Origin of the sequence: Serinibacter arcticus (assembly GCF_004786095.1) — a bacterium.
Lineage (GTDB): Bacteria > Actinomycetota > Actinomycetes > Actinomycetales > Beutenbergiaceae > Litorihabitans > Litorihabitans arcticus.
In genome coordinates this window covers 114,400-169,592 of record NZ_RHPJ01000005.1, presented here as the reverse complement: position 1 = coordinate 169,592, position 55,193 = coordinate 114,400, and the positions used below count along the sequence as shown (strand labels likewise).

Annotated in this window: 58 protein-coding genes (2 of these 58 only partly in view); 25 read left to right on the top strand and 33 right to left on the bottom strand. The window is 72.5% G+C overall.

Annotated features, from left to right (window positions below):
* Window positions 1-377, top strand: partial view of a class I SAM-dependent methyltransferase gene (locus SERN_RS14995; RefSeq protein ID WP_135850963.1) — the 3' portion only. It extends 364 nt beyond the left edge of the window; the window shows 377 of its 741 coding nt (coding positions 365-741); its start codon lies beyond the left edge, outside the window; the stop codon is at window positions 375-377.
* Between the two features lie 40 nt (window positions 378-417).
* Here the strand turns inward: SERN_RS14995 and SERN_RS14990 are convergent, their stop codons facing one another.
* The 8 genes from SERN_RS14990 to SERN_RS15375 all read right to left on the bottom strand — a co-directional run bounded on the left by SERN_RS14990 (window position 418) and on the right by SERN_RS15375 (window position 7,506).
* On the bottom strand, window positions 418-912 hold the full coding sequence (locus tag SERN_RS14990) for a CinA family protein (RefSeq protein WP_135850962.1): 495 nt from the start codon (window positions 910-912) through the stop codon (window positions 418-420).
* 27 nt (window positions 913-939) lie between these two features.
* The gene (locus SERN_RS14985; protein ID WP_135850961.1) at window positions 940-2,304 is read right to left on the bottom strand and encodes an ABC transporter substrate-binding protein; all 1,365 of its coding nucleotides are present in this window, start codon (window positions 2,302-2,304) and stop codon (window positions 940-942) included.
* A gap of 55 nt (window positions 2,305-2,359) precedes the next feature.
* Entirely contained in the window at window positions 2,360-3,217 is an 858-nt protein-coding gene (locus tag SERN_RS14980; protein WP_135850960.1) for a carbohydrate ABC transporter permease, read from the bottom strand.
* Window positions 3,217-4,194: a carbohydrate ABC transporter permease gene (locus SERN_RS14975; RefSeq protein ID WP_408640881.1), complete on the bottom strand. Its 978-nt coding sequence runs from the start codon at window positions 4,192-4,194 to the stop codon at window positions 3,217-3,219. The genes SERN_RS14980 and SERN_RS14975 overlap by 1 nt, the downstream gene beginning before the upstream one ends.
* A 382-nt stretch (window positions 4,195-4,576) precedes the next feature.
* Entirely contained in the window at window positions 4,577-5,584 is a 1,008-nt protein-coding gene (locus SERN_RS14970) for an LLM class flavin-dependent oxidoreductase (protein WP_135850958.1), read from the bottom strand.
* Between the two features lie 114 nt (window positions 5,585-5,698).
* Window positions 5,699-6,133: an Lsr2 dimerization domain-containing protein gene (locus SERN_RS16065; protein WP_135850957.1), complete on the bottom strand. Its 435-nt coding sequence runs from the start codon at window positions 6,131-6,133 to the stop codon at window positions 5,699-5,701.
* Between the two features lie 81 nt (window positions 6,134-6,214).
* Entirely contained in the window at window positions 6,215-6,547 is a 333-nt protein-coding gene (locus SERN_RS14960) for a histone-like nucleoid-structuring protein Lsr2 (protein WP_199241636.1), read from the bottom strand.
* A 257-nt stretch (window positions 6,548-6,804) separates the two neighbouring features.
* Complete coding sequence (locus SERN_RS15375; RefSeq protein WP_158292686.1) at window positions 6,805-7,506, bottom strand: GAF and ANTAR domain-containing protein; 702 nt, start codon at window positions 7,504-7,506, stop codon at window positions 6,805-6,807.
* A 485-nt stretch (window positions 7,507-7,991) separates the two neighbouring features.
* On the opposite strand from SERN_RS15375, the gene SERN_RS14950 reads away from it, so the two are divergent.
* Together SERN_RS14950 and SERN_RS14945 are read left to right on the top strand one after the other, a co-directional pair.
* Window positions 7,992-8,675, top strand: coding sequence for a GAF and ANTAR domain-containing protein (locus SERN_RS14950; RefSeq protein ID WP_135850955.1), 684 nt, complete (start codon window positions 7,992-7,994; stop codon window positions 8,673-8,675).
* Window positions 8,676-8,759: 84 nt separating this feature from the next.
* Window positions 8,760-9,341 (top strand): TetR/AcrR family transcriptional regulator, encoded by a 582-nt coding sequence (locus tag SERN_RS14945; RefSeq protein WP_135850954.1) that lies wholly within the window; start codon window positions 8,760-8,762, stop codon window positions 9,339-9,341.
* 32 nt (window positions 9,342-9,373) lie between these two features.
* On the opposite strand, the gene SERN_RS14940 is transcribed toward SERN_RS14945, so the two are convergent.
* On the bottom strand, window positions 9,374-10,048 hold the full coding sequence (locus tag SERN_RS14940; protein ID WP_135850953.1) for a Pr6Pr family membrane protein: 675 nt from the start codon (window positions 10,046-10,048) through the stop codon (window positions 9,374-9,376).
* 117 nt (window positions 10,049-10,165) lie between these two features.
* The gene (locus SERN_RS14935) at window positions 10,166-10,825 is read right to left on the bottom strand and encodes a GAF and ANTAR domain-containing protein (protein WP_233251744.1); all 660 of its coding nucleotides are present in this window, start codon (window positions 10,823-10,825) and stop codon (window positions 10,166-10,168) included.
* Window positions 10,826-11,209: 384 nt separating this feature from the next.
* Here SERN_RS14935 and SERN_RS14930 point away from each other — a divergent pair, with 384 nt between their 5' ends.
* Together SERN_RS14930 and SERN_RS14925 are read left to right on the top strand one after the other, a co-directional pair.
* The gene (locus SERN_RS14930) at window positions 11,210-11,587 is read left to right on the top strand and encodes a transporter substrate-binding domain-containing protein (RefSeq protein WP_158292684.1); all 378 of its coding nucleotides are present in this window, start codon (window positions 11,210-11,212) and stop codon (window positions 11,585-11,587) included.
* Window positions 11,584-12,588: a cation transporter gene (locus tag SERN_RS14925; RefSeq protein ID WP_233251738.1), complete on the top strand. Its 1,005-nt coding sequence runs from the start codon at window positions 11,584-11,586 to the stop codon at window positions 12,586-12,588. Before SERN_RS14930 ends, SERN_RS14925 begins: the two co-directional genes overlap by 4 nt.
* Here SERN_RS14925 and SERN_RS14920 read toward each other — a convergent pair.
* A complete protein-coding gene (locus SERN_RS14920) occupies window positions 12,585-13,694 on the bottom strand; it encodes an aromatic acid exporter family protein (protein ID WP_135850950.1) in 1,110 nt (369 codons plus the stop codon). The two genes, SERN_RS14925 and SERN_RS14920, sit on opposite strands and share 4 nt — an antisense overlap.
* A gap of 319 nt (window positions 13,695-14,013) precedes the next feature.
* The gene (locus SERN_RS14915; protein ID WP_135850949.1) at window positions 14,014-14,418 is read right to left on the bottom strand and encodes a hypothetical protein; all 405 of its coding nucleotides are present in this window, start codon (window positions 14,416-14,418) and stop codon (window positions 14,014-14,016) included.
* A gap of 1,192 nt (window positions 14,419-15,610) precedes the next feature.
* On the opposite strand from SERN_RS14915, the gene SERN_RS14910 reads away from it, so the two are divergent.
* Both SERN_RS14910 and SERN_RS14905 read left to right on the top strand, forming a co-directional pair.
* Window positions 15,611-16,720: a YihY/virulence factor BrkB family protein gene (locus tag SERN_RS14910; RefSeq protein ID WP_135850948.1), complete on the top strand. Its 1,110-nt coding sequence runs from the start codon at window positions 15,611-15,613 to the stop codon at window positions 16,718-16,720.
* A gap of 157 nt (window positions 16,721-16,877) precedes the next feature.
* Complete coding sequence (locus tag SERN_RS14905; RefSeq protein WP_135850947.1) at window positions 16,878-17,414, top strand: hypothetical protein; 537 nt, start codon at window positions 16,878-16,880, stop codon at window positions 17,412-17,414.
* Window positions 17,415-17,546: 132 nt separating this feature from the next.
* Here SERN_RS14905 and SERN_RS14900 read toward each other — a convergent pair whose 3' ends face one another.
* From SERN_RS14900 to SERN_RS15925, 4 genes are all read right to left on the bottom strand, one after another.
* On the bottom strand, window positions 17,547-18,512 hold the full coding sequence (locus tag SERN_RS14900) for a manganese catalase family protein (protein WP_135850946.1): 966 nt from the start codon (window positions 18,510-18,512) through the stop codon (window positions 17,547-17,549).
* Between the two features lie 218 nt (window positions 18,513-18,730).
* A complete protein-coding gene (locus SERN_RS14895; RefSeq protein WP_135850945.1) occupies window positions 18,731-19,309 on the bottom strand; it encodes a DUF3618 domain-containing protein in 579 nt (192 codons plus the stop codon).
* Entirely contained in the window at window positions 19,306-19,728 is a 423-nt protein-coding gene (locus SERN_RS14890; RefSeq protein WP_135850944.1) for a phage holin family protein, read from the bottom strand. The genes SERN_RS14895 and SERN_RS14890 overlap by 4 nt, the downstream gene beginning before the upstream one ends.
* Window positions 19,728-20,606 (bottom strand): hypothetical protein, encoded by an 879-nt coding sequence (locus tag SERN_RS15925; protein WP_233251737.1) that lies wholly within the window; start codon window positions 20,604-20,606, stop codon window positions 19,728-19,730. Before SERN_RS15925 ends, SERN_RS14890 begins: the two co-directional genes overlap by 1 nt.
* Window positions 20,607-20,884: 278 nt before the next feature.
* On the opposite strand from SERN_RS15925, the gene SERN_RS15920 reads away from it, so the two are divergent.
* Window positions 20,885-21,787 carry an ATP-grasp fold amidoligase family protein gene (locus SERN_RS15920; RefSeq protein ID WP_233251736.1) on the top strand — a complete coding sequence of 301 codons (903 nt, stop codon included), beginning with the start codon at window positions 20,885-20,887 and terminating at the stop codon, window positions 21,785-21,787.
* Between the two features lie 342 nt (window positions 21,788-22,129).
* The gene (locus SERN_RS14880; RefSeq protein ID WP_233251735.1) at window positions 22,130-22,996 is read left to right on the top strand and encodes an alpha/beta hydrolase family protein; all 867 of its coding nucleotides are present in this window, start codon (window positions 22,130-22,132) and stop codon (window positions 22,994-22,996) included.
* Between the two features lie 27 nt (window positions 22,997-23,023).
* Here SERN_RS14880 and SERN_RS14875 read toward each other — a convergent pair whose 3' ends face one another.
* Window positions 23,024-23,287 (bottom strand): acylphosphatase, encoded by a 264-nt coding sequence (locus SERN_RS14875; protein ID WP_135850943.1) that lies wholly within the window; start codon window positions 23,285-23,287, stop codon window positions 23,024-23,026.
* Window positions 23,288-23,310: 23 nt separating this feature from the next.
* On the opposite strand from SERN_RS14875, the gene SERN_RS14870 reads away from it, so the two are divergent.
* Complete coding sequence (locus SERN_RS14870; protein WP_135850942.1) at window positions 23,311-23,676, top strand: hypothetical protein; 366 nt, start codon at window positions 23,311-23,313, stop codon at window positions 23,674-23,676.
* Here the strand turns inward: SERN_RS14870 and SERN_RS14865 are convergent.
* Complete coding sequence (locus SERN_RS14865; protein ID WP_135850941.1) at window positions 23,643-26,738, bottom strand: CocE/NonD family hydrolase; 3,096 nt, start codon at window positions 26,736-26,738, stop codon at window positions 23,643-23,645. The two genes, SERN_RS14870 and SERN_RS14865, sit on opposite strands and share 34 nt — an antisense overlap.
* 204 nt (window positions 26,739-26,942) lie before the next feature.
* On the opposite strand from SERN_RS14865, the gene SERN_RS14860 reads away from it, so the two are divergent.
* Window positions 26,943-27,845 carry a PhzF family phenazine biosynthesis protein gene (locus SERN_RS14860; RefSeq protein WP_135850940.1) on the top strand — a complete coding sequence of 301 codons (903 nt, stop codon included), beginning with the start codon at window positions 26,943-26,945 and terminating at the stop codon, window positions 27,843-27,845.
* A 15-nt stretch (window positions 27,846-27,860) separates the two neighbouring features.
* On the opposite strand, the gene SERN_RS14855 is transcribed toward SERN_RS14860, so the two are convergent.
* Both SERN_RS14855 and SERN_RS14850 read right to left on the bottom strand, forming a co-directional pair.
* Window positions 27,861-28,793: a hypothetical protein gene (locus SERN_RS14855; protein WP_135850939.1), complete on the bottom strand. Its 933-nt coding sequence runs from the start codon at window positions 28,791-28,793 to the stop codon at window positions 27,861-27,863.
* A 26-nt stretch (window positions 28,794-28,819) separates the two neighbouring features.
* Window positions 28,820-29,326 carry a mycothiol transferase gene (locus SERN_RS14850; protein ID WP_135850938.1) on the bottom strand — a complete coding sequence of 169 codons (507 nt, stop codon included), beginning with the start codon at window positions 29,324-29,326 and terminating at the stop codon, window positions 28,820-28,822.
* A gap of 161 nt (window positions 29,327-29,487) precedes the next feature.
* Here SERN_RS14850 and SERN_RS14845 point away from each other — a divergent pair, with 161 nt between their 5' ends.
* Complete coding sequence (locus SERN_RS14845; protein ID WP_135850937.1) at window positions 29,488-29,907, top strand: PIN domain-containing protein; 420 nt, start codon at window positions 29,488-29,490, stop codon at window positions 29,905-29,907.
* A 64-nt stretch (window positions 29,908-29,971) separates the two neighbouring features.
* On the opposite strand, the gene SERN_RS14840 is transcribed toward SERN_RS14845, so the two are convergent.
* Window positions 29,972-30,310 carry a YnfA family protein gene (locus SERN_RS14840; RefSeq protein WP_135850936.1) on the bottom strand — a complete coding sequence of 113 codons (339 nt, stop codon included), beginning with the start codon at window positions 30,308-30,310 and terminating at the stop codon, window positions 29,972-29,974.
* A 100-nt stretch (window positions 30,311-30,410) separates the two neighbouring features.
* Between SERN_RS14840 and SERN_RS14835 the strand changes: the two genes are divergently transcribed.
* Both SERN_RS14835 and SERN_RS14830 read left to right on the top strand, forming a co-directional pair.
* The gene (locus tag SERN_RS14835) at window positions 30,411-30,848 is read left to right on the top strand and encodes a pyridoxamine 5'-phosphate oxidase family protein (RefSeq protein WP_135850935.1); all 438 of its coding nucleotides are present in this window, start codon (window positions 30,411-30,413) and stop codon (window positions 30,846-30,848) included.
* Complete coding sequence (locus SERN_RS14830) at window positions 30,845-31,357, top strand: AAA family ATPase (RefSeq protein WP_233251734.1); 513 nt, start codon at window positions 30,845-30,847, stop codon at window positions 31,355-31,357. The genes SERN_RS14835 and SERN_RS14830 overlap by 4 nt, the downstream gene beginning before the upstream one ends.
* Here the strand turns inward: SERN_RS14830 and SERN_RS14825 are convergent.
* The 4 genes from SERN_RS14825 to SERN_RS14810 form a co-directional block, all read right to left on the bottom strand.
* Entirely contained in the window at window positions 31,354-31,965 is a 612-nt protein-coding gene (locus SERN_RS14825) for an MOSC domain-containing protein (RefSeq protein WP_135850934.1), read from the bottom strand. The genes SERN_RS14830 and SERN_RS14825 overlap by 4 nt on opposite strands.
* A 76-nt stretch (window positions 31,966-32,041) precedes the next feature.
* Window positions 32,042-32,461 carry a DoxX family protein gene (locus SERN_RS14820; RefSeq protein WP_233251733.1) on the bottom strand — a complete coding sequence of 140 codons (420 nt, stop codon included), beginning with the start codon at window positions 32,459-32,461 and terminating at the stop codon, window positions 32,042-32,044.
* Window positions 32,462-32,481: 20 nt separating this feature from the next.
* Entirely contained in the window at window positions 32,482-33,321 is an 840-nt protein-coding gene (locus SERN_RS14815; protein WP_135850933.1) for an aminoglycoside phosphotransferase, read from the bottom strand.
* Window positions 33,322-33,386: 65 nt separating this feature from the next.
* Complete coding sequence (locus SERN_RS14810; protein WP_135850932.1) at window positions 33,387-33,881, bottom strand: mycothiol transferase; 495 nt, start codon at window positions 33,879-33,881, stop codon at window positions 33,387-33,389.
* Window positions 33,882-33,970: 89 nt separating this feature from the next.
* Between SERN_RS14810 and SERN_RS14805 the strand changes: the two genes are divergently transcribed.
* On the top strand, window positions 33,971-34,531 hold the full coding sequence (locus tag SERN_RS14805; RefSeq protein WP_233251732.1) for a DUF3995 domain-containing protein: 561 nt from the start codon (window positions 33,971-33,973) through the stop codon (window positions 34,529-34,531).
* Here the strand turns inward: SERN_RS14805 and SERN_RS14800 are convergent.
* From SERN_RS14800 to SERN_RS14790, 3 genes are all read right to left on the bottom strand, one after another.
* The gene (locus SERN_RS14800; RefSeq protein ID WP_135850931.1) at window positions 34,467-36,059 is read right to left on the bottom strand and encodes a PH domain-containing protein; all 1,593 of its coding nucleotides are present in this window, start codon (window positions 36,057-36,059) and stop codon (window positions 34,467-34,469) included. The two genes, SERN_RS14805 and SERN_RS14800, sit on opposite strands and share 65 nt — an antisense overlap.
* Window positions 36,056-36,553: a PH domain-containing protein gene (locus SERN_RS14795; protein WP_158292683.1), complete on the bottom strand. Its 498-nt coding sequence runs from the start codon at window positions 36,551-36,553 to the stop codon at window positions 36,056-36,058. The genes SERN_RS14800 and SERN_RS14795 overlap by 4 nt, the downstream gene beginning before the upstream one ends.
* 80 nt (window positions 36,554-36,633) lie before the next feature.
* The gene (locus tag SERN_RS14790; protein ID WP_199241635.1) at window positions 36,634-37,863 is read right to left on the bottom strand and encodes an arginine deiminase; all 1,230 of its coding nucleotides are present in this window, start codon (window positions 37,861-37,863) and stop codon (window positions 36,634-36,636) included.
* A gap of 177 nt (window positions 37,864-38,040) precedes the next feature.
* Between SERN_RS14790 and SERN_RS14785 the strand changes: the two genes are divergently transcribed.
* The 4 genes from SERN_RS14785 to SERN_RS14770 all read left to right on the top strand — a co-directional run bounded on the left by SERN_RS14785 (window position 38,041) and on the right by SERN_RS14770 (window position 44,184).
* Complete coding sequence (locus tag SERN_RS14785; RefSeq protein WP_332888472.1) at window positions 38,041-39,078, top strand: AAA family ATPase; 1,038 nt, start codon at window positions 38,041-38,043, stop codon at window positions 39,076-39,078.
* Complete coding sequence (locus tag SERN_RS14780; RefSeq protein ID WP_135850928.1) at window positions 39,065-40,432, top strand: DUF58 domain-containing protein; 1,368 nt, start codon at window positions 39,065-39,067, stop codon at window positions 40,430-40,432. Before SERN_RS14785 ends, SERN_RS14780 begins: the two co-directional genes overlap by 14 nt.
* Before the next feature lie 155 nt (window positions 40,433-40,587).
* The gene (locus tag SERN_RS14775; protein ID WP_135850927.1) at window positions 40,588-42,900 is read left to right on the top strand and encodes a transglutaminase family protein; all 2,313 of its coding nucleotides are present in this window, start codon (window positions 40,588-40,590) and stop codon (window positions 42,898-42,900) included.
* Window positions 42,901-42,972: 72 nt separating this feature from the next.
* Complete coding sequence (locus tag SERN_RS14770; protein ID WP_135850926.1) at window positions 42,973-44,184, top strand: zinc-dependent alcohol dehydrogenase; 1,212 nt, start codon at window positions 42,973-42,975, stop codon at window positions 44,182-44,184.
* Here the strand turns inward: SERN_RS14770 and SERN_RS14765 are convergent.
* Window positions 44,181-44,567 carry a winged helix-turn-helix transcriptional regulator gene (locus tag SERN_RS14765; RefSeq protein WP_135850925.1) on the bottom strand — a complete coding sequence of 129 codons (387 nt, stop codon included), beginning with the start codon at window positions 44,565-44,567 and terminating at the stop codon, window positions 44,181-44,183. The genes SERN_RS14770 and SERN_RS14765 overlap by 4 nt on opposite strands.
* Window positions 44,568-44,680: 113 nt before the next feature.
* On the opposite strand from SERN_RS14765, the gene SERN_RS14760 reads away from it, so the two are divergent.
* On the top strand, window positions 44,681-45,325 hold the full coding sequence (locus SERN_RS14760; protein WP_135850924.1) for an NAD(P)-dependent oxidoreductase: 645 nt from the start codon (window positions 44,681-44,683) through the stop codon (window positions 45,323-45,325).
* Window positions 45,326-45,550: 225 nt separating this feature from the next.
* Here SERN_RS14760 and SERN_RS14755 read toward each other — a convergent pair whose 3' ends face one another.
* Window positions 45,551-46,465 carry an alpha/beta fold hydrolase gene (locus SERN_RS14755; protein WP_199241634.1) on the bottom strand — a complete coding sequence of 305 codons (915 nt, stop codon included), beginning with the start codon at window positions 46,463-46,465 and terminating at the stop codon, window positions 45,551-45,553.
* A 171-nt stretch (window positions 46,466-46,636) separates the two neighbouring features.
* Here SERN_RS14755 and SERN_RS14750 point away from each other — a divergent pair, with 171 nt between their 5' ends.
* Both SERN_RS14750 and SERN_RS14745 read left to right on the top strand, forming a co-directional pair.
* Window positions 46,637-47,098, top strand: coding sequence for a PPOX class F420-dependent oxidoreductase (locus tag SERN_RS14750; protein ID WP_135850923.1), 462 nt, complete (start codon window positions 46,637-46,639; stop codon window positions 47,096-47,098).
* Entirely contained in the window at window positions 47,098-47,898 is an 801-nt protein-coding gene (locus tag SERN_RS14745) for a transglutaminase-like domain-containing protein (RefSeq protein WP_135850922.1), read from the top strand. The genes SERN_RS14750 and SERN_RS14745 overlap by 1 nt, the downstream gene beginning before the upstream one ends.
* Before the next feature lie 78 nt (window positions 47,899-47,976).
* On the opposite strand, the gene SERN_RS14740 is transcribed toward SERN_RS14745, so the two are convergent.
* Entirely contained in the window at window positions 47,977-49,809 is a 1,833-nt protein-coding gene (locus SERN_RS14740; protein WP_135850921.1) for a hypothetical protein, read from the bottom strand.
* 137 nt (window positions 49,810-49,946) lie between these two features.
* Between SERN_RS14740 and SERN_RS14735 the strand changes: the two genes are divergently transcribed.
* Window positions 49,947-50,333 (top strand): VOC family protein, encoded by a 387-nt coding sequence (locus tag SERN_RS14735; protein ID WP_135850920.1) that lies wholly within the window; start codon window positions 49,947-49,949, stop codon window positions 50,331-50,333.
* A gap of 116 nt (window positions 50,334-50,449) precedes the next feature.
* Here SERN_RS14735 and SERN_RS14730 read toward each other — a convergent pair whose 3' ends face one another.
* Window positions 50,450-52,294, bottom strand: a complete 1,845-nt coding sequence (locus SERN_RS14730; protein WP_135850919.1) for an HNH endonuclease signature motif containing protein — start codon at window positions 52,292-52,294, stop codon at window positions 50,450-50,452.
* A 220-nt stretch (window positions 52,295-52,514) separates the two neighbouring features.
* On the opposite strand from SERN_RS14730, the gene SERN_RS14725 reads away from it, so the two are divergent.
* Complete coding sequence (locus tag SERN_RS14725; protein ID WP_135850918.1) at window positions 52,515-54,023, top strand: L-serine ammonia-lyase; 1,509 nt, start codon at window positions 52,515-52,517, stop codon at window positions 54,021-54,023.
* Here SERN_RS14725 and SERN_RS14720 read toward each other — a convergent pair.
* Window positions 53,997-54,410, bottom strand: coding sequence for a hypothetical protein (locus tag SERN_RS14720; protein ID WP_135850917.1), 414 nt, complete (start codon window positions 54,408-54,410; stop codon window positions 53,997-53,999). The genes SERN_RS14725 and SERN_RS14720 overlap by 27 nt on opposite strands.
* A gap of 54 nt (window positions 54,411-54,464) precedes the next feature.
* Between SERN_RS14720 and SERN_RS14715 the strand changes: the two genes are divergently transcribed.
* A protein-coding gene (locus SERN_RS14715) for a winged helix DNA-binding domain-containing protein (RefSeq protein WP_135850916.1) crosses the window boundary here: on the top strand, window positions 54,465-55,193 show its 5' portion. Its footprint extends 516 nt past the window's final position; only the first 729 of its 1,245 coding nucleotides appear in the window; the start codon lies at window positions 54,465-54,467; its stop codon lies off the right edge, out of view.

Genomic DNA, 55,193 nt, shown 5'->3' with positions numbered 1-55,193 from the left:
ACCTCCGGCGCGTGATGCGCGACGGCGGCGTCCTCGCGTTCGAGACCCGCAACCCCGCCGTGCGGGCGTGGGAGGACTGGGCGGCGGCACCGCCGTCGACCCGCGAGACGGCGCACGGCCCGCTGCGGGAGTGGTACGAGGTCACCGAGGTTGCGCCGGGGCGGATCCGCCTCGACTCCCGCACCGTGTTCGAGGAGACGGGTGAGCACGTCCTCGACTCCACCGAGCTCGCGTTCCGCGACCGCGCGACGGTCACGGCGCAGCTCGCGGCAGCCGGGTTCGCGCTCGAGGCGCTGGCCGGGGACTTCGTCGGGGGAGCGTACGAGGAGCGGTCCTCGCGGGTGCTGGTGGTCCGCGCCGTCGCGGTCCGAGGATGACGGGACCCCCGTCGTCACTGACGACGAGCTCCTCCTCTCGTCATGGCTCTCGTCGTGCGTCCACCAGGGCGCACAGTCGCTGCGCGCACAGGGCGACCGTCTCTCGTACGACATCGGCGGGTTCGCCGTCGAGGACGAGCAGCGTGTGCCCGCGCCTGTCACCGTCGTCCCAGCCGACGTAGACCGTTCCCGGCGCGTGCGGTCCCTGCGGCTCGGGGCCACCGACACCGGTTGTCGAGACCGCGACGTCGGAGGCGAGGAGCCTCCGAACGCCGCTGGCGAGATGCTCGGCGCACTCGCCCGAGTACGGATCGAGGTCGTCAGGCACCCCGAGAAGACGTGCCTTGACGTCGGTGTGGTAGGCGACGATGCCGCCGGCCAACCAGGTCGAGGCGTCGCTTCCCTCGCCGAGCGCACTCACCAGGGCTCCGCACGTCACCGACTCGGCCACGGCGACGGTGGTGCCCGTCGTCGTGGCCAGCCGGGCCAGACGTTCGACGAGCTTGGACGTCTGCGCGTCCTGGACCTCAGACATGCCATCTCCTTGTCATGCGTGTGAGCCTTACTCCTGCACCATCGACTCGTAGGCGCGCATCGCCGCTGCCTGGGCTTCTGCCAGCGCTTCCTCGGCGGTCTTGTCGCCCAGCAGCGTTGCCGTGATCGCGTTGTTGAGCTCGTTCTGGATCTCCTGGCCTGCAGGTGAGGCCCCGAGGGTGGCGCCGTAGTCGAGCGTCTCGTAGTAGGTGGCGATGACCTGGTCGAAGCCCTCGTCGCCGGAGGGCTCGACCCACGCGGCGCGGATCATCTCGTCGGCCTCGGGGGAGCCGGTGAAGAGGCCGGTGTTGATGCCACCGTCCGCCGCCCGGGTCGCGGCGCGTGCCTCGCCGGCCGCCATCCAGGCGTCCGTGCTGGTGAGGTTCAGCATCCACTCGCAGGCCGCCTGGGGGTTCTCGGCCCCGGCCGGAATGACGAAGGCCGTGCCCGAGGCCACCGAGAAGGGGTTCCCCTCGCTGTCCCGGAACGGCACAGCAGTGAGCTCCACCTGTCCGACGTAGGCGCTGAGGACGTTGGGGTACCACTGCGCATTCACCTGGGCACCGACCTGGTCGGTGACGAACTGGTTCCCGTCACCGAAGGTGTCGAAGGAGTCGGTGAAGCTCTTGACGCCGGCGAAACCGCCCTGGGCATCGCTGATCTCCTTCAGGAGCTCGAGCCCGGGGAGGTTGGAGGGATCGTCGAGCGTCGGGACGCCGTCGGCGTCGTTGAGCTGACCACCCATGCCCAGGATCCACAGACCGCCCTGACCTGTGGCGACGGGATCGAGACCCAGGACCGCCGGCGTGCCGCTGCCCGCCTGGTACATCTTCGCGATCGCCCCGAGCAGGACGTCGGGCTGGGAGGTGTCGATCTCCTCCGCGGTCACTCCTGCCGCGTCCAGCACGCGCTGGTTCAGCAGGATCGCGGGCGGCTGGTAGAACTGCGGCACCGCCCAGACCTGGTCGTCAAAGGTCACGTCGTCGATCACGAAGTCGTAGTACTGCTCGCGGGGGTCGACCTCCTGGGCTTCGTAGCAGGCCCCGAGAGGCAGGATCGTCCCTTGTGCCGCGTAGGTGAGCACGTAGCGGCGGTCCATCTGCACGACGTCGGGCACGTCACCGCTGGCGAGCCTGGTGGTGAACTTCTGCGCGTCGAATGCGGTCTGGTCGAGGGTGATGTCGACGTCGGTCAGCTCCCCCGCGGCGTGATCCAGACGGGACTGGCCCACGTCGTCGGCGTTCTCGAAACCCCAGGCGGTCATCTCACCCGCGGCGGCGCTGGAGAAGTCAGCCGTGCCGGCACCGCCTCCATCCCCGCCCCCGCCGCACCCCGCCAGTGCGACTGCAGCCGCGGCCGCCACCGCTACCCCGACACTGCTCGTCCTGCTCATGGAATCCTCCTCGTGTGCTCCTGCCGTGATGACATCTGTCTCGATCCCCCACCGATCACCCCTTCGTGCCGGTCGTGGCCACCCCCTCGATGAAGTAGCGCTGCCCGAACGCGAAGAGGGCGAGCATCGGCAGGGTGATCAGCAACGACGCGACCATGACGTACTGGTAGTCGCCCTGGCCGCCGGCCGTGGGGGAGTACTTCGTCATCGCGTACGCGATACCGAGCGGCGCGGTGAAGTCCTCGATCGACTCCGAGTTCAGGTAGATCAGCGCGGACTGGAAGTTGTTCCAGCTCGCCTGGAACTCGAACAGCAGCACGATCACGAAGGACGGGATCGCCAGCGGCATCGCGATGCGGGTGAAGAGCCGCCAGTACCCGGCCCCGTCGATCCGGGCGGCTTCGAAGAGCTCGCGCGGCAGGCCGAGGAAGAACTGTCGCTGCAGGAAGATGTAGAAGGCCGAGCCGAACAGGTTGGCCGCCCACAGGGGCGCCCACGTCCCGAGCAGCCCCAGCTCCCGCCAGATGAGGTAAACCGGCACCATCGTGACGGCACCCGGCAGCATCATCGTCGCCAGGACGAGTCCGAAGACGAGGCTGCGGCCGCGGAAGCGGAAGTAGGCAAAACCGAACGCGACCATCGAGCTCGAGACCGCGACCGTCACAGCCGCCAGGACGGCGATCGCCAGGCTGTTGAACAACCACGGCAGCAGGGGCAGCTCGTGGAAGACAGTGGCGAAGTTGCCCCAGTGGAAGGTTTCGGGGACGAGTGCGTTGTCGAAGACCTGGCCCCGACCCTTCAGGCTCGCGGAGACGAGCCAGACCAACGGGTAGAGGAACGCCAGCGAGCACAGGACCAGGAGGACCCACGTCGCCACGCGCCCGACGCGGCCGGTGGCGTACTTGGCGTCCATCAGTCCCTCCCGGAGTAGTGCACGAAACGGTTGCCGACGCGGACCTGGACGGCGGTGATGATCATGATGATGACGAACAGCACCCAGGCCATCGCGGCGGCGAAGCCGAGGTTGAACTGCCGGAACGCCTGCTGGAACAGGTAGACGGCGTAGAAGAGCGAGGCCTCCGGTGCCGCGTTGGACTGGTCGCGGTAGAAGAGCAGATAGGCCTGGTCGAACGTCTGGAACGCGGCGATCGTCAGGACGATCGTGTTGAAGAAGAGTGCCGGCGAGATCATCGGCATCGTGATGTTGTAGAACCGTCGCCATCCCCCCGCGCCGTCGATCGAGGCGACCTCGTACAGCTCTCGAGGCACGTTCTTCAGCGCCGCGAGGAAGATGACCATCGTGCCGCTCACCGCCCACAGCGACATGAGCACGATCGAGGGCTTGATCCAGTCCGGATCCACCAACCACTGCGGCCCCTGGACGCCGATCAGCCGCAGACCCTGGTTGATCGCTCCCTGGCTGCCGTTGAGCAGGAGGAAGAAGATCGCAGCAGTGGCCACCATGGGCGTCATCTTCGGCAGGAAGAACAGCGTGCGGAAGATCCCTGCGCCACGGCCGACCCTGGCCAGGAGCATCGCCAGCCCGAGCGCCACAGCGATCTCGAGCGGGACTGACAGCACCGCGAAGAACAGGGTGTTTCCGAGCGACGTCGCGACACGGGGGTCGTCGACGAGCTGCGCGAAGTTTCGAGCTCCCACCCACCGGGCCTCTCCGGTGGCCAGGTTGAAGTCGCTGAAGGCAAGACCCGCGGCCATCACCATCGCGCCGGCCGTGAAGATCAGGAAGCCGAGGATCCAGGGGGAGATGAAGAGCCAACCCGCGAGCGTCTCGCGGCGCCGGGCTGTCAGCCGCGGACCGTGTCCGGGTCGGGGTTTGCCTGCTTCTGCCGCGACAGCCTGGAAAGGCGCGGTCTCGACGTCACGAGACACGGCCCGTACCCGTTTCTGCCAGGTCGTCCTGCGTGCGGCGGCGATGCCGCGAGAACGGGCCGGAGGCGAGGGCGACATCCTCCGCCTGCGGCACGGACACGCCTCCGCGAGACACGGTCTGCCCTGCCCCGCCGGAGCGTGCGGCGACGATCGGTACGGCCATGTCGGAACTCCCTCCAGACCCCTACCTCCGACGCCACCCATCTCGAGCGTGGAAATACACATGAGTGTGCAACGACTCTGGGAAGAAGGCCATGGTGGTGTTTTGCTGGCACCCCGCCGGTGGAGGGGGTGGCCGATGTCGACGTGCCCGGTGCCGGTCGACTGCTCGACTCGACCTTCGCATTCCGCGGCGCGACTCCCTGCCGCCGGCCGGCTCCCTTCAGTCGGAGGTGAGCGGAACGTCCCTGCGAGAGGGGAGCGCGGCGCGCAGGCCAGCGAGCAGCTGTGGCGCGAGGCCGGCGAGGTAGCCGAGCTGATCCTGGCTGATGTCGTGCACGTAGAGGCGCTCGAAGCCCACGGCGGCGAGATCGGCCACGCGGCTCGTGAGCTCGTCGACGTCGCTGGAGGTCACGACGGCGGCGCGCAGGTCCGCATCGCTCGGATCACCGCCGTCGCGTGACAGCGCGACGAACTCCTGCGGTGTTGCGACGTCCCAGGTGGTCGGCGGTGTGACGACGCCGTGCAGCCACTGCTCGCGAACCAGCGCCGAGGCCTCGGCCTCGTTCTCGCCGTGGGCGAGGTGGACCTGCAGCGCTGCCGGGCCGCGGCCACCGGCAGAGCGGTAGGCGTCCAGGATCGGCGTGACCTCCTCCACCGTGGTGCCGACGGTCACCAGACCATCGGCCCAGCCCGCCGCCCAGGCGGCGGTCGCGGTGCTCGTGGCGGTGGCCATCAGGGCGGGTGGGGTCGTCGGCAGCGACCAGATTCTGGCTCGATCGACCTCGATGAGGCCGGAGTGGGTGACCTCCTCGCCGGCCAGCAGGCGCCTGATGACCTCGACGCACTCACCCAGCCGCGCCATGCGCTCGTCCTTGGAGGGCCACTCGCCGCCGACGACGTGCTCGTTCAGGAGCTCACCGCTGCCGAGCGCGGCGAAGTAGCGCCCCGGGAACATTTCGCCGTAGGTCGCGATCGCGTGCGCCATGACGACCGGGTGGTAGCGGTAGCCCGGCGTCGCGACGGCACCGATGGTGAATCGGGTGGACGTCAGCGCGGCCCCGAGCCACGCGAGCGTGTTCCCCGAGTGTCCCTGCGCCGGCGTCCAGGGAGCGAGGTGATCGGCGCTGAAGGCACCGTCGAACCCGATCCTCTCCGCCTCGATGACCGCCTCGAGCAGCCCGCTGGGCGGAACCTGCTCGTGCGAGGCGTGGTACCCGATGAATGTCATGCGTTCCACCGTAGGGAAGTGCGGCGAGATGATCGAGCTGGAATGACGGGGGGATGGCGACATGTGCGGACGACCGGGACCGGGTCAGCAGCGTCGACTCAGCGATGGGTGCGGTCAGCTCGAGGCGTCTTCTGCCAGGGGTCGGTTCGGCCGGTTTGCCGCGGGTGTCGGTTGGCCTCCGACCCAGCGTCCGATCGCGATGTAGGGGGCGAGCTGGGCATGGAGCTCGGCAGCGTCGGCAGGCTGAAGGTCGACGGTGTAGTCGACTCCCTGGTAGACGAGCTGGACGGTCTCGACGCCGTTGGAGGAGCAGTCGAAGGCATTGTGGGGAGAAGAAGTCACGTGGATCGGCCTGCCGTGCGGTGCGTCCTGCGACAGCCGTCGTCTGAGCTGTCGCGGTCGAGTCCCCACCGTAGCCCGAGGGGCCGCGCGAGGAAAGAGCGCGTGAGTACTTTGGTGGCGGCAGTGCGACTCGGGCCGCTTCTCCCGAGATGTGCGGACCTGCACAGCACCCACCCCCGTCAGAGGTGCGGCATCGCCGCCTCGCATGGGCGCGTTGCAGCTGACGGGGGTGGGTGTGTCGGCGAGCGGTGTGCGGGCGGTCGACCGGGTCGGTGGATCCGCCGGGGCCTACTTCTGGGCGGCCTCGAACTGCTCGCGAATGTCGGCGGGGATACGGCCGCGTGCGCTGACCTGGACGCCGTTGGCGGCCGCCCACGCGCGGATCGCTCCCGCGTCGGAGGTCGCGCGTGTGCGGGAGGGTGTGGACGCCGCCTTGGCGCGGCCGGCGCGGCGGCCGACCGCCTTGTAGGGCGCGAGCGCGTCGGACAGGGCTGCTCGGTTGTCAGCGCCGAGGTCGACCTCGTAGGTCTTGCCCTCGTGGTCGAACGTCACGGTCTGGACGTCGGTGGTGACGTTTTCATCCAGGTCGTCGATCAGGGTCACGGTTGTCTTCTGCGCCACGGTTTGCTCCAGGGCTCGGGGACGGTGTTCGGGCGCAACGTTACCGACTGTTCCTGCGAGAACACATCCCGAATTGGTGGAGGGGTGCGTTGCCGCTGTCGGGTTTGACAGGCGCGCGAATCTTCGTGACATCAAGCAGCGGGACGCGGTCAAGCCTCGTGACTGCGAGGTGGGGCGACGCCGTTCCACCTCGCCACGTCACGCGGCGTGGTTCATGACACTCGGACGACGTGCCGATCCGAGAATTTGTGCGGAGCTCAGGTGGGTCGCACGCCCATGTGGACGACGGCGTTGGCGACGTCGTGGATCTTGATGTTGCGATTGCGGGCGTATCGGCGAATCAGGCTGAAGGCCTCGGTGACGGTGATGGTGTTTGCCTCGGCGAGGATGCCCTTGGCCTGCTCGAGCAGGACGCGCGTCTCCAGGGCCTGTTGAAGCTGCTGGGTGAGCTGGGTCTGCTGGGCGAGCGCGGAGGCGTTCACGAGGAACGCGGTGGCCATGTTGGCCAGTGCCGTGACGGCGGCGAGGTCGCCCTGGCTCCAGGGTCCGGTGTGGTCGCGGTAGAGGTTGAAGGAGCCGATGGCCTTCTCGGTCAGGGTGAGGGGGACGGCAGCGACCGAGCGCACGTGGAGCTGGGCGGCGACCTGCCGGTAGGCGGGCCAGCGCTCCTCGGTCGCGAGGTCAGGCACGGTCACGATGGTGTTAGTGGTGAGGGCGAGCACGCAGGGGCCGTCCTGGTCGGCCTCCTGACGCTCCTCGAGGGGGCCGACCGACGGCGGGACTGCGGTGATGACCTCGAGCCTGCCCTCGCGTTCGAGACCGACGCCGCTGCCCATCAGCCCGAGCAGGGCTGTGGCACGTTCAGCGAGCTCCTCCATGACCTCGTCGATGTCGTAGTCCGTGAGCAATTTCTTGCTGAACTCCGACGTGGTGCGAACGAAGGGGTCGATCGCTTGCATGAGGGGTCCCGCTTCCTGGTTCGCGTCGCCGGAGTGGACGACTGACCATGAGCGCCGGTCAAGCTCAGGGGCGGTAGTCAGGGCCATTTCGGACGTTAGTGGACGACCCGGGTTCGGTCCAACCAGCGCTCTTTCGGGGGCAGGACGATCCGGTGAAGGCCTGGGGCGGCCGGATGGTCGTGCGGTATTGTCGAGTCCTTCTTTGCCCACTCCGGACCACTGGTGGGTTCTCTCCACCCCAGACCCCCGGTGGCAACTTTCGGACTCCGGATGGTGGGCTGTGGCTGCAGTGCTCGGCGACCTCGTTTGCTCCATACGTCTTCGGGCGGCGCAGGAGCGAATGCCCAGGCTCGTGATCAGCGGGGACGCGCGCCTTGTCACGTGTTGAGTCGAGCGAAGGCGCGATTGGTGGCGGACCCGGGGTCCGGCTGTTCGTGGGGCCGGACGGAGCGGTGACGGCTGCTCGCAGCGCGGTGGAGTCGCGGATGATGCAGCTTGCCCTGGAGCTGGACCAGGCGAGCGAGATCACGGCGATGTTTCGGGTGGTCACGGAGACGGCCATGACGCTGGTGAGTGGGGCGGAGATGGTCGGCGTCACGCTCCGCGGTCGGGGAAATGCGCTGGAGACGGTGTCGGCCACCTCGCCGGCCGTCCTGACCGCTGACGGCTTGCAGTACGACCTCCGGCAGGGGCCGTGCGTGGACGTGGTGGGCGGCGAGGCGGTGGTGGTCACCGGCGACGTCGCGACGGATCCGCGCTGGCCGAAGTGGGGGCCGGCCGCTTCAGCTGTCGTCCGCTCGGTGCTGTCGGTGCGACTGGCAAGCTCGCGTGGTGTCCACGGGGGGATCAACCTGTACTCCTCGCGCATCCACGCCTACGACGAGCGATCGCAGGTGGCGGCAGCCGCGCTGGCGGTCCACTCGAGCGTGGCGATTCGCGCCGCCCTGGTGGAGGAGAGCCTGAAGGACGGTATGGCCGGGCGGCTGGTGATCGGTCAGGCCGAGGGCATCCTGATGCATCGCTTCGGGCTCGACGAGGAGGCAGCCTTCGCTGTGCTGAAGCGGTTGTCCAGCACGCAGAACCGCAAGCTCGTGAAGGTGGCTGCGGGAGTGGTGGCCGACCCGACCGGGGACATCGAGCCGCCCCAGGCGGCGGACCCCCACGTCTGACGTCCCCGCAGGGTCGGTGCCGGGGTTGCCGAATTTCAGCCCCACGCCTTCCGGCGCATCCCGCAGAGGTGCGAAACTTCGCACATGCCGCGTCCTCCGAGCGATCGCCCTATTCGTATTGCCGATGCCGCGCTCCAGCTCATCGCCGCTTCCGGACTGCACGCCGTCACGCACCGCGCGATCGACGCGCGGTTGGACCTTCCTGCGGGAACCACGTCCTACTACGCGCGGACGCGGGCAGAGCTCATCACCCGGGCCGTGGAGCTTCTCGTCGAGCGCTACAACGAGACGATGGTCGACTTCCCCCTGACCCGCATCGACACGGATGAGGAGGCGATCCAGATCGTGGTGGCGACGACCACGGTGATGGAGTCGCGCGAAGCGGACCAGATCGCTCACTTCGTTCTTCTCATCGACCTGCGGCACGCTCCGGAACTGCACGCACTGATCAACGCTCACTCACCTGGTCAGGTCAGGATCGAGGCGATGGCGGCGCAGCTGATCCGACAGTGCGGGATCCCCGATGCTGAGGAGCACGCTCGAGGTCTGGTGGCAGTCCTGGTAGGACTGACGCTTGCCCGGTTGGCTGGCGGCAGCGAGGTCTTGATCGAGAAGACCGTCAGAACCTACTGGCAGGGCATGACTTCGGCGCGTGACCGGCGCTAGAGGCAGTCATCGCTGCAGCGCCGCTCCGGAGATCAGCCGTCGCTGGAGCGCAGGCCGCGACCCTGCGGCTCGCGCTCGTCGTCCCAGCGCCGGGTCGAGAGCCAGTTGCCGACGGCCCGTACGCCGTAGGCCAGGACCAGGAACATCGCCAGCATGACGACGCACAGCAGAGCGACACCGCCGTACCCGCCCGCCTGCGCGGGGTCGAAGAAGAAGTAGGGGTAGAACCCGTCGATCGCCCCGCGGACGACGGCCACCGCGGCGTACGCGGCCGGCCAGATCATCCAGTACCCGACCACCCGCCCGGGTAGGCGCCTTCGCGGCGGCCAGAGGATCCAGTCGACGATGCCGAGCACCGGCAGCAGGAAGTGCAGCACTCCGTTGACCCACGGAACGAGGTCGCCGAGGTCCTGGTCGCGCAGCAGCACGTTGAAGACGATTCCGACGAAGGCGATGTACACCACGATGCCGCCGCGGATGGCGACGTCGGTCGCGCTGGGGTCGCGGCGACCGTTGATCAGGCGCACGGCGCTGACGACGAACACGATGCTGATCATGATGTTCGACAGGTTGGTGAAGTAGGAGAAGAAGTTCACCACGCTGTAGCCGGCCGGGATGTGGATGGCGAACAGCTGGTAGAGCATCGCGAACATCGACAGCGTGGCGCCTGCCAGGCGAAGCACGACCGCTGCAGCTCGTGAGGTCATGACCGGATGGTAGCGACCACCGTCCCGGGACACCGCGCGGCACCGTGAGCTCGAGAATGTGTCCTGGACGGCGTCGGCTGACGTCCACGACCACGGAGTCACCGACGCCGAGCACTCCTAGAGGTGACCCTCGGGTGTCGCGCCTGCCTTGGTGCTGCGATCGGCCACGAGGCGTCGGGCGACCTCCACGACCTTGAGGTTGGCCTCGCACGAGCGACGGAGAACGAGGTCGTGAGCCGCGTCGGCGTCGAGCCCGAACTGATCCATCAGGATGCCTCGGGCCTGGCCGACGAGCGTGTGACGTGCCACGGCGTGGGTCATGTCCGTCTGCAGCAGCAGCGCACGCATCGCGATGGCCGCATGGATCGACAGGGTCGTGGCGGTGCAGATCGACTCCGCGGTGAAGGAGTCCCGTGCCGAGGAGTAGATGGTGAGTGCGCCGTGGACACCGCGCGCGCTGACGAGCTGAACGGCGAGCACGGAGCTGACCATGTCGGCCACCGCCGCGCTCCAACCGGGCCAGCGCAGGTCGCCCTGGACGTCGGTACTGGTGACGAGGCGCTCGTCGGTGGCGGCGTCGATGCAGGGGCCCTCCTGGAGCTGGTGCGCAAGGAGGTTGACGGCCGTTGCCACAGGGGAGGTCGTCGCCACCGATTCGAGATCGTGATGCGGCCCGAGGAAGGTGATCGCAGCACAATCGGCTCCGTCGACGAGCTCCACCGCAGCGACCGTGACCGCTTCCAGTGCCGACTCCAGGTCCAGGGCGTCATCGAGCATCTGGGCGAGCTCGGTCATCTGCTGCTCTGCACGACCGAGGTCCTGCGAACGCTTCCCCATCGACCTTCCCCTCGCCTCGACGCGACAGGCCATCGGCATCGACAGGCCTCGTCGTCGCGCTTCCCATCATCTCCGGATCTGGGTACCCGGGCAATGAATTCGTGGTCGCGCAGGTAGGTCCGGACCTGTGTCCTCGCGTGCCGTGGTGCCATGCTGGCGAGTGACTCTCAGAGAAGGAGCTGGCCTGTGTCCGTGCGTGTCCGAGCCGCGTCCTCGGCGGCCTGTGTGGCCCTCGTGGGCGTCCTGTCGGTGGGGCTGTCTGCCTGTGCCTTTCCCTACGATCCCGAGCACACGCTGGAGAAGGTCCGGAGCGATGCTCTGCGCGTGGGTGTCTCGGAGAACCCTCCGTGGACCGCGTGGCCGGACGGCGCCCCCGTGCCGGGTGAGGAGTCCGAACCGAGCGGGGTGGAGATCGACCTGCTCACCGGTTTCGCTCAGACCCTGGACGCCGACGTCGTCTGGGTCGCCGGAAGCGAGACCGACCTGATGGCGCAGCTGGACGAGGGCGAGCTCGACGTCGTCGTGGCGGGCCTGGAGAGCACGACGGCCTGGAGCAGTCACGCCGCCATCACCACCTCCTACGCCGCCACGCGGGACGACGCGGGCGCCGAGATCCGGCACGTCATGGCCACGCGAGCGGGTGAGAACGACTTCCTCGTCGCTCTGGAGACCTACCTCCTCGACCAGGAGGTTGCTCCGTGACGCGGCGGTTCGGCGACACCGAGCTGCCCGAGGACATCGAGCGGATGCTCCGTCGCGCGATGCGTCTGGAGTGGTTGAGCATCGCCTTCCTTGTCACGGCGGTCACGACCGTCTACCTCGTGATGGGCAGCTCGCAGGCGATGCAGGCGGCGTGGGCGGAGGACCTTCTCTCGTTCATCCCGCCGATCGCCTTCCTCGTCGCCGTGCGTGTCACGCGCATCAGGCCCTCCCGCCGCCACCCCTACGGCCACCACCGCTCGGTGGGGATCGGGCACCTCGCCTCGGCGCTGGCGCTCCTGACGATGGGCGCGTTCCTCGTCTGGGACTCCACCACCGGTCTGCTGTCCCAGGACCACCCGCCGGTGGGGCTCGTGGTCGTGCTCGGGCACGAGATCTGGGCGGGCTGGCTCATGGTGGCCGCGATGATCTACACCGGCATCCCGCCGGTGCTGCTCGGACGCGCCAAGATGCCGCTGGCTCGCGCCCTGCACGACCGTGTCCTGTACGCGGATGCCGACATGAACAAGGCCGACTGGATGACGGCGCTGGGCAGCATCGTGGGTGTGCTCGGTATCGGCGCGGGTGTCTGGTGGGCTGACTCCGCGGCCGCGCTCTTCATCTCGGCCAGCATCCTGCGCGACGGGGTGCGCAACCTCCGCGTCGCGTCCGGCGCCCTGATGGACGAGCGCGCGCAGACCTACGACGGCCAGGACCCCCACCCGCTGCAGCACCGCATCGAGGCGGTGGTCTGCGAGCACCTCTGGGTCGACCGCGCCGCCGTCCGGGTGCGCGACCAGGGGCACGTCTTCCACGTGGAGGTGTTCGTCGTCCCCGCCCGCGGTGCCGAGGTCGGGGTGCCCGCACTGGCGGCCGTGCGGGAGGCAGTGACCCGCCTGGACTGGAAGGTCCAGGACGTCGTGGTCACCGCCGTCGAGGAGCTGCTCGACGCCCTCGTGGAGAAGGAGCACGGGTCGGCCCAGGAGCACGACCCCAGCCGCTAGGTCCCGGGCGGCACGGAGTGGCCTGTCATCGCTGCGGCACCGCGTTCCAGCGCTACGACCACCGCGCCGGCACCGAGATGAGATCCGCCCTCTCCCCGGTGGGAGGCGATCACCGCGCGTCGCAGCTCGGCGATGCTGTCGCTGAGCCGGCGCGTGCCGGCGGAAGCCTCCTCACCTGTCGGGGTGGTGCGGTGGAGGACCGCGGCAAACGCATCGAGGGCATCAGCGGTGGCGCCGCGCAGGTCCGGTCCGAGCAGAGGGCTCCTGGCGTCGGCGTGCTCGTGCTCGACCACGAGCGTGGTGACCTCGAACACCGTGTCCGCCACGGTCTCGAGGCGCTCGAGCTCATCGCGCTGCGTCGTGATCCAGTCGCGGAAGAATCGGGCGCTCCAGTTGCCGCGGGCAGACTGGATCGACCGTGCCAGCGCAGCTCGCGCACCGTGCAGCGACGGTTCGATCACGTACCGCCGTGACTGCCACTCCGAGGCCGCCGGAAGGTCTCGTCGACGCAGCCCCTCGGCGAGGTCGGCGAGCTGGTCGGCCAGGGTGGTGCGCAGGCCTTCGAGGTCCCGTGACCCGGCCGTCAGTGGGAGCGGGGGAAGGGCTGCGGCCACCGCGACGCCCACGAGGGCGCCCACAGCGGTCGTGCCCAGGTAGGCGATCGCGTAGCCGTCGGGATCGGTACGCCCGATGATGAGGATGAAGAGCGAGGACGTCACCACCCAGCTCCCGGCATCACCGAGCCGGTGCCATCCCGCGATCAGGGTCCCGGCGCCGACCACGATCACGATGGCCGCCGCTCCAGGGTCGAGCACGACGTCGACGAGCGTGGCGAGCGTGGCGCCCGCCGCGATGGCTGCCACGGTCCGGCCCGCCTCCCGGAGGCTGCTGACGAGCGTGGTGGTCGTGGCGATGACAGCGCCCAGGGGCCCGTAGTAGGGGTAGTCGCTCAGCGGAACGGGCAGGTGCTGCGCGATGAGCCAGGCAAGGACGGCCGCGATGCCGGCCCGTATCGCCAGCGGCAGCTGCGGCCGCGTCCGCCACCAGGTCGCCAGTCGGCCCGGTGGCCGGCGTCGATGGTGCAGCGCGGGAGACGGCATCGACAAGGCATCTCCTCGAGGACGAGAGCACCGATCAGCAAGGGGAGGTCGTGCCCGACGCGGGACGGCGCCGGGTAGCGCGCCGGTGGAGCCGTAGTTCAGTATTGGGCGCCGCCCCCACCTCGTCAGGAGCGAGGTGGGGGCGGCCCTTCACAGTCGGCGAGCCGGACAGCAGGGGGTCCAGGCCGTCCGGCCAGGGCCGAACTGCGTCCCGCGACCGCCCAGGCATGGGCACAACCTCGGCGGTCGCTGTCCACGCTAAGGGCTGGTCCCCGCCAAGAAAAGGTCCGCCATCGCCACGGCGTTCTCCGGTCGTCCGTGCGGTTCAGGACGTCTCGTCGTCCTCGAAGGCCCCAGCCAAGATCCATGACGCCAGGGTGCGGTCAAGGCGAACAGGTGTCTCGTGCAGGACGAGGCGGACCATGTTGTCCGCGGCCGTCAGGGTCATCGAGGCAGTTTCACGTTGCGCGTCGATCCGGAAGATCGGTTCACGTGAGAGAACGGCGCCGTTCCACCCGTGCTGTGCCAGGCGCCCCACGATGATCGCGGTGGTCTCGTGATCGGGAACATGACCCTTCACCGTGATGCGGAAGGTCGGCAGCAGGGCATCCGAGGAGGAACCGGGTTCCCAGCGGGTGGTGTTCCACGTGCTCGTCATACCCAGGAGCCGGCACAGGTCCGCGCCGGCCCGTGCTGTCCGCTGGAGGTGTGTCGCCAGGGCGTCGCGCACGTCCTCGTAGGCGACCGGGGGTACCTCGACCCGTGTAGCGACCAGACGGCGGGTGGGCTCAGGAAGTGCTGAGACGTAGGACAGGGGCATCGGCAGCACGCGCTTCCTCGGGCGGGATCAGAATGCCGACTCCGGGGTCCGGGGAGTGCGGGTGGGGCCATTTTGCCCGAGCACGGCACTCCCCGCCCACGTGTTCACCATTCCGCCGTCGAAAGCCGACGAAGACGTGGTCAGCATCAGCGAAATCGTGCGGCACCTGCTGCACGAGTGCCCCGCAATGGCGTGCGAGCACCAGTGATGGTCAGATCTGCGCTCGTCGGTAGACAGGACGGCGGACAAGGGCAGCCCAGGCGGGCACCGCGAGGGTTCCAGGGACATTCTCGACGGGATGGAACCTGAGTGCCGGCTCGTCCGCGGGTGGGTCGTCGGCCGGGGATGGAGGGACCGAGAGGTTGCCGGCCTGCGTCCACCCCGATCGGGGATACGCCGACAGGATCGTGAGGTTCAGGCCACCACCTGCCGCCGGGTCGCCAAGAGCTCGCGTGCGAGAAGGACTGGTGGGAACGACGGCCACGACGACCCGTCGGCCGTCGCTGCCGACGAACGGCATCAGCGTGCTGAGCGGTCCTGTGACCGGACGCCAGCGAGGAACGAGGGCGAACCGGCCGAGTCGTCCCAGTCCCGAGCTCGCGAGGAGCAGATCGTGCCGCCGCCCCGCGGCGTCCCACGTGATCGCCATGCCCTGGTTGTCCGGAAGCCACCGGGGGAGGCCGGCGGCGCGTGACACCCGAACGCGGACCTTCCGCTCGCCGACCCCACCGAGATCCCGCACGCCCGGCGCGGAGGCGTTCTGAAGCGTCAAGGTGCCGGACAGGACCACGCCGCGAGGGTGGAGCAGTCGGGGCCGAAGGCGCCGGACAAGCCCGAACACCCCTGCGAACGTCACGCCCGCCCCGTGGGCGAGAGGGGCGGCGACGGCAGCGCCCAGCGGCTGGTTCCTCTTCACGATCGGCCGTTCTCCATCAACGATGGCGCGCATCGAGCCCACCCCTTCCGAGGTCAACCACTGACGTGAACTCCTCCACCATCGCCGGATGGCTGCCGGGACGCAAGAACCAGGGCGGGAGCATGGCGGCCGGATCATTCTTGACCGGTCCTAGGTATTCCCCTGGGCGCGTAGGACCCTGGAAGAATGGCCAAGACATCGGATTCTCGTTCCACCACCACGAGCGCCCCGGACCCCGATGATCCGCGCAAGCCCGATTCTCCCGACGACCTCACCAAGCGGTCGTGGAAGCACGTGCTGCGCACCACGGTCCGTGAGTTCAGCGAGGACCAGTGCACCGACCTCGCGGCTGCGCTGACGTACTACGCCGTCCTCGCCCTGGCTCCCGCCATCCTGGCTCTCGTCTCCATCCTGAGCCTGGTGGGCGACTCGGAGGAGATGGTTGCCGGGGTGACCGACGCCCTGGGGGGCGTCGTGCCGGCGGACACGCTCACCACCATCACGCCCATCGTCGAGACGCTCACGCAGACTCCCGCGGCCGGGTTCGCCCTGATCGTTGGTCTCGCCACCGCCCTGTGGTCAGCCTCGGGCTATGTGGCCGCGTTCTCCCGGGGCATGAACCGCATCTACGAGATCGACGAAGGTCGTCCGATCTGGAAGCTGCGGCCCGTTCTTCTCCTCGTCACCCTGGCGCTGGTCCTCATCGCCGCCGTTGTCGTGGTTGCCCTGGTGCTGTCCGGCGGCCTGGCCCGCTCCGTCGGGGACCTGATCGGTCTCAGCGATGTCGCGGTCACCGTCTGGAGCATCGCCAAGTGGCCGGTCGTGCTCGCTCTCGTGGTCCTGGCGGTCGCGCTGCTCTACCACGCGACGCCGAACGTCCGTCAGCCCAAGGTGCGCTGGGTCAGTGTCGGTGCGCTCGTGGCGATCGGTGTCTGGGTCATCGCCTCGGTGGGGTTCGGCTTCTACGTCGCGAACTTCTCCAGCTACGACGCCACCTATGGATCGCTCGCCGGCGTCGTGATCTTCCTGCTGTGGCTGTGGATCACCAACATCGCGCTGCTGTTCGGCGCCGAGCTCGACGCCGAGCTCGAGCGCGCTCGACAGCTGCAGGCCGGTATCGCGGCCGAGCGCGACCTCCAGCTGCCCGCGCGGGACACCCGCGCCGCCGAGAAGCGTGCGGCCAAGGCCGAGAAGGACGTCGCGCGCGGCCGGGCGCTCCGACTCGCGCACGGTGGCGAGACCGAGACCGACGGCGACAGCACCCACGACACCTCACCCACGAGTAACCACGACTGAGAAGGAGAACGGCCCCAGGCGAGACGCTGCTCGGCCGTCCACCGGCCGCCACCTCGCCATTCTTCTCACCGCCGGACTTCCCTAGACTGACGGGTCAGGAAGCACGAGAGCCACCTTCGCAGGAGCTCGACGAACCCCGACAGAAGACGGAGAAGCGATGACCACCTCGTACCTCAGTGCTGCCGAGCTCGCAGCAGCAAAGGTCGGACCGAACGTCGACGGCGATCTCCTCAGCCTCTACCTGGGTGATCACCTCACCGGCGCGACCGGGGGCCGCACGCGTGTCGCGGACATGGCCAAGCGCTACGTCATGAAGCCCTACGGCTCGGATCTCGCTCTGATAGCGGAGCAGGTGGAACGCGAGTACCTCACCATGAGCGACGTCGTCGAGGCTCTCGGCTTCGGCAAGCGACCGGTCAAGCGGGCGCTGGCGTGGGTGGGGGAGCGGGTGGGGTCCCTCAAGCCCAACGGCCGTCTGGTCAGGACCTCCCCGATGACGCCCGTCCTCGAGCTGGACCTCGTGCGCGCAGCCGTGAACGGCAAGGGTGCGGGCTGGGAGGTCCTGGAGCACTACGCCGGCGACCTCGGACTTCCCTCGGAGCCGTTCGCTCGCCTGGCGACCCAGTCGCAGGAGCAGGCCAAGCTCCTGGCCCGAGCCCACGCGATCGAGACGGCCAAGGCCTTCCGACGCTGAGCGCCTGTCCGGCGCGCCGGCACGATGGTCGCCGCCGGGAGACCACGATTGCCCGCGACGTCGAGAACGTCGGTGCTCCCGCTCGACCGGTGAGGTCGGGCGGGAGAACCGACGTTGCAGGGAGTCCGGAGATCAGCCCTTGTCGGAGGGTGCCACTGGGGCGTAGACGGGCTGCACCTCGGCCATCTCGATGTCGGCCGTGGCCTGGATGAGGGCGAGGAGCTCGGGGTCGAGTCCGGGAGCGAACTCCTCGAACCGCTCGTCCGCGATCGTGATCGGCACACCGGCGGGTGCCTGCTCGGAGGCGTCGAGCTCGGTGCCGTCCTTGGACGGGGACATGCCGCGGAAGATCTTGCCGGCCTCGGAGGCCCCGGTCAGGTCGAACGTGTACTGCTTGCTCTGCAGGCCGCGGTCCACCAGCTTCTTGACCTCGGGGAACTTCTCCGCGTTGGTCTTCGGGATGGGCAGGAGCTTGCCCCAGTCGACCCCGAGGGTCTCCAGGGCCTTGGCGTAGGCGTTCTCGTGCGCCTGGTCGCGCACGATCAGGTAGGAGATCGTCGAGCGGGCGGTCTTGTTGTCGGTCATCTCGTAGATGCGGCACTTCTGCAGGCGTCCGGTCGACTCGAGCATGAGGTTGTAGAGCAGGTCGAGCACGAGGTTGCCGGAGTTGTAGACGTAGCTGCCGCTCCACGGGTTGCCCGCGGAGTCGACCGGGAGCGCTCCCTGGGCCGCCACGAGGTAGTGATGGATGTTGCCCTGGTCGAGCGCGAGCGCGAGCGGGATGTCGCCGCCGGCGCCCGGGGTGTCGAGCGGGTCGGTCTTCTTGCCGTTGTAGCGCGGCGAGCCGTCCAGCAGTCGCGAGATCGTCGTGCCGATGAGCTCGACGTGGCTGATCTCCTCGGTGCCGATCCCCTGGAGGAGATCGCGGTACGGCTTCCCTGCCGAGCCGCGGAAGTTCATGCTCTGGAACAGGTACTGCATCATCGTGCGCATCTCGCCGAACTGTCCGCCGAGCCCCTCCTGGAGGGCGTTGGCCGCAGCCGGGTCGGGCTCGTCGGGAACGATCTCGTTGATCAGTCGTTGCACGTGCAGATACATGTGAACCTCTCAGTGGTGAGTGAGCCTCTTCTGAGACGGTGGCGCGGACCGGGGAGTGCTGGCGGTCAGCGCCACCGAAGACACGTCTCGATCGATTCTCGAAGGCGTGCGCGACGTTCTCGCCGGCCTTCACGGTCTCCGTCGACCTCGAGGACTCGCTTCGGGCCGTGCCTCGGCTTCGCACCTGGCGGGGGTGCGAAGCCGAGGCGCTCGCTCTCCTAGGAGAGGGAGCTCTTGGTGGTGTCGGCCGAGTCCTGGGCGCTGGCCTTGACGTCCTGAGCGGCGGACGCGCCTTCGTCCTTGACGACGGCGGCGCCCTCCTTGGCCGTCTCGGCCACCTTCTGGGCCGACTCCTTGGCGGAGTTCACGAGGTCGTGCGCGACGGCGGAGGCCTGCTCCTTCACCTGCGCGAACTGGTCGCTGTCCTGGAGCTGGGCAGCCAGGTCCTGCTCCTTGCGACTCGCGGGGATGAGCGCCGACAGCAGGAGACCGGCGCCGAAGCCGATGACGCCCACGGCCAGAGCGTTGCCCTGGACCTTCGCCTTCGCCGAGCCCGGGGCCTGACCGAGGGTGTCCTTGACGGAGGAGGCGGCCGAGCCTGCCCGGTCCTGGGCGTCGGAGGCGGATCCGAAGATCGCGTCCTTGGCGTCCGTGGCGATGCCGCGCAGCTTCTCGCCCTGACGCGCGGCGATGGCGCTCGGGCTCACCTTCTCGCCCAGCACGTCCACGTCTGCGGCCACCTGCTCGCGCGTGCGGTCGATGTCGGCACGTATCTGGTCGGGGTCGTTCGTGGTCATGACGTCTCCTGTCCCTTGAGAGCGGCGGGGATCTTGCTGACTGAGTCGGTGGTCCGCGGCAGACCCGGGGCCCGCTTGAGCTCCTTGCGGCCGCTCGTGTACAGGACGGCGCCGACGATCGCCCAGACCAGGGCGATGACCAGGGCCGACCACGCGTTGCCGATGAGGTAGCCCAGGGCCCACCATCCGGCGATCGAGAGGAAGAGCAGGACGAAGTGGCCCGCCACGCCCGCTCCCGCGAGCATCCCGGCACCCTTGCCCGCGTGCTTGGCGTCCTGGGTGACCTCGGCCTTGGCCAGGGCGATCTCCTGGCGGACCAGCTGGGAGAGGTCCCCCGTCAGCTTGCCGACGATGGTGCCGAGGGAGTCCTCGGGTGAGAGGTTCCCGCCGCCTGGATTCGGCCCTTGGGCGTCGACCATCACGGACGCTCCGGAGAGATGGCGCCCGGTGCGCCCCACGGGTCCTGGGGCGCCGGCGTCGTGCCTGACGGCGGGACCGACCCCGACGGGGAGAGGTCGGCAGCCGTGTGGCGCCCGGTCGATGCCGGAGTCGGGTCGCCGCCCTGATCGGGCTCGTCGGAGGTCGTGCCGGAAGCCGTCGAGGACCGACCCGAGGTGCTGGAGGGGGAGTCCTTCAGGGCCCGTGTCAGTCGCCCGACCGCGACACCGGCGCCGACGGAGATGGCGAGGAAGGCGAACGGCCGTCGGCGGGCGAAGTCCTGGACGTCCGACAGGACAGCATCCAGGTCTCGGTCCTCGAGCCAACCGGCTGCACCGCCCAGACGCTGGGAGGCTTGACGGGCCAGATCCGCGACGGGGCCCTGGTCCTGGCTTCCCTCGGCGAGGGACGACAGCTCGCTCGAGACGCCCCTCAGTCCCACGGCGGCCTGCTCCTTGCCGGTCGTCGTCTGCGTCCGGAGGTTCTGCGTGGCCTCGTGCAGGAGGGAGGAGGCCTGATCCTTGGCGCTCGAGGCAACCTTCGCGGCCTCGTCCTTCGCTGTTCCTGCGACCTCGGAGGCCGACGCCTTGGCGTCCTGAGCGACCCCGGCCGCCTGGTCCTTCGCCGTGCCGGCGACCTCACCGGCCTTGGCCTTGGCCTCCTCGACCTTCTCGCTGGAACCTGAGTCGCTGCCGGAACCGGTACGGATGTCGTCGGGCGGCCTCGGCGTGGTGGCCGGAGGGAAGGACGGCGGGGAAGGCTCGGTGGGTGGGGCGGTCGGTGCCGCGGGAACGAGAGGCGAAGGCTCCGGCGGGATGTTGCCGTGGATGGGAGGGGGCGTGCCGTACGGACTGCTCATGGTGTCTCCTCGCTGGTTGGGACAGCCCAGCGGCACCGGCATCTCACCGGCGGTGCACGCGGGCGCGTCATCTCAGAAGAGGAACGGACGTCCACCTGTGGACGTCCGTCCGAGGGCTGGCCACGGTCTTGAGCCAGTGCCTTGTCAGTGTGCTCCGCGTCACAGGCCATGTCACGAACGGCGAATCTCATCCCGCTGCGAGGTCGTCACCGGTCCGATGCGCCGAGTGCGCTTCCCGGCCCCATGCCTCCGTGAGGCGGGTTGGGGAAACTGGGGTCGTGCCCCGCCCCGTTCCCCGCGCCCGCTGGCGCGGCCGCTCCCGTCTCGTCCGGCTCGTCCGTCTCTGGCGCACCCGCGACCCGCAGCTGTTCACCGAGAAGGTCCGCTACAAGATGCTCCGCGACCACCGGCAGCTCGTCGTGACGTTCGCGGACAAGGGCGCGGTCCGCGACCACGTCGCCGCACGCGGCCACGCCGACCTGCTGCCGCACGCCTACGCCGTCGTGGACGACCCGGACGTGCTGCTCGATCTCGAGCTGCCGTCGTCGTACGTGGTGAAGCCGACCCACGGCAGCGGGGCGGCGATCGTCGTGTCGCCCGCGGCGCAGCCCGACGCCGCGCTCCCGCGACCCGCGTGGGGGTGGGTGTACGCGCACGTGCGACCGGACGTCGTCGACCGCCGCGTGCTGCGGGACATCGCCGCCGGCTGGACGACGAAGCTCTACGGCCGCGGCCCGAACGAGGAGTGGGCCTACAGCCGGATACCGCCGCGCATCATCGTCGAGGAGGCGCTCGCCGGGCCCGACGGCGGGATCCCCGACGACTACAAGCTCTGGGTCTTCCACGGCGTGTGCCGTTACATCCAGGTCGACGCCGGTCGGTTCGGCGTGCGCACGCACGACTTCCACGACCCGCAGTGGCGTCACCTCCCCCTGCGCGGGGGACTGCCGTGGGCCGATCCGCCGCACGAGGCGCCCGACCGGCTGGCGGAGATGATCGCGATCGCGGAGCGGCTCGGGGAGGGGACGGACTTCGTGCGCGTCGACCTCTACCTGCTGCCCGGCCGCATCGTGTTCGGCGAGCTCACCAGCTACCCGGCGGGCGGTCGAAGCCCGTTCGACCCGCCGTCGTTCGACGCGGAGTTCGGCGGCCACTGGGAGGTGCCACGACGCTACCGGTGAGCGGGCGGCGGCCTGCGGTGGTCACCGACCTCTGCTTCGCCAGTGTGGCCGGCAGCCTCGAGTGGCGCCGCTCCGGCTGCCGCACCGTCGGCGTTGGTGCGCGCGAACGGTCGCTCCGGCGTCGCGGAAGCGACCACTCGTGAGCACGAGCGGACGGTCCCCCTCCGACGACCGTTCGATATGCACGAGCGGTCGTCTCGGGTGCCCGGTGCCGGCCGCCCGGCCACAGCGAGCGCTCCTGACCAGCCAGTCGTGCACAGCGAAGGCGCTCGCCGCGTCGGCGCTCACCGCGAGACCCACCCAGCCGTGGCGCGGCGGCCCGGTGTCGGGTTTGCTGGGGTCGTGGATCGACGCACCGCACTCACCCTCCTGACGGCCGCCGGGACCCTCGGGGTGCTCGGCGTCGCCGGGCTGGCGGCGTGCGCGCCGCCGTCGAACGCCCCCGCAGACCCGGCCGACCCCGAGAGCGAGCTCGAGATGACCACGATCCCCTACGGCGACGACCCCTCCCAGTACGCCGAGCTGACGCGACCGGCCGGGGGGTCGAAGGGCGTCGTCGTCGTGATCCACGGCGGCTTCTGGCAGGCCCAGTACGACGCCTCGCTCGGTCGGCCGTTGGCCGCCTCACTCGCGGCGAACGGCTGGACGGCCTGGAACCTGGAGTACCGGCGCGTCGGCAACGGCGGCGGCTACCCGGCCACGTTCGACGACGTCGCCGCCGGGATCGACGCGCTCGCCGACGTCGAGGGCCTCGACCTCGGCACGGTCGTGACGCTCGGCCACTCCGCGGGCGGGCACCTCGCCGTCTGGGCGGCGGGACGCGGCAGCCTGACCGGCTCGGACTGGGCCGATCCCGCCGTCCCCGTGACCGCCGCCGTCTCCCAGGCCGGGGTGCTCGACATCGCGGCCGCCCTCGCGGACGACCTCGGCGGTGGCGCGGCGCGCTCGCTCCTGGGCGAGGGGTCCGACGATCGCGACGTGCTGGCCGACCCGACGGCGCAGCTGCCGCTCGACGTCCCCGTCCGATGCATCCACGGGCGCAGCGACACGATCGTCCCGCCGAGCCAGTCCAGCGACTACGTGAGGCTCGCGACGGCGGCCGGCGCCGACGTCGAGCTCCTCGAGGTCGACGGCGACCACTTCGTGGTGATCGACCCGTCGAGCGAGGTGTGGGCGCAGACGCTCGAGGTGCTGGACGCGCTGGTCTGAGCCGGCCGGGAGCACGCGGCGACCGATCTAGCGCTGGTCGAACCCGCTCTCGCCGGTCGCGGGCACCTCGCTCACGTGCGTCCCGGTGACCGCCGCCGTCGACGGCCCGTGCTCCAGCCACGCGACCGCGCGGTCGACGGCGTCGCGGTCGCCCTCGACCTCGGCCTCGACCCGGCCGTCGGGCAGGTTGCGCACCCAGCCGGCGACGCCGAGCTCCCGCGCCGCGCGGCACGTGCTCCACCGGAAGCCGACACCCTGCACCTGACCGCTGACCAGCACGTTCACCCTCATGGGGCCTCCTCGTTCGTACTCCGGTGCGTGAGCCGACCCCGCGCACCAGGACCACCGTGACGGCGGTCGACGGTGCCAGCATCACCCCGCGCGCCGAACCGGGCAGCACGAGCGGGACGATCTGCGCCGCTGCGGACACCATCTCGCCCAGGTCGCCGTCGGGCACGCGTCACGAGGAGGACGAGGACGACGGTGGCGGCGGCCGTCGTGGCCACGTCCACGGCGTTGACGCGTCTGTCACCTCCTCGGGCCGGCCCATCACGGGGGGAGACGCGGCGCGGCCCCGCCCGGCCGTGGGGCCGGACGGGACCGCGACGGTGCTGGTGGTGCTGGTCGTGCTCGAGCGGGTCGGCCGTCAGCCGAGCAGCTCCAGCGAGTCGAACCGGTAGAGGAACGCCGCGATCGCGTCACGCGCGATCGGCGTCACCGGGCGGAACACCGCGGTGCCGTCGTTGCCCTGCCAGCCGGTGGAGATGCCCACCGAAGCCACCCAGGCGATCTCGGTGGCGAACTGCGAGTCCGACGGCACGTCCGTGAACGGCGTCGTGGTCGGCGCCGTCCCCGGCTCCACCTCGGCGAGGCGGTAGAGGAACGCCGCCATCGCGTCGCGGTTGATGGAGTCCAGCGGGCGGAACTCGCGCGTGCCGTCGGCCCGCACCCACCCGGTGGAGATGCCCTCGTCGGCGAGCCAGGCGATCTCGGTGTAGAACTGCGAGCCCACCGGGACGTCGACGAACGGTGACGTGGCGGGCGGCGTGTAGTCCACCGGCTCGGCGAGGCGGTAGAGGAACGCCGCCATCGCGTCGCGTGCGACCGGGTTGAACGGACGGAACTCGCGCTCGCCGTCGGCCGTCGGCCACCCGGTGGAGATGCCGGCGTCGCTGAGCCAGCGGATCTCGTCGAAGAACAGCGTGCCGAGCGGCACGTCGACGAACGGGATCGGCAGCACCTCGACCGTCGCGGTGCCGGTCGCGTCGCTGAGCGTGGCGGTCACGACGGCGTCGCCCACCGCCCCGAGCGTCGCGGACGCACCGGAGAAGGTCACGCCGGGGCTGGTGGAGCTGAACGTCACCAGAGAGGTGACGTCGCCCAGGAGGTCGCCGTCGGCATCGGTCGCCGTGACGGTGACGTCGACGGACTCGCCGACCAGCGCCGTCGTGGCCGACACCGTGACGTCGAGGCTCACGGCCGCCTCGATGACCGTGATCCAGCGCGCGTAGGCGGTGGTGTCGGTGGTCAGCGCCGCGGTGAAGTCGAACGGCACGGTGAGCGCCTCGTCGGCGAACCAGCCGGCGAAGACGAGCTCGCCGTCGACCGGCTCGGCCGGCTCGGTCGGCGTCGCGCCGTAGGCCAGGACCTGCGGCTCGACGGCGGTGGTGCCCTCGCCCAGGAGGTCGAAGTCGAGCGTGACGCCTGCGGCGTCGCCGAGACCACCGGAGGCGACGGCCGCACCGGTCCCGCCGACGATCGGCAGCACGATGGTGGAGGTCGCGGCATCGAGCGAGACGGTCGCGTTCACGGTGCCGCCGAGGTTGAAGCCCTGGAGGTTCGTGGTCAGGACGACGCCGATGCGGTGGCCCGCGGGGAAGACGTAGTCGTAGGGCTCCATGTCGAAGTCGAAGCCGTACTCGGTGCCGGGGACGACCGGGGTGGCCTTGCCGGACATGAGCGAGGTGCGGTTGGAGGAGTCGAGCGCACCGCGCGAGAGGCGCCAGAAGTCGGCCGTCGCAAGCACGCGCTCCTTCTCGAGGTAGCAGCCGGTGTCGGTCGCGTTGCCGGCGCCCCAGCAGGTGCGGACCGTGGTGTTGCGCGAACCGTCGCCCGAGCGGGAGACGCGCTCGGCCGTGCCGTAGTCCACGAGGACCGCGCCGAGGTTGGCCTGGTCGGTGGACAGCGACGCGTCGAGCTCGATGCGCGGCGTGCCGGAGATGCGCAGCTCGTTCTCGAGCGGCTCGGACAGGAACGCGAGGCGGTTGGCCTGCTGACCCTCGGGCGCGCTGATGAGGTTGTTCTCGTTGATGGAGTTCGCGGGGTTGGTGAACGTCAGCGTCTCGGTCGCACCCTCGCCCGTGGTGGGCTGGAGCGCGAGGTCGCCCGCGGCGCCGGGCGTGGTGCCCGTCAGGTGCACGGCGACGTCCTGCGTGCCCGGGGCGGGCCAGGAGGCCTCGTCCACGTACTCCTCGACGCCCTGCTCGACCGTCGACTCTGGCTCGTCCATGATCCCGTTGTCGATCCCCATCAGCCAGTGGTCGTACCAGCGGTGGATGGTGTCGACCCAGACCGTGCGGCGGAAGTCGAACGGGTCGATGTGACCCTGGCGCGGCAGCCACACCTTGCGCGGCACGTCGTTCGCGGCCAGCGCGTCCCACCACTCGTTGAACTGGCTCATGCGGACGTTGTCGTCGTTCAGACCCTGGATCGCGAAGACGGCGGCCGTGACGTTGTCGGCGTCGAGCTGGTAGTTGCGCTCCTGCCAGAAGTCGTTGACGTCACCGTCGGTGTCGCCGTCGACCTCGTTCATGATCGCGCGCGTGGGGGCGCACAGCTCACGACGCTCGGGGTTGGTGACGGTGTTGGACAGCGACTGCGGGTAGTGCGTGTTGTGACGGATGCCGTTGGTGCGCGAGTAGCGGTACCACTGCGTGATCGCGTCGATCGGGACGATCGTCTCCAGGCCTTCGACGCCCGTCGCGGCCACGCCGTTGGCGAGCGTGCCGTCGTAGGACTTGCCGAACATGGCCGACTTGCCGTTGTGCCACGTCGCGTCGACGGGGGCGCCGTCGGCGTCGAAGCCCGGCACCCGACCGTTCAGCCAGTCGACGACGACCTTGAGGCTCTCGATGTCGCCCGCGCCACCGTGCAGCGGGCAGCCGTTCGAGAACCCGGTGCCGTTCATCTGCGCGTGGATCACGGTGTAGCCGCGGGGCACGAAGTAGTTGTCGTAGTACAGCGGGTTCAGGTCGGTGACGACGCCGCCCAGGTTGCTGTTGAGCCTCTCGGACTCGTTGCCGCGGCCCAGCGTCGTGTAGTACGGCGAGGTGTCGATGATGGCCGGTGACATGAGGCCGGTCTCGGTCGCGGCCGGACGGATGATGTCGATCGCGGTGACGTCCGTGACGCCGTCGCCGTCCTGGTCCACACCCTCGACCGGGATGAAGACACGCTCACGCACGGCCGTGCCGTAGTCGTAGCGGGGCGCCGTCACGCCGCCGACGATGCTGACGCCCTCGGGCGTCTCGGCGGTGGGAAAGGCCTCGCGCTCGACGGCGGTGGTGGCCTCGGCGGTCAGGCCGGAGGCGAGATCCGTGACGTCGGCGAGGGTCTCGGGCGCGGCGGTCGCGGGGATCGCGGCGATGGGCAGGACGGTGGCCGCGAGCAGCGCGGCGAGGATCGAGCGGCGACGACGCCGCGTGCTGACAGGTGGACGCAAGGGGTTCTCAGGGGATGGCACGATCCCGTTCCTACCGTGGCGCCGGTCACCCCGCGACCGCTCGCAGGGTCCCGCTCCAACGTTTTACGTGAGTGGAACGTAGGGGCTTGCATCGCTGGCTGACGTAACCCGAGCGTTGCGTGGCGGTCGCGCCGATGTTGCACGGTTCTGATGTGAACGATCTCGCCGACGTCGTGGGTACGGCCGGTCGTTACGCTCGCGGCCATGGCCACCCCACCCCGTCCCTTCCGTCAGGTCGACGTCTTCGGCACCGGCCCGTTCTCGGGCAACCCGCTCGCCGTCGTGCACGACGCGCAGGGCCTCGGCGACGAGGAGATGGCGCGGATCTCCACGTGGACCAACCTCTCGGAGTGCACGTTCCTGCTGCCGCCGACGCAGCCCGGCGCGGACTACCGCGTGCGGATCTTCGCGGCCGCCACCGAGCTGCCGTTCGCCGGCCACCCCACGCTCGGTACGGCGCGGGCGTGGCTCGACGCCGGGGGCGTGCCCGCCGTGCCCGGGCGAATCGTTCAGGAGTGCGGCGTCGGGCTCGTGACGGTGCGCGAGGTCGGCGACGGCGGTGAGGTCGGCGGCGCTGACGAGCTCGCGTTCGAGGCGCCCGCGCTGCGGCGCTCGGGCCCGCTGTCCGACGCCGAGCTCGACGACGTGCTGGCGGTCCTCGGCCTCGGCGCCGAGGACGTCGTCGAGGCGCGCTGGATCGACAACGGGCCGGGCTGGATCGGCGTCCTGCTGCCCGACGTCGAGGCGGTGCTGGCGGTGCGACCGGACGCGTCGCGGCGACCGGGCGCGTGGTCGATCGGCGTCGTCGGGTTGTACAGGGAGGACGGCGCAGCGGCGGAGGCCGAGAGCGGGCCGCGCGTCGAGGTCCGCGGGTTCTTCTCCGACGGCAGCGGGCCGATGCTCGAGGATCCCGTCACCGGGAGCCTGAACGCCTCGGTGGCGCAGTGGCTGCTCGGGTCCGGTCGCGTCGAGGCGCCGTACGTCGCGGCCCAGGGGCGGGCGGTCGGCCGCGACGGGCGCGTGATGATCACGACCGGCGAGGCCGGCGCGGTGTGGGTGGGCGGGGCCGCCGTCGTCGCCATCCGCGGCGAGATCACGACGGCGTAGCGCGCAACGGTCCGTTCACCCCTCCCAGCCGCACGCGTCGGCGTACCAGAGCAGCAGGTTGCTGCGGGTCGCCTCGGGGAGCCGGACGTGGAAGAGGGGTTGCGCGACGCCGTCGCGCGACGTCTCGATGCCCAGGTAGGTGCCGCGCTTGTCCTCCGCGATGGCGTGCCGGTCGCACCGCACCGCGGTGAACGGCAGCGCGACGGTCGAGCCGGCGGGCGCCGGGGCAGCGAGCGCGGGGTCGCTCCAGCCGACCGCACCGCCGAGCGGGGCGAGGAGCTGGCTTCCGCGGACGCCGGTGACCACGACGGGCTGCGCCGGTCGCTCGAGCGGGGTGACGGTGAGGGAGACCGTGCCGGTGGCGACGCCGTCGCGCGTGCCCGCGACGACGTCGGGGCCGATCGTGAGGGCGACGGCGGCCTCCGCGCCCAGGCGGGCGCAGTCCTCGCCCCACGCCCGGGCGAGGTGGCCGTAGGGGTCGGTCACCGTGACGTCGCGCTCGACGCCCGGTGCGAGGGTGAGGCGTGCGACGCCGCCGGGGGAGGTCGCGCCGTCGGGCCGCGGGTCGCAGCGTGCGTCCCCGAGCGTGACGAACATCGACCGGGTGCGGCCCGGGCCGACGGTGACGGTTCGATCGGGGTCCGTGGCCCGCGTGCCGTCCCAACCGGGGGAGTCGAGAGCCGCGGCGACGACCGTGAGCTCGGCGTTCGCGCCGGCCTCGCTACCGGCGTCGTCCGGGGCCGAGACGACGAGCGAGAGCACGCGGCGTCCCCAGTCGAGCCGGGTCTGGACGATCTCGACGGCGAGGTCGTCGGCGAGGGCGGAGGCGGCGGGGTCGAGCGTGGCGGGTGCCTCGGAGGCGACCGGTGTGGTGGTCGGGGGCCCCGTCGTCGGGCCGGCGTCAGGGGTGCACGCCGCGAGTCCGGCGGCGACGACGACGGCGAGCATCGCGACGCCACCTCGGCCCACGGCCGCTACGACCGGTCGAGGAGGCCGCGCAGGAACGCTGCCTGGCCGGCGTGCTCCAGCGCGTCGCCGACCACGCTGACCAGGCGCGCACCGAGGGTGACGGGCGGGTCCCAGTCGGCGTCGACGACGGCGTCCAGGTCGTCGTCGGTCAGGCGCGCGAGGTAGGTCTGGGCTGCCGTCTCGACGGCGTCGGCGTACCCGAGCAGCACGTCGGCGGGCGCGTCCACCTGCGCCACCTGCTCGGCCGAGTGGCCGTAGCCCATGTCGTCGTCGGGCAGCGTGAGGGCGGCGCGCTGCGCCCACCCGTCGCTCACCCACACCTGCGGGGTGCCCGCGAGGGCGGCGAGCTGCGCGTCCTGCTCGCGTCCGGTGTGCCACGCGAGCCACGCGAGCGTGTTGGCGGCGGGGTCGAGGCGCCGGGTCAGGACGCCGTGGTCGGCATCCTCCAGCGCGTGGCGCAGCAGGTCGGGGATGCGGGCGAACGCGTCGGCCAGGACATCGGTGCTCTTCACGGTGGCGGACCTCTCTGTGGTCGAACGGACGGTCGGGGCTGACTCCGACCGTACGCACGCCGGTTCGGTTATGACCACCCCGGTCGGTCACCCCGTGCGGAGGGGCGACGGGCCGCACCCGTCGGGCGGCCCGTTTCGCACCCCCTGGCTACGGTGGCGCCATGAGAATCGCCATCGACGCCGAGGTCGCCCTCCGGCTGGTGCGCGACGGCGTCGCCGTGCCACCGGAGCACCGGCTGGTCGGGCCCGCCGTGCTGCGCTCGGACGCGCTGGCCACGCTCTACCGCGCGGTCCGCGCCGGGGAGCTGTCCGACGCCGACGGCCGTGCCGCGCTCGAGGGCCTCGCCGGCCTGAAGATTCGCCTGCTGGGCGATCGCGTCTCGCGCGCGACGGCGTGGCGGCTCGCCACCCGCCTCGGCTGGGAGGAGACGGGCCCGGCCGAGTACCTCGCCGTCGCCCAGCTGCAGTCCGACGTGCTCGTCACCGACGATCCGGTGCTCCGTGCGGGTGCGGACGGCGTGATCGTGCTCGGGACGTGGGCCGACCTCGTCCGAGGCGACGGGGCGGCCGCGGAGGTCTGAGGGCGGAGCCAGGCAGGGGTCGGTGAGGCCCCGCGTGCTCAACCCTCGTGTTCAGCCCTCGTGCTCAGACCTCGGGTCGCGGCCCGTACATGATGACCGCGACGCCGGTCAGGCACAGGAGTGCGCCCGCGACGTCCCACCGGTCGGGGCGGAAGCCGTCCACGAGCATGCCCCACGCGAGCGAGCCGGCCACGAAGACCCCGCCGTAGGCCGCGAGGATCCGGCCGAAGTTGGCGTCGGGCTGCAGCGTCGCGACGAACCCGTAGAGCCCGAGCGCGATGACGCCCGCGCCGATCCAGATCCACCCCCGGTGCTCGCGCACGCCCTGCCACACGAGCCAGGCGCCGCCGATCTCGGCGAGCGCGGCGGCGGCGAACAGGACGAGGGATCGCAGCACGGTCATGGCCCCATCGTGTCGGACATCGCTGTCGGACCTCGGTGTCGGAGGTGGGGCGTAGCGTGCAGCCACCGACCGACCCTGCCCACAGCGACCGGAGGCCACCGTGAGCGCGCTGCTCGACCCCCACGACCCGGTGCACGCCAAGGCCCTGCGCATGCTGGAGCAGGACCTCATCGCGTGGATCGTCACGACCACGGCCGAGGGTGAGCCTCGCGCCGTCCCTGTCTGGTTCCTGTGGCACGAGGGTCGCGTCGCGATCCTGACGAAGCCCGACGCGGCGAAGGTCGCGCACGTGCGGCGGCACCCGACCGTCGTCGTGCACCTGCAGGCGGGCGGATCCTTCGGGGACGACTTCGTCATCCTGCGCGGTCCGGCGCGCATCGCCGAGCGGTCGACCGCGCAGTGGCTGACCAGCGTGCGCGAGAGGTACGAGACCAAGTACGCCGAGGCGCTCGAGGCCTACGGTTCGCCGCTGGACGACGTCGCCGCGGTGTTCTCCACCCTGATCGAGGTCGAGCCGGAGCACGTCTCGGCGTGGTGAGCGCATCCCGGGTGATCCTGCTGTGCGGCCCCGCGGGGTCGGGCAAGTCGACGACGGCGCGCCGGCTCGAGGCCGAGGGCTGGGTGCGCCTGGGCTGGGACGAGGAGGCCGCGCGGCGCGGCTACCTCGGCTACCCGCTGCCGGACGGCGCGCAGGACGACGTGCACGCGGCCGTGCAGGAGCGGCTGGTGGGTCTGGTGGGCGAGGGGCGCGACGTCGTCGTGGACACCTCGTTCTGGCAGCGTGCGCTGCGCACGGCCTACCGGGAGCTGCTCGCACCCGTCGGCGTCGTCCCCACGACCTGGTACCTGCGTGTGCCGTGGCCCACGCTGCTCGCGCGCGTGACCGCGCGCACGGGGTCCGGACCCGACGACGTGGTGATCAGCGAGGCGACGCTGCGGCGGTTCGTCACCGGGTTCGAGGTGCCGACGGCGGACGAGGGACCGCTCGTCGTCCTGGACGCCGAGCCCGAGCCCGAGTCAGACGCGGCACCGGGCCCCGGCGGCTAGTCGGCCGGAACGGGAGCGAGGCTCGGCACGACGCGGCGCGCCGCGGCCGCCCGCGGTGCGCGGTAGACGTCGATGATGCTCGGCCCGTCGGGGCGCTCGAGCACGGTGATCTCGTCGCCCGCGGCGATGCGTCCGTTCGTGAGGACGCGCAGGTAGGGACCGAGGCGCCGCTCGTCGGAGAACCGGCGCACCCAGCCGCGCTCCTCCACGCCGTCGAGCAGGCCCGCCAGCCGGCGCGCGAACGTGCCGCACGGCGTCCGCGGCATCGTCACCTGGACCTCGACGTCGGTGCCGATCCGCCAGATCTCGCCGATCCGGGCGTCGTTGACATCGATCCCGACGGTGCGGAGGTTCTCGCCGAAGGCGCCGGGCGGGATGTCGTCACCGAGCTGCTGCGCCCAGTGGTCGGCGTCCTCCTGCGCGTAGGCGTACAGCGCCTTGTCGAGCCCGCCGTGGTGCTTGCGGTCCGCCTGGACGTCGGCGCGCAGGCCGTACGGGCCGACGCGCACGGGCCCGTCGACGGGGCGCTTGTCGATCCCGCTGATGCCGATCGAGCCGGTGTCGGGGACGAGCTGGTGCACGCGGCAGACGGCGAGGAGGTGCGGCATGCGGGCATCGTAACGAGTGGCCGGACGCGTCGTCGCGCACGCCGACCGACGTGGCGCGAGGCGCTCGACGACGGCGTCATCGAGGCAGGAGGCGCGGCCCCAGCACGCGCTGCACGTCCCCGGCCGCCAGCGCCCACGCGATGAGCGGGACCTGGAGCGGCAGCCGGACCAGGCGCTTGGCGTCGGAGTCGAGCATCGCGCCGGCGTCGCGCTGCTCGAGGTACTGCGAGACGTTGCCCGGCCAGACCGCGACGAGGAACGCCGCGGTCCCCAGGCCGACCCAGGCGCGCGCCGGCTGCCGCCAGGTCGCCGCCAGCGCCGCACCGAGCGCGATCTCCACCACGCCGGAGGCCACGATCACGCGGTCGGGGTCGCCGGGGAACCACGCGGGGACGGCGACCCGGTACCCGCGGGTCCGGGTGAGGTGCGCCGTCCCGGCGGCGAGCATGACGCCGCCCATCGCCACCTGTCCGACCGCCCGGGCGACGTGCGTCACGGAAATCCCGCCGACACCGCTCACGCCCGCACCCCGCGCGAGATCGTGTCGAGCACCGTCTCGTACGGCCGGGGCCGGAGCGGGATGTCCGAGAGCAGCCGGAACAGCAGGGCGCGGAGCATCGCCACGCGGTCGACGCCGAGGCGCCAGTCCGCCAGCGCGGCCGGCGGCGCGCCGTGCCACATCACGGCGTCGAGCACGCACACGGCCTCGGCCCAGCGCTGCGGGCGCCAGGAGGGCGCGACGTCGATGACGACGGCCGCGCCCGCCGCGTCCAGCAGCACGTTGCCGGCGAGGTCGGCGTGCACGAGCTGGTCGCGGCCGAGGTCCGCCGGGCCCTCGCGGTCGGCCAGCGTCAGCCCGGCCTCGGCGAGCTCGGCCACGACGCGCTCCACGAGCGGGATGTCGAGCGCGTCGGCGGCCAGCGGGACGTCGCCGAACGCCTGGCGCTCGGCGCGGGCCCAGCGGTCGGTGCGGGTGTCGAGCACGTCGGGGCGGTGCGGGACGAGCGAGGCGAACCGCGCGTGGAGCAGCCGGCCGGCGGCGAGGATGACGTCGAGGTCGTGGCACGCCGTCGTGCCCGACTCGTACCGGCTCGCGGCCCAGCCGTCGACGACCCACTCGCCGTCGCGCGCCGGGACGGGCATCGCCACGCGGAAGCCGCGGCGGCTCGGGGACATGTCCAGCTCGTACGCGAACCGGGCCAGCACCGGGCTGAGCCACCGCTGGACGGCGGCGTCGCGGCCGGGGCTCAGCACCAGATCGCCCGCGAGCACGCTGCCACCCTGACCGCCGGGGAGCGAGGTCAGGAGGTCGGGGACCGCGAAGAGGTCCAGCACGTGAGGGGGAGGAGGTGCCACCGTTCGACCCTACCGACGGCGGGCGGGTGAGGCCCAGGTTCGCCTCGCGTGAGGGTCGGCCGCGCTCAGCGCCTGCGGAGCGCGAGCACCTGCTCGCGCAGGATGTCGGCGTGCCCGTGGTGCTGGGCCATCTCGCTGACGAGGTGGAGCATGATCCACCGCACGGTCAGGGGCCCGAGGCGGTGGCCGGTGACGACGTCGTCGAGCCCGCGCCGCGCGAGGATCTCGTCGGATCGCTCGACGGCGGCCGCGTGCGCCCCGAGCGCCGTGGCGATCGTCAGGGACTCCGGCACGTCGAACGGGTCCGCCGCGGTCGGCGGCAGCCCGAGCTCGCGACGCGGTGTCCCGAGCACGGCCTCGACGGACCAGATCTGCTCGCCGTAGGTGACGTGCGCGAGGATCCCGAGCAGCGTCGTCGCGGACGGCACGAACTGGTGCCGCGCCTCGATCTCGGACAGGCCGTCGAGGCTCGCGCGCAACCCCTCGCGGTGCGTGTCGAGCCGCGCGGCGAGCTGCGCCCGCTCGCCGTGCAGCAGCGTGCGGAGCGGATCGACGGCCATGCCCGCAGTCTGGCACCGCGCGAGGTTCGGGGTGGGAGCCAGGGAGGTCCCCGATGTTTGGTGCCGCCAACACCGGCAGGGTGGGAGGCATGAGCACCGGTACCCCGTCGATGCGCGCGGCCCCGACGTCGGGGCCGGCGCGGGCCGCCGTCGTCACGGCCGCGGTGCTCGGCCTGGTGCACGCCGGGTTCAGCGCCTTCTGGATGCTGGGCGGGACCTGGTTGCTCGAGACCCTGGGCGAACAGGTCCTGACGACGTTCGACGGTCGGCTCTGGCTCCTCGCGCCGGTCGTGCTCGTGAAGGTCGTCGCGGCCCTCGCCCCGCTCGCCCTCGTGGCCGGCACCGGCGCCCGCACCGGCACCGACTCCCGTGCCCGGTGGCGCCGGCTGCTCCGCGCGCTCTCCTGGCTCGGCTCCGGGGTGCTCGTCGTGTGGGGCGGGGCGAACACGGTCGTGAGCAACCTCGTGCTCGCCGGCGTGATCGAGGTCGGCGGCCCGATCGACCGCCCCGCCGTGATCGGTCACGCGTGGCTGTGGGACCCGCTGTTCCTCGCGTGGGGTGCGGCGCTCGCCGTCGGGCTGTGGCTCACGCGACCGGCCCGGGCCGAGCCCCGCCCTCGGCCCGGCGCGCGTCGCCCCGCGGCCGGCTGAGGACGAGCTCGTCGCGCAGCGCCGTCGCCCGCTCGAGCTCCAGGTACGGCCAGACGGTGCGGGCCACCGGGCCCGGCGGCAGGTGGACGGTCAGGTTGGCGCCGCCGTGCCGGCGATCGCGAGGATCCTGCTCGAGCGCCGTCGTCTGGATGCGCGCGCGGTCGATCACCCGCACCGACCGCGTCCAGCGTCCCGTCCGCGACAGGACGTGGGAGGCGTCCACGAGCAGCCCGTGGCTCTCCCACGAGATCGGGGCGAGCAGGCGCCCGTAGCGCTGCGACCCGATCCAGGTCGACGGCGGTCTCGCCGCCCGCAGGGCCGTCCGCACCTCGGTCAGCATCGCCTCGTCCAGGCCCGACATCAGGGTGGCGACGAGCGGGACGACCTCGTCGACCGACGCGGCGACGGCGACCGTGCCGGCGCCGTCCTCGCCCGTGGACGACCCGAGCGCCGTGACCGACACCGTCAGGGTCCACCACCCCGAGCGGCGATCGATCGGGCCCTGCGAGAGGTCGATCGCCGAGACGCGGCCCGCCCTGACGGTCGTGCGACGGCGGTTCAACCTGCCGCGACTCACGGCGAGGTCGCCGCCCGCGTCGTGCACCTCCCAGGTCGCCACCCGCCGCCACCGCTCGATCGCGCTGCGCACCGCACCCACGCCCGCGGCGCCCGCCGCGATCACGAGGCCGATGGCCGCCGCGACACCGCCCTGGATCGCGTCCAGGACGGCGAGGACGAAGAAGACGAGGCACGCGGCGGCGGCGAGCCACGGCTGCACCGACCGCAGCGTGTAGCGGCGCGCGCGGTCCGGGCCGAGGGCGAGGACGAGCCGGCCCCGGTCCTCGGGGGGCGCCGCGGCGGCGTCGGCACCGGCACCGTTGCTGACGCCGTCGCCGTCGCCGTCGCCGTCGTCGCCGTCGTCCCCGTCGGCCCCGGGTGAGGTGCCCGCCGTCGCGACCCCCGCGGCGACCCGCTTCGCGACGACCTCGTGACGGTGCTCGAGCAGCCGGGAGCGCCACGCGCGCGCCGCCTCGAGGGGCAGTCCGGGGATCTCGGTGCCGGACGTGCCGCCGCCCGAGACCTCGACCTTGAGCGTCGCAAGTCCCGCGATCCGCTCCAGGAGAGGCTCGCGGATCTCGACGCCGTCGATCCGCTCGGGCGCATAGGTGGTGGCGACGGTGCTCAGGACGCCGCTGCGGACGTGCAGGCCGTGGTCGGTGACCGCGAACCGGTAGCGGTGCCACCCGGCCGCGTGGCCGATCACGATCAGGAGCGCGACGCCGAGCACCACGCCTCCGGCCACGACGGCGAAGCCCACCTCGAGCTCCTCGCCCCGGACCCAGCCCTCGATCTCGTTGCGCCAGATCCACGCCACGAGCGCGCCGCTCGTCAGCAGGGTCCGCACGCACTGCACGACGAGGGAGCGCAGCGGGCGACGCTGCCAGCGCGGGTCACCGGGGTCGGGGAGGTGCTCGTCGTCGTCCGGGACGCTCGCCTCGTCGTCGACGCGCGGCGACGGGGCCGTCACAGGCCCTCGTCCCGTCCGCGCGTGCGCCGCGACAACCGCGAGCGCAGTGCCCGGGCGTCGGCGACCGGCAGCCCCGGCACGGTGGTCGAGCCGCTCGCCGCGGTGTGGACCTCGAGCTTCGCCAGCCCGAACCGCGTGTCGATGGGCCCCTCGGTGAGGGTGACGTACTGCAGCCGCCCGTAGGGGATGACGGTCGCCGTGCGGCTCCACAGCCCCTCGCGCACCACCAGCTCCTCCGCCCGCTCGACGTGGCCGAGGGCGGCGACGTAGCGACGGCTGCGCAGCAGCGTCGAGGCGAGGCCGAGCGCGAACGGGGCCGCGAGGAACCACCACCACGGCGAGACGAGCGTGGCGAGCACCGCCCCCGCCGCGATCGGCAGCGGCGTCACGACCAGCGCGGTCACGATGCGCGCCCGCACGAGGCGCGTCGAGGCGGGAACCCAGTCATCGCCGTCGGGCACGACCGCGGGAGGGGAGGTCAGGGGATCGGTCACGGGTCGATCCTGCCGCGCGGCGCGCGGGCGCTCCTCCCTCCCGGGGATGACGGTCGCGCCCGGCGCCTCAGCCGGGGCGGCTAGACCGCCGCGCGCTCGATCGGGCAGCTCATGCACCGCGGCCCGCCGCGCCCGCGCCCGAGCTCCGAGCCGACCAGGGGCACGACCTCGATGCCCTGGTCGGCGAGGTAGCGGTTGGTGGTGGTGTTCCGCTCGTACCCGAGCACGACGCCGGGTGAGACGGCCAGGAAGTTGTTGCCGTCGTCCCACTGCTCGCGCGCGGCCTCGAACGTGTCGGTCGGTGCCTGGAGCACGCGGATGCGCTCGACGCCGATCGCGTCCGCGATCACGGGGAACAGCTCACTGTTCTCGCTGACGGTGAAGTCGCCGGGCGCCCCGCCGCGCTGCGCGACCAGCGTGTAGGAGCGCAGCGTCGTGGGGAGGTAGGGGTAGACGCTGAACGCGTCGACGTCGATCATCGTCATCGCGGTGTCCAGGTGCATGAACGCGCGGGTGTTCGGCAGCTCGACCACGATGATGCGGTCGACGGCGTCGCTCGCGAACAGCGCGTGCGCCAGCGCCTCGACCCCCTGCGGTGCCGTGCGCTCGCCGAGGCCGATGAGGATCGTGCGGTTCCCGACGACGAGGATGTCGCCGCCCTCGACGGTCGCCGGGGCGTGGTGGGCGGAGTCGTCCCCGCGGTAGACGGTGAAGTCCTGGTCCGCGAACAGCGGGTGGTGGTGCAGCACGAGCCGCGAGTTCAGACCCTCGCGCTGGCGCGCGAGCTTCGCCATCGGGTTGATCGCGACACCGCCGTAGATCCACGCGCTGTTGTCGCGCTGGTAGAGGTGGTTGGGGAGCGGGCTGAGGAGGAAGTCGTCGTCGTCCATCACCGACAGCAGCAGGCTCGAGGCGCGCGTGAGGTGCTCGGCCGCCTCCCGCTTGAGGAGTCCGCCGATGAGCAGCGCGGCGAGGTCGGCCGCCGGCATCTCGCCGACGAGCTCGTTGAGGTGGCGCTCCAGGCCGCCGCCGAACTGCTGCGCGGTGACGAGCTCGGTCTGCACGAAGTCGCGCGCGCCCGGCTGATCCACCGCGGTGGTGACGAGGTCGCGGAACAGGTGGACCGCGACACCGCGGTCGCGCAGCGCCTGCTGGAACCCGCGGTGCTCCTCCTGCGCGCGCTCGACCCACATCACGTCGTCGAAGAGCAGCCCGTCCACGTTGCTCGGCGTGAGCCGGTAGAGCTCGAGGCCCGGCTCGTGCAGCACGACCTGGGCGAGGCGTCCGACCTCCGAGTGCACTCCCAGCACGAGCGTCTCCCTCCACGCGAACGGCCCGACGACCGGACCTGGCGTGGTGCCACCGTAGTGCGCCGATGTTTCGTCCGGATCCGTCCGGTCCCGGCGCCGCACCTCGGTCGGATGTTTGCGAGACTGGAGGTCCCGAGCGCCGGAGCACGTGGTCGCTCACCTCACGAGGGAGTGCCAGTGACGAGTCAGGACACGAGCCAGGACGCCGTCGTCCCGCCCTCCGCCGTCCGGCTTCCGCCACCCCGCCGCCCCACGTCGGCCGCCGTGCGCGAGGTCGCGGAGACGGCGGAGGACATCTGCGTCGAGGTCTCGCGCGTGCTGGTGGGCAAGGAGGACGTGGTCCGGCTCGCCGTCGTCTGCCTGCTGAGCGAGGGCCACCTGCTCATCGAGGACGTCCCGGGCACCGGCAAGACGAGCCTCGCGAAGGCGCTCTCCCGCGCGGTGGACGCGCCGGTCTCGCGCGTGCAGTTCACACCCGACCTGATGCCGAGCGACGTCACCGGCGTGAGCATCTACAACCGCGTCACCTCCGAGTTCGAGTTCCGCCCGGGTCCGGTGTTCGCCTCGATCGTGGTGGCCGACGAGATCAACCGCGCCTCGCCCCGCACGCAGTCCGCGCTGCTGGAGGCGATGGAGGAGAGCCAGGTCTCGGTCGACGGCACGACCTACCCGCTCACGCGTCCCTTCCTCGTGCTCGCGACCCAGAACCCGGTCGAGATGGAGGGCACCTACCCCCTCCCCGAGGCGCAGCGCGACCGCTTCCTCGCCCAGACGACGATCGGCTACCCGGGTCGCGAGGCCGAGCTCGCGATGCTCGAGGACCGCCAGAGCGTCGATCCCATGGACCTCGTGCGGCAGGTGACGGACGGCGACGGCGTCGCGCGCCTGGCCGACGCCGTCGCCCGCGTCCACGTCGCACCGCAGGTGCGCGAGTACCTCCTCAGCCTCGTCCGCGCGACGCGGTCGCTGCCCGAGGTCCTGCTGGGCGCCTCGCCCCGCGCCGCGCTCCACCTCAGCCGCGCCGCGCGCGCCTCCGCCGCGATGGAGGGACGCGACTTCGTGGTGCCCGACGACGTCGCCGCCCTCGCCGTCCCCGTCCTGGCGCACCGGCTGCTGCTGGCGCCGGTGGGCCCCGGCCGGGCGCGCCACACCTCGCGTGAGCTGATCGAGGCACTCGTGGCCCGGACGGCGGTCCCCCGCGGTGAGCGACGCTAGCTCCCGGTCCGAGCGCGGGCCGGCGAGCCGCGGCCCGCGTCGCCGTCGCGCCGTGCGCCCCGGCCACACGCTGACGCGCCGCGGCCTGGCCTTCCTCCTCGTCGGGGTGACGGTCGGGGTGCTGTCCGTGGTGCTGCGTGAGCGCGACCTGCTGTTCGTGGGCGTGCTCGGCGCGACCCTGCCCGTGCTCGCGTGGATCTCCACCGGGCTGCGCCGCGTCACCCTCGCGGTGGACCACCGCATCGAGCCGCACCGGATGCAGGCGGGCGAGACCGGGGCGGTCCGGCTGCGGCTGACCAACACCGGGACGCGCACGACGCGTCCGCTCGACCTCACCCAGCCCGGCGTGCGTGACCTGCTGCAGGGTGCGCGCCGCGCCGTGCCGCCCGTGCCGCCGGGGGAGCGGACCGCGCTGACCCTCCCGCTGCTCGCTCGCCGTCGCGGCGGCTACACGATCCGCGGCCCGCTGCTCCGCCTGATCGACCCGCTCGGCATGAGCGAGGTGCGGCGCGTGCTCCCGGCCGCCACCGACGTCCTCGTGCTGCCGACGGTCGTCCCGCTCGTCGGGGTGCCGCGCGGGCTGACCGGGCGCGGCACGGCGTCGGGCTCCGCCAACGGCCAGCCCGGCGGCGGCGATCCGGACGCCGGGGTGCGCGCGTACCGGATCGGTGACGACATCCGCAGCATCCACTGGCGCGCGTCGGCCCGGCTCGAGGAGGAGCTGGTGGTGCGGGTCTCCGGACCCACGACGCTCGGCTCCGCCGTCCTCGTGCTCGACCACCGCGGCGCCGCGCACACCGGACCCGACGGTCTCGAGGTCGCCGTCACGCTCGGCGCCTCGATCGGTCACCACCTGCTGGAGCAGGACGTCGAGCTCACCGTGACCGATCACGCCGGGCGCGAGATCGTCGCGGGTCACGACGTCGCCGACGACCTGCTCGCGGCGCTCGCGGTCGCGGGCGACGACGCACCACGCGGGGTGTGGCACCCCGTGGTGCCGGGCGGACCGGACGCCGTCATCGCCGTCGTGGGACCCCTGCCGGCCGACGAGGCGACCGCGCTCGCGACCCAGCGCCGGGGGACGGCGATCGCGTTCGTGCTCGCCGACGCGAGTGAGGGCGCGGAGTGCACGCGCCTGCTGCGGACGGCGGGCTGGCGCGTCATCGAGGTCGACGTCGCGGACGCCGGAACGCCCGACGGCGGCGCCCACCTCGCGCAGGCCTGGCGTAGCGCGTGCCGGGGCGCGGGGTCCCGCGACGCGGGAGACGCGCGCGACCGCGACCGCACCGTACCCGCCGACGGCCCGTCGAACGCCTCACCGATGGACGGCCTGATCCGCGAGGTGCCGCGATGACCACGACCACGCGGCCGTCCGGCGGACCGGCCCCCCGACCCCCCGGCCGACCCCCCGGTCGACCGTCGCGGGGTCTCGCCGCCCGGCGGCCCGCTACCGCCCCCGCCCCCCGCCGGGCCCCGTCCTGGGCGTCCTCCGACTCCTCCAGGACGGCGGTGACGCAGCTCCTGGCGGCGCTGACGCTGCTGGCGAGCCTGCTCGCGATCGACACCGTGCTCGTGGGCAGCGACTGGTGGCTCCGGCCGATCCTCGCGGTCTCCTGGGTCGCCGGGATCGGTATCCTGCTGCGCCGCACGCGGCTGCCCGCCGTCGTCGTCGGCCTGGTCCAGCTCGTCCTCCTCGCGGGACTGCTCTCGCTCGTGTTCGGCCTCGGGCCCGGTGATGTGGGCGACCAGCTGCGCATCGCGGCCGCCCACATCCAGGTCTCCGGGTCGCCCGCCGGCGTCGTCCCCGCGGTCGAGTTCGTGCTCACCGCCGCGGTCGGCCTGCTGGCCGTCCTGGTCGACGCGCTCGCCGCCCGGTGGCCCGCCCTGGTCGCCGTCCCGGCGGTCGGCGTCCTCGTGACCGGGGCGACGTTCGACCCCGGTGCGCTCCCGTGGCAGGCGCTCGCCCTGCCGGGTGCCGCATACGTGCTCATGCTCGCCGCCGCCGGTCGCGCCCAGCGGCCGGGGGAGCCGTCGCGGCTCGCGCAGCGTCGGCCGAGCGGCGCCGACCGCAGCACCGTCGGCGTGATCGGCGGCGTCGCCGTCGCGGTCGCCCTCGTCGCCACGGCCGGCGCCACCGGGATCCCCGCCGACGGCCGGCTCGAGCGCACGAACGTCCCCGGCGCGGGCGCGGCGTCCCCGTTCACCGGCCTCGTCGGCGATCTGCTGCGCGGCGAGGACCGCCCGCTGCTGAGCTTCACCTCCCCCCTCGGCCCGCGCTACCTGCGCACGGTGGCCCTCACGGAGTGGACGAACAACGAGGGCTGGTCGCTCGCGGACGACCCCGACCGCGACCGCTCCGACGCCGGCAACGGCTCGGCCTCGGCGGGCGGCGGCACCGAGGTCCTGATCGAGTCGCGCGGTCTCACGGGCCGCTTCCTCCCCGTCCTGGAGGGGACCACCGAGGTCCTCGCGGCGTCCCGTCCCTGGTACCTCGACGAGCAGCTCGGCACCTGGTTCCGCGACGACGTCGAGGACGTCCGCGACTACGTCCTCGCGGTCGACGGCGCGCTCCCGACGGTGGACCAGCTCGCCGCCGACACCGTCTCGCCCCGCCGCGAGGAGGTCGAGGTCGGCGACCTCGCCGACGAGGTGCGGCAGGAGGCGCTGACCCAGACGGCGGCCCACGAGACCCCGTTCGCCAAGGCGCTCGCGCTGCAGCAGTGGTTCACGACGCCGTCGAACGGCTTCGTCTACAGCCTGCGCGTCCCTGAGGGCACGAGCGGGGACGCGCTGGTGGACTTCCTGAACCTGCGGCGCGGGTACTGCGAGCAGTACGCGTCCGCGATGGCCGTGATGCTGCGCGCGATCGACATCCCCGCGCGCGTCGTGGTGGGTTTCGGTTCCGGCACGCTGGACGCCGACGGCGTCACCACGATCTCCAGCCACAACGCCCACGCCTGGGTCGAGGTCCGGTTCGACGGCGCGGGCTGGGTCCGGTTCGACCCCACCCCGGGCGGTGGCGGCCAGGGCGGCCAGGCGGCACCGAGCATCGAGGGACTGCCCGCGGACGCCGCCGTCGGGCAGCCGGAGCAGCCGGAGGCCACGCCGACCGACCCGACCGCGGGCGAGGGCGCCGGGGAGGGTGGCGAACCCGCCGAGCCGACGCCGGCCGAGCCCACGGCAGCCCCCGCGCCGCCCGAGGACGGCGCCACCGATCCGGGGGCGCCAGGGTCGGCGGCGGCGCCCGGCGCGGACGACGGTGCCGCGGTCAGCCCCTGGTCGCACGTCGGCCGGGGGGAGCTCGCGCTCGTCGTCCTGCTGCTGCTCGTCACCGGCCCGCAGGCCGTGCGGTGGATCCGCGGGCGCCGTCGCACCGCGCTCGCCGCGACGGGCGGACCGGGCGCGGCCGAGGCGGCGTGGCAGGAGATCGAGGACCTCGCGCTCGACCACGGGGCACCCGTGTCGCCGTCGGCCACCCTGCGCGACGCCGCCGCCACGATCGCCGACGACGCCCGGCTGGGCCAGCTCGCGCGCGAACGCCTCGAGGCGCTCGTGCGGGCGACGGAGCAGGGGTGGTTCGGTGCGGGCACGGGCGGTGCCGACGCGGGCGGTGCCGACGTGCCCGATGCCGAGGACCGCGCCAGGGGCGAGGACCTCGTCCGCGCCGTGACCGACGTGGCCCTCGGGCTCGAGCACCACCGCCCGCCGGGTCCGTGGCGCTGGTGGTTCCCGCCGTCGCTGCGCCGCTCGGCCTCGCGAGCCGGGGCCGGGGCCGGGAGTCGGACCCCGCGACGGCGCCGGATCGGCGCCCTCGCAGATTGACCCATGGACCTGGGACCCATCGGTGTGACGATGGAGAGGCAGGGGGAGACGTCGAGCCCGAGGAGTTCCATCGTGCGAGCAGTGACCTGGCAGGGGCGCGAGAGCGTCGCCGTCGAGACCGTCCCCGATCCCCAGATCTCCGAGACCACCGACGCGATCATCCGCGTCACGTCCACCGCCATCTGCGGCTCCGACCTCCACCTCTACGCCCGGCTCGGGATGTTCCTCGACGCCGGTGACGTCCTCGGCCACGAGGCCATGGGCATCGTGGAGGAGGTCGGTTCCGGGGTGACCAACCTCAGCGCGGGCGACCGCGTCGTCGTCCCGTTCAACATCTCCTGCGGCCACTGCTGGATGTGCACCAGGGGTCTGCAGAGCCAGTGCGAGACCACCCAGGTCCGCGACCAGGGCACGGGTGCGTCGCTGCTGGGCTTCAGCAAGCTGTACGGCCAGGTGCCGGGCGGCCAGGCCGAGTACCTGCGCGTGCCGCACGCGGACTACGGGCCCGTCGTCGTGCCGCAGGACGGCCAGCCGGACGAGCGCTACCTCTACCTCTCCGACGTGCTGCCCACCGCGTGGCAGGGCGTGGAGTACGCCGACGTCCCGGCGGGCGGCACGCTGCTGGTGGTCGGGCTCGGCCCGATCGGTCAGATGGCGGCGCGCATCGGCCGTCACCGCGGCGCCGCCCAGGTGATCGGCGTCGACCTCGTGCCCGAGCGACTGGAGATGGCGCGCCGTCACGGCATCACCGTCATCGACGCGTCGCAGGTCGACGACGTCGCCGGCGCGGTCCGCGACCTCACGCAGGGCCGGGGCGCCGACTCCGTCGTCGAGGCCGTCGGCATGGAGGCGCACGGTTCCCCCGGCGCCACCGCGGCGCAGAAGCTCGCCGGCCTGATGCCCGACGCCGTCGGCCGCAAGCTGACCGAGACCATCGGCACCGACCCGACGGCCGCCCTCGTGACGTGCTTCGAGTCCGTCCGCCGCGGCGGCACGGTGTCGATCTCGGGCGTCTACGGCGGCGCCGCGACGCCGTTCGACATCATGACGATGTTCGACAAGCAGGTCACGATCCGCATGGGTCAGGCCAACGTGCGCCGCTGGACCGACACGCTGCGCGACATCGCCGCCGACCCGGCCGACCCGCTGGGGACGCTCGACCTGCGCACGCACCGCGTCTCGCTGGAGGACGCCCCCGCGATGTACGAGACCTTCCAGAAGAAGGAGGACGGCTGCATCAAGGTCGTGCTCGACCCGGCGCTGCCCGCGGGTGCCGTGGGCTAGCTCCCCTGCCGTGACCCGCGGGCCTCGAGCACGGCGGGCATGTGGGTCACGGCCCACTCCTCCAGGGCGCGCAGCGGTTCCCGGAGCGTGTGTCCCGTCGCCGTGAGCTCGTACTCCACGCGCGGCGGGATCTGGGGGTACTGCGTCCGCGTCACGAGGCCGTCGGCCTCCAGCGCGCGCAGCGTCTGCGTCAGCATCTTCTGCGAGACGCCCTGCACGCGGCGCGCGATGGCCGAGAACCGCAGCGGCCCCTCGGCGAGCGACCCGACCACGAGCACGGTCCAGCGGTCGCCGATGCGGTCCAGCAGGGCCCGCGTCGGGCAGTCCTGCACGTAGGGGTCCCACACGAGGGTGGTGACGGGGTTCTCGTCGCTGACGGTCACGGCTGCCTCACTCAGTTACCGGAAAGTGCCTACTTCCCACGGGGAAGTCAGTTCCCTACGGTAACTGGTGGAAGGCTCGGCAGCGAGCACGAACGACGAAGGAAGAGTCAGTCATGGCACGCATTGCAGTTCTCGGCGGCACCGGCTACGCCGGCGGTCACATCGTCCGCGAGGCCGTCGCCCGCGGTCACGAGGTCACCTCCTACTCCCGCAACGCCCCGGCCGAGCCGGTCGAGGGCGCCACCTACGTGACGGGGTCCGCGACGGATGACGGCTTCGTCCCCGCGGTCCTGGCCGACGCCGACGTGGTGATCGAGTCGCTCGCGCCGCGCGGTCCGCTCGAGGGACGGGTCCGCCCGATCGTGGCGGCGCTCGCGGCCGCCGCGCCGGCCGCGGGCGTGCGCCTCGGCGTCATCGGTGGTGCGGGTTCGCTCCAGGTCGCGCCCGGCGGACCGCAGCTCTTCACGACGGCGGAGTTCCCCGACGCGTTCAAGGCGGAGGCCCTGGAGATGGGTGGGGCGCTGGACGACCTGCGCGAGACGCCGGCCGAGCTCGACTGGTTCTACGTCAGCCCGGCGGCCGGTTTCGGCGGGTACGCGCCCGGCGAGGCGACCGGCTCCTTCCGGGTGGGCGGTGACGTCCTGCTGGCCGACGACGAGGGCACCTCGTTCATCTCGGGTGCCGACCTCGCCACGGCGATCGTCGACGAGATCGAGACCCCGACGCACCGCCGCCAGCGGTTCACGGTCGCGTACTGAGGTCGCTCCGACCCGATCGGATGGTGTCGGAATAGATCTCTCGTCCTAGGGTTGTACCCGGTGGCTGGTCCGGTACATGTCCCCGGGCCTCACACATGCCGCTACGAGCGGCCGTCCGCCGCGAGGCGACTGTCGGACCAGTCACACGTGCAGCGGCCGCCCACCTCGGTGGGCGGCCGCTGTCTCGCGTCCGGGGTGGGTCGGCGAGTGGTGCGCGCGCCGGGCTCAGACGCCGTCGAGGATCTCCCGCAGCCGCGCCGCGAACTCCACCGGCCGGCCGGGCATCCCGAACTCGCCACCCTGGAAGCCGTTGTGCCCACCGGGGACGACGGCGGGTTCGACGCTCAGCAGCCCCGCCAGCGCCTCACCCCCGCGGCGCGCCAGCTCGGCGCCCAGGCCCGGCGTCGCGGAATCCTCGCCCACGGCGACGACGATGCGCGTCCCCGCCGCCCGCAGCGCCTCCGCGTCGGGCTGGTAGCGGCAGGACCCGCGAAGGTTCTGACCCAGCAGGGCGTCGTCGCGCGAGCCGTCGTCGTGCCCCGGCAGGCCGAACGCCGCGGGCTCGGGGTAGGGCCGGGCGAGGAGCTCGTCGGTGACCTCGCCCCGGTGCTGCGTCAGCGCGATGAAACCCGCCAGCGCGGCGCCCCAGCCGTCGCGCAGGTAGGTCACGTGGATCTGCTCGACGGCGGCGAGCGCGTGCTCGGCGTCGGGCAGGATCGCGCACAGCGGCGGTTCGTGCGCGACGAGCGTCCCGACGGCGTCCGGGTGGGCGGTCACCAGCGCGAGCGCGTTCACGGCGCCGCCGCTGGAGGCGAACACGTCCACGGCCGTCGCGCCGGCCCGCCGGACCTCGGCCACGAGGGCGGCCAGGTCCTCGCCGTGGACGTCGGGGGTGAGCTCGCCCCCGCCGTCGGAGCGGCAGCTGCGCTCGGCCCCGCGCGGGTCGTAGGTCACCACCACGCGGTCGGTCAGCCCGGCCGCGAGGGAGGGGAAGCCGTCCGCGCCCATCGGGGAGCCGACGAGCAGGAGGACGGGGCGCTCGCCCGGCGTCGCCAGGTCGCCTCGGACGTCGTAGGTGAGGGTGGCACCCGGCCGCTCGAGGGTGCGGGTCTCGGGAGCGGGCAGCGTCGGCTCGGTCATGGCGGATCGTCTCCTCGAGGGCGGTGCGGGGGCGGTGCCGGGCGGGTGCTGCTGGTGGTGGCCGGATGCTACTCGGACCGTTCGGAACGCAGATTCTCATCGGTCGCCGCGCTGAGTCGTCACCTCGCCCGCGCCGTAGGCGTGCGACCCCGGCGTTGCTAGGTTCGAACCATGCCCCGATCCATCGCCACGAACGACCGCGTCGAGCGCCCCGAGCTGCTCGACTTCCTGCGCTCCCGTCACGACGGGATCCTCGTGACCACGCGTCGCGACGGCTCGCCCCAGCTCAGCCCGGTCAGCTACGGCGTCGACGAGGAAGGCCGCGTCGTCGTGTCCAGCTACCCGGAGCGGGCGAAGGCCGCCAACCTCCGCCGCAACCCCGCCGCGTCGCTGATGTCGCTCGGCGCGGAGTTCAACGACCCGTGGGTGCAGGTGGACGGGACGGCCGAGGTCATCGAGCTGCCCGACGCCGTCGAACCGCTCGTGGACTACTTCCGCGCGATCAGCGGCGAGCACCCGGACTGGGACGAGTACCGCGAGGCGATGGTCGCGCAGGGCAAGTGCCTCATCCGCGTGACGATCGAGCGCTGGGGCCCGATCGCCACCGGCGGGTTCCCGGCCAGGCTCGCCTGATGCAGCGCACGGTCACCTCCCACCTGGAGCTCGACGTCACCTCGCCGGCCACGCTGGTGCTGGAGATCGCCGTCGCGCAGGAGCACCTCGACGCCGGGGCGACGGAGAGCCTCGTGCTGACCGCCGCGGGCCGGGCCGTCGAGGCCCGCGAGCTCGCCGCGAGCCACGGCACGCGGCTGCACGTGATCGACGCCCCCGTCGGGCCGGTGAGCATCGACTACCGCGCCACCGTGGCGACGCGGCTCGACCCGCCGCCCGTGGACGAGCTCGACCTGTTGACCTACCTGCGGCCCAGCCGGTACTGCGAGTCGGACTCCCTCGCCCCGACGGCGCACAGCGAGTTCGTGGGTCTGCGCGGCGCCGAGCTCCTCACGGCCGTCGGGTCGTGGGTCGGCACGAGGCTGAGCTACGTCTCGGGCGCCTCTCTGCCGACCGACGGTGCGGTGCGCACGCTGCTCGCCCGGCAGGGCGTGTGCCGCGACTACGCGCACCTCGCGGTCGCCCTGCTCCGTGCGCTCGACGTGCCCGCGCGCCTCGCCGCCGTCTACGCGCCGGGGCTGACGCCGATGGACTTCCACGCGGTGGCCGAGGCGTACGTCGACGGGCGGTGGTGCGTCGTGGACGCGACCACGCTCGCGCCGCGCAGCTCCCTCGTGCGGATCTCGACCGGACAGGACGCGTCGTCCACCGCGTTCCTCTCGGTGCACCACGGTCGGGCCGCGCTCCTGTCGGTGAGCGTCAGCGCGGTGGCCGACGTGCTGCCCGACGACGACCTCGACACCCTCGTCTCGCTGGGCTGATCCGCGTCGTCTCTCAGGCGTGGCCGGCGTGGCCGGTGCGGTCGGTCGGGCCGGCGTACTCCGTGCGTGCGGGCTCGTTCACGCCGCAGGCGACGTGACCCCGACGAGCGAGCGGGTCACGGCCGCGTGCCCGAGACGCGCCGACTCCCTGCTGGCCGCGAGCGCGGCGGCCTCGGTGCGGACCTTCGTGCGGGCGTCGATGAGCGCGGCGTCGTAGCGCGCGACCGCCTCGTCGCGGCGCTCGCGCTCGTCGCGCACCCCGCGGAGGGAGGCGAGGTAGGTGCCCGCGGCGACGGCGAGCAGCAGGATCGCGAGGATCCACCACCCGGCCACCCCCTGAGCCAGGGCGATCCCGGCCACCAGCAGACCGCCCGCGGCCAGCCCGCCGGTGAGCCACCACCGCGGTCCCGGGATCGGCTCGGCGAGGTACGCGGACCGGGCACGGTCGGCCGCGGCCGTCCCGTCGTCGCTCGGCGTGACCGTCACCGTGGCCGTGACCCCGAGCTTGACGGACGCCGTCGGGTCGGGCGTGCCGAGGAGCCGGTCGCGGTGGGCGTCGGCAGCCCGGAGCAGCGACGGCGCCAGGAGCGGCGCCACGAGGGCCGCGGTGTCGACGTCGGCGCTGCGCGCATCGGCCACGACGAGCTGGACCACGCCGGCGGCGATGGCCGACCACCACTGCGGCTCGCGGTCGGCCACCTTGCCGAGGTGCGATCCCAGCAGGTCGGCCCGCTCGAGCAGCTCCCGCTCTCGCGGACCACCCTCGAGCGCGAGCGAGAACGCGGCGCGCTCGAGGTCCGCGACGACGGATCCGGGCGGGCTCGCGGCCAGGTCCGCGGGGCCGACGGCGCGACTGCCGCGGAGCTCGTGCGCACCGATGCGTTCCGCCCAGAGCGACCAGGCACCGAGGACCGCCTCGCGGCTCGTCCCGCCTCCGGTGCCGCTGCCGTCACGACCGCCGCCGGTCGAGCCCGGGGCGCCGTCGATGCGTGCCAGGGGGTCGGGCTCCGAGGCGAGGTGACCGAGGCGGGGTGCCTCGGCGAGCGGGTCGGTGGTCGACGTCGTCCACGCCGACGGGTCGGTCGGCGCAAGTCGTGCGTCCACGGCGTCGCGGACCGCCCCGACGGCCTCGTTCCCCAGCAGTCCGGCGGCCGTCGCGCGCCACAGGGTTCGCTCGGCGTTCGTCACCGGTGGGGACGAGGGAGTGGTCGGGTCCGACGCGGATCCGTAGCGCCGCGACGCCGCGACCGAGGCGCCCCCGGCCGATCCCCGACGTCCGCCCGCCTTCGTGGACGCGGCCGCGTCGGCTCCCGACGAGGAGCCCGGGTTCCCCATCGAGCCCGCCGCCGCGTCCGGCTCGGCGGTCCCGAAGACCGACGACGCATCGCCACCGGTCGCCGTGAGGCCGAGGAAGCAGTCGGGCAGGAGGGCGCTCGCGAGCTCGGGCCGGCCCACGAGCGCCGTGACGGCGACGAGGAACGGGGCGGCGCGGCCCCGGTCGAGCCGGAGGGCGGTGTCGGCCGCGTCGGAGTCGAGCACGCCCTGCCGCACGTCGACGATCGCGATCGCCGCCGGCACCAGCCAGTAGTCGCCGTCGGACGCGAGGTCGGGCGACTGCCGCAGGTAGGTCAGGTCGCCGTCGCCGCGCAGGACGGCACGGGTCAGATCGACCGCGGCCTCGCGTGCCCGACGGGTCGGGATGTAGAGCGTCAGCTCGTCCCGGATGTCACCCAGCTCGATGAGGGCGTTGAGCTGGAACGTCAGCGTGTTCACCTGGGTCGACAGGTCGCCCTGCAGCGCCTGGAGGCGTCGCTCCACGGCTCGTTGCCGCGCGCTCGCCGCCGCTGCCTGGGCACTCATCGCCTCGGAGAGGTCGCGAATGGCGCGGTTCTGGGCCCAGTCCGATGACATGAGCCACACCTTAGGGGCGCGTCGGCAGCCCGTGGGGGTTGGTGGCCGGTGGCCGGTGGCCGGTAGTGGGAGGTGGCCGTCGGGGTGAGGTGGTCGGTGGCCGTCAGGTGCCCGCGGCCGTCTGGCAGCATGCGGTCATGCTTCGTCTCACCCTCGTGACCTATCTCGTCCGCGACCTCGACCGGGCCATCGCCTTCTTCGTCGGGTCACTCGGATTCGTCCTGCGCGAGAACGAGATCCGACCGGACGGATCGCGGTGGGTCGTCGTGGCGCCCGACGCCGACGCCGCCGCCCCCGGTCTCCGCCTCGCACCGGCCGACGTCGATGCGGGCGATCCGCTCGGACGTCAGGCGGGCCAGGGTGTCGGCTTCTTCCTGCAGACCACTGACTTCGCCTCCCAGCACTCGAGGATGCTCACCGCCGGGGTGACCTTCCTCGAGGAGCCCCGCCACGAGGTCTACGGAACCGTCGCCGTGTTCACCGATCCGGACGGCCAGCGCTGGGACCTCATCCAGCCGTCCTGACGCGCCTGCCTGACGCGGCCTGTCTGACGCGGCCTGTTTAACGCGCAAGGAGCCCCAGCCTCGAGGCCGCCACCCCCGCCGCGGTGCGACCGCGCGACCGAGAGACGGCAGTGGCGTCACCACAGTGACGCGCGCGAGGGTGGGCTCGCGCGGGCGGTTCGTGTCAGCGGCTCAGACCATGGCGATGCGCAGCCGGGTGGTCGTGAGCTTGGTGGTGCGGAGCGTGGAGGCGATGAGCCTGGAAGCGGCGAACCGGGTGATGGTGAACCGGGTGGTGGTGAGCTTGGTGGTCCGGAGCTTGGGGGCGACGAGTGTGGGGGCGCGGAACCGGGTGGTGGTGAGCTTGGTGGTCCGGAACCGGGAGGCGACGAATCTGGAGACGGAGACCCGGGTGGGGGCGGCGTCGGCCGCGGGACGAGAAGAGCGTCGAGGATCCGGGTGCTCGAGCCGATGTGCCGACCGTCGGGCTCCAGGAAGTCGAAGCCGCCGGACGTGGGACGCACGGACACGCGGTCGCGGTGGACGTCGTGGTGGTGCCGCGTGCACAGCGTGATCGCGTTCGCGAGCGAGGTGTTACCGCCGTCGGCCCACCGCGCCAGGTGGTGCACCTCGCACCAGGTGGCGCGAAGGGTGCAGCCGGGCCACTGGCAGTGGCGATCGCGAGTGTTGACCGCTCGACGGAGATCGCCCGCGTACGTCCGCTGGGTACGCCCGACGTCGAGGGGCTGACCGACCGGGTCGAGGACGACGCGCTGGACCAGCGCGTCGCAGGCCAGGACCTCGAGGGCGGCGTGCGGGAGGAGCGTTCCGCCGTTCATCTCGGCCAGCGGTGGCGCCGACGGCAGGCCGCTGGAGCGGATCGCCTCACCGGTGAGGCCCGCCACCGGCCGACAGGCACGTTCAGCGTCTCCGTCACGAGCGCCTCCATCTCCAGCGCCTCGGTCACGAGCGCCGCCGTCACGACAGCCTCGGTCGCCGGCGGGCTGCCCGCCTACGACCACGCCACTGCGCGACCCCGTCAGACGGCGCCGGGCGGTCAGGAGGTGGAACGTGTCCTCCCGCAGCAGGACGGACAGGTGCGGCCGGATCTGAGCCCCGGCCTTGGACAGCCCGGTGCCCAGGGCCTTCCCGGCGAGGTCGGTCAGCGCGTCGGCACGCCGCTGGTCGGGCGTTCGCCCGTCCTCCGGCGTGGGCGCGGGCGTGAGTGCCTCGAGGGCGGTGCGGAGCGTCTCGCCGGCCACGACGTCCAGGAGCCCCTCGACCTTGATCGCACCCCGGTGCGGGGTCAGGCGCAGGAACCGCCGCGCCCTGGTCTCGTGGAACTCGGCGTCCGCGGCGTCGGCGTCGAGCGCGGTGGCCAGGGCGGCGAGGCTCCCGCGCAGCTGGGGGACGGGCAGCTGCGTCGCGGCGTGGAGTATCTGCTCCTCCACCTGGACGAGGCGGCGCCGGGCGTTCTCGGACGCACCTCCCAGAACGCCGGCGACGGCGCTCAGGTGTCCGTGCGTGATGGACCCGCTCAGCGCGGCATCCTTCACGGCGGGGAGCAGCGCCATGGCATCCAGGTCGCGCTGCTCACCCATCGCCGCGCCGCGGCCCTGCCGGCTCGCGGCCCCCCGCCAGTCGGCGAAGTCGCGAGCCCTGGACGTTCCGCGCCATCGCTCGGTCGACCGGACCAGCCCGGCCATGGTCGTGCGGGCGACCCCCAGCGTGGAGGCGGCGCCGTCCAGCACGCCGAGGACGGCGGTCAGCTCCTCCGCCCGCGAGGGGTCCGGAGGCGCGGACTCGACGTCGCGGATCGCCTCGGCGAGCTCGGCCACCGCTCGACCGACGGCCGCCGCGGCACCGGGCAGGGGCGGAGGCGGATCCGCGGGTCGGTTCGCAGGCAGCCGCGCGGGCAGACGTGCCGGCGAGCCCACGGGTGGGGCGAGCGACAGCGGCCGCGCCAGGTGCTCCACCGCCACGACCACCACCTCCTTCCCGCGTGCCGCGGCCGGGCGCCGCACCCCATTGCTCAATCGAACGTGTGTAGCAAGGCTAGCGGTCACCACCGACAGCGGGAAGCCGGTACCGACTGGCTGTGGACAACCCCTTCCCGAGGTGTGCAGCACGCCGCGTCACGACGCCTCGCCGTCGCGAGCTACCGTGGACGATCACGGTCGACGATGCCGGAGAGGGGTTCCGATGGCCTACATCAGTGCGCTCGAGCTGTTCTCGGTGGGTATCGGCCCCTCTAGCTCCCACACGGTCGGTCCGATGCGGGCTGCGTCGACCTTCGTCTCGCTGCTCGCCCGCCGCGGCGTTCTCGACCGCGTGGAGGCGATCGGCGTCGTGCTCTGCGGTTCGCTCGGCGCGACCGGCGAGGGGCACGGCACGCCCGACGCCGTCGTCGCTGGTCTGCGTGGGCTCGACCCGCGCACGTGCGACGTGGACGAGGTCCCCGGCGCCTGGGACGCCCTCGGCGAGGGTGCCACGCTCGTGCTCGACGGCGGACGCGCCGTCACGATGCGTCGCGCCGACATCAGGCTTGCCCCGCTCACCCGCCTTCCCGGCCACCCCAACGGCATGCGCTTCGTCGCGTACGGCGCCGGCGTGCCGGCCCAGGGGTCGGGTGACCGTCCGGTGCTCGCGCAGGAGATCGCCTACTCCGTCGGCGGCGGGTTCGTGGTGTGGGAAGACGCGCTCGTCGACGGCGGGGACACCGAGCTGAGCGAGGCGCTCACCGAATCCTCCTCCGACGTCGTTGACCCCGCCCTCGAGTTCGAGTCAGCGGCCGAGCTGCTCGAGGTCTGCCGTCGCACCGGCCTCGACATCGCCGAGGTCGCCTGGGCGCACGAGCTCGCGCTCCGGCCGACCCCCACCACCCCCACCACCCCCACCACCCCCACCACCAGCACCACCACCACCCCCGTCGCCGCCGGCCTCGACGAGATCTGGTCGGCGATGTCCGACTGCATCGACAGCGGTCTGACGCGCGAGGGCCACCTGCCCGGCCGGCTCAACGTCCGCCGTCGGGCCGCCAGGACCCGCGTGCGCCTCGAGGCGCTCGAGGAGGCCGCGACCCGGGGCGACGTCGTCGGTGACCTCTCGATCGAGTGGCTTCAGGCCTGTGCGATGGCCGTGAACGAGGAGAACGCGAGCGGCCGCCGCGTCGTCACGGCGCCCACCAACGGCGCCGCCGGCATCATCCCGGCGGTCGGGCGCCACTTCCTGCGCACGCACCCCGCGCTCGCGGACGACGACGAGGCCTCGCGTCGAGCGATGCGCCGCTACCTGCTGGTGGCGGGGGCGATCGGCAACCTCTACAAGCGCAACGCCTCGATCTCGGGCGCCGAGGCGGGCTGCCAGGGCGAGGTCGGTTCGGCGTGCTCGATGGCGGCGGGTGCGCTCTGCGCTGTGCTCGGCGGGACGCCGGAGCAGGTCGAGAACGCCGCGGAGATCGCGATGGAGCACAACCTCGGTCTCACCTGCGACCCCGTCGGGGGCCTGGTCCAGGTGCCCTGCATCGAGCGGAACGCCATCGCGGCGTGCACGGCGGTGTCGGCCGCGCGGCTCGCGCTGCAGGGCGACGGCTCGCACGTCGTCTCGCTCGACACGGTGATCGAGACGATGCGTCAGACCGGTCTCGACATGTCCACCAAGTACAAGGAGACGTCCACCGGCGGGCTAGCCGTGAACGTCATCGAGTGCTGAGCGGTCCGCCGGCGCCTCGATGAGACCGCGGTCCCCCTCGAAGGGGATGAGCGACGGCGGTGCGGGGAACGCGAGATCGTGGAAGGTCAGCGACGCCGTCACGTCGCCGAAGTCGTCCTCCTTCACCCGGACCCGCCGCGGCGTCACCTCGACGATCCGGACGCGGCGGACGGCTCCGTCGGGCAGCGTGAGCTGCCAGAGGTCCGCGAGGAACCCGATCCCGTGCTCGTCGAGCGCGGCCTCGGCCTCGCCGTAGTCCGTCCCGTGCCACAGCGGCCGCCCGAGCCGGTCGAGGGCCATCACGTCGTCCGGTCCGGGATCGCCCAGCACGATCCAGCCGACGATCTCCCGGTCGCCCTCGCGACGGTGCTCGATCCAGGTGTCCACGGCCCGAGCCTAGGCGCCGGTCCTGATGTCGCCACCCTGCCCTACGGTGTCGGCATGACGCGCCTGATCCCCGACGCCGAGCGCCGCGCCCGGCTCGGGCGTCGGCACGCCCTGGTGGCTCCCGTCGCGTCCCCGGAGGAGGCGACGGCGGCCGTCGCCGCCCTCCACAGCACCGACCCGGCGGCGATGACCCTGAGCGTGCGTGCCCGCACCCGTGCGGCGGATCCGAGTGAGCTGCACCGCGCGCTCTACGAGGACCGCAGCCTCGTCAGGCTCCTGACGATGCGGCGCACGGTGTTCGCCGTCGCGCGCGAGCACGCGCCGTCGTTCCTCGCCGCGACGTCGTTGTCGGTCGCCGCCGCGCAGCGCCGCCGGACGCACGCGCTCCTGCGCGAGGGCGGGGTGACGTCGGACCCGGAGGCGTGGCTCGCGCGCGCCGAGACGGCTGGTCGAGCCTTTCTCGCGGGCGACCCCGGCGTGTTCACCACCAAGGAGCTCGCGGCCGCCGACCCGCTGCTCGCCACCCGGATGCGTTTCGGGGCCGGGGCGCAGGCCGTGGAGCAGAGCGTCGCGAGCCGTCTGATGACGCTGTGGTCCAGCGAGGGTGTCGTGGTGCGCGCCACGGTCGCCGGCGGGTGGACCTCGACGCAGTTCCGCTGGGCGGCGGCGTCGTCCTGGCTGGGTGAGCAGGGTGAGCAGGGTGAGCCGGGTGGCCCGGGCGAGCCGGCCGTCGCCCCCGACCTCGCGGAGGGTTCGGCCCTGGTGGCCCGGCTCTACGTCGCG

Bases quoted from the DNA above. Each gene is read 5' to 3' on its own strand.
- SERN_RS14990 (WP_135850962.1), bottom strand. From the start codon at position 912: ATGTCTGAGGTCCAGGACGCGCAGACGTCCAAGCTCGTCGAACGTCTG.
- SERN_RS14985 (WP_135850961.1), bottom strand. From the start codon at position 2,304: ATGAGCAGGACGAGCAGTGTCGGGGTAGCGGTGGCGGCCGCGGCTGCA.
- SERN_RS14980 (WP_135850960.1), bottom strand. From the start codon at position 3,217: ATGGACGCCAAGTACGCCACCGGCCGCGTCGGGCGCGTGGCGACGTGG.
- SERN_RS14970 (WP_135850958.1), bottom strand. From the start codon at position 5,584: ATGACATTCATCGGGTACCACGCCTCGCACGAGCAGGTTCCGCCCAGC.
- SERN_RS16065 (WP_135850957.1), bottom strand. From the start codon at position 6,133: ATGCGAGGCGGCGATGCCGCACCTCTGACGGGGGTGGGTGCTGTGCAG.
- SERN_RS15375 (WP_158292686.1), bottom strand. From the start codon at position 7,506: ATGCAAGCGATCGACCCCTTCGTTCGCACCACGTCGGAGTTCAGCAAG.
- SERN_RS14950 (WP_135850955.1), top strand. From the start codon at position 7,992: ATGATGCAGCTTGCCCTGGAGCTGGACCAGGCGAGCGAGATCACGGCG.
- SERN_RS14945 (WP_135850954.1), top strand. From the start codon at position 8,760: ATGCCGCGTCCTCCGAGCGATCGCCCTATTCGTATTGCCGATGCCGCG.
- SERN_RS14940 (WP_135850953.1), bottom strand. From the start codon at position 10,048: ATGACCTCACGAGCTGCAGCGGTCGTGCTTCGCCTGGCAGGCGCCACG.
- SERN_RS14935 (WP_233251744.1), bottom strand. From the start codon at position 10,825: ATGCTCGATGACGCCCTGGACCTGGAGTCGGCACTGGAAGCGGTCACG.
- SERN_RS14910 (WP_135850948.1), top strand. From the start codon at position 15,611: ATGGCCAAGACATCGGATTCTCGTTCCACCACCACGAGCGCCCCGGAC.
- SERN_RS14905 (WP_135850947.1), top strand. From the start codon at position 16,878: ATGACCACCTCGTACCTCAGTGCTGCCGAGCTCGCAGCAGCAAAGGTC.
- SERN_RS14900 (WP_135850946.1), bottom strand. From the start codon at position 18,512: ATGTATCTGCACGTGCAACGACTGATCAACGAGATCGTTCCCGACGAG.
- SERN_RS14895 (WP_135850945.1), bottom strand. From the start codon at position 19,309: ATGACCACGAACGACCCCGACCAGATACGTGCCGACATCGACCGCACG.
- SERN_RS14890 (WP_135850944.1), bottom strand. From the start codon at position 19,728: ATGGTCGACGCCCAAGGGCCGAATCCAGGCGGCGGGAACCTCTCACCC.
- SERN_RS15925 (WP_233251737.1), bottom strand. From the start codon at position 20,606: ATGAGCAGTCCGTACGGCACGCCCCCTCCCATCCACGGCAACATCCCG.
- SERN_RS14875 (WP_135850943.1), bottom strand. From the start codon at position 23,287: ATGAGGGTGAACGTGCTGGTCAGCGGTCAGGTGCAGGGTGTCGGCTTC.
- SERN_RS14860 (WP_135850940.1), top strand. From the start codon at position 26,943: ATGGCCACCCCACCCCGTCCCTTCCGTCAGGTCGACGTCTTCGGCACC.
- SERN_RS14855 (WP_135850939.1), bottom strand. From the start codon at position 28,793: ATGCTCGCCGTCGTCGTCGCCGCCGGACTCGCGGCGTGCACCCCTGAC.
- SERN_RS14845 (WP_135850937.1), top strand. From the start codon at position 29,488: ATGAGAATCGCCATCGACGCCGAGGTCGCCCTCCGGCTGGTGCGCGAC.
- SERN_RS14840 (WP_135850936.1), bottom strand. From the start codon at position 30,310: ATGACCGTGCTGCGATCCCTCGTCCTGTTCGCCGCCGCCGCGCTCGCC.
- SERN_RS14825 (WP_135850934.1), bottom strand. From the start codon at position 31,965: ATGCCGCACCTCCTCGCCGTCTGCCGCGTGCACCAGCTCGTCCCCGAC.
- SERN_RS14810 (WP_135850932.1), bottom strand. From the start codon at position 33,881: ATGGCCGTCGATCCGCTCCGCACGCTGCTGCACGGCGAGCGGGCGCAG.
- SERN_RS14805 (WP_233251732.1), top strand. From the start codon at position 33,971: ATGAGCACCGGTACCCCGTCGATGCGCGCGGCCCCGACGTCGGGGCCG.
- SERN_RS14760 (WP_135850924.1), top strand. From the start codon at position 44,681: ATGGCACGCATTGCAGTTCTCGGCGGCACCGGCTACGCCGGCGGTCAC.
- SERN_RS14755 (WP_199241634.1), bottom strand. From the start codon at position 46,465: ATGACCGAGCCGACGCTGCCCGCTCCCGAGACCCGCACCCTCGAGCGG.
- SERN_RS14750 (WP_135850923.1), top strand. From the start codon at position 46,637: ATGCCCCGATCCATCGCCACGAACGACCGCGTCGAGCGCCCCGAGCTG.
- SERN_RS14745 (WP_135850922.1), top strand. From the start codon at position 47,098: ATGCAGCGCACGGTCACCTCCCACCTGGAGCTCGACGTCACCTCGCCG.
- SERN_RS14740 (WP_135850921.1), bottom strand. From the start codon at position 49,809: ATGTCATCGGACTGGGCCCAGAACCGCGCCATTCGCGACCTCTCCGAG.
- SERN_RS14735 (WP_135850920.1), top strand. From the start codon at position 49,947: ATGCTTCGTCTCACCCTCGTGACCTATCTCGTCCGCGACCTCGACCGG.
- SERN_RS14725 (WP_135850918.1), top strand. From the start codon at position 52,515: ATGGCCTACATCAGTGCGCTCGAGCTGTTCTCGGTGGGTATCGGCCCC.